At 63.4% G+C, this 57015-nt stretch carries 49 protein-coding genes, 2 tRNA genes and 6 pseudogenes (1 of these 57 only partly in view); 23 read left to right on the forward strand and 34 right to left on the reverse strand.

The features are described from left to right. Positions 1–461 carry the 5' portion of a hypothetical protein gene (locus BF95_RS04495; RefSeq protein WP_043149734.1) on the reverse strand. It extends 28 nt beyond the left edge of the window, so only the first 461 of its 489 coding nucleotides appear in the window; it begins with the start codon at positions 459–461; the stop codon falls past the left edge of the window. 171 nt (positions 462–632) lie between these two features. Between BF95_RS04495 and dnaN the strand changes: the two genes are divergently transcribed. Beyond that, positions 633–1745 (forward strand): DNA polymerase III subunit beta, encoded by a 1113-nt coding sequence (dnaN, locus tag BF95_RS04500; protein ID WP_043149669.1) that lies wholly within the window; start codon positions 633–635, stop codon positions 1743–1745. A 99-nt stretch (positions 1746–1844) separates the two neighbouring features. Continuing rightward, positions 1845–4460 (forward strand): EAL domain-containing protein, encoded by a 2616-nt coding sequence (locus tag BF95_RS04505; protein WP_043149736.1) that lies wholly within the window; start codon positions 1845–1847, stop codon positions 4458–4460. A gap of 394 nt (positions 4461–4854) precedes the next feature. Here the strand turns inward: BF95_RS04505 and BF95_RS04515 are convergent, their stop codons facing one another. After that, the gene (locus BF95_RS04515) at positions 4855–5277 is read right to left on the reverse strand and encodes a response regulator (protein ID WP_043149673.1); all 423 of its coding nucleotides are present in this window, start codon (positions 5275–5277) and stop codon (positions 4855–4857) included. A gap of 76 nt (positions 5278–5353) precedes the next feature. Beyond that, entirely contained in the window at positions 5354–8134 is a 2781-nt protein-coding gene (locus BF95_RS04520) for a TonB-dependent receptor (RefSeq protein WP_043149737.1), read from the reverse strand. Between the two features lie 169 nt (positions 8135–8303). Here BF95_RS04520 and pip point away from each other — a divergent pair, with 169 nt between their 5' ends. Beyond that, a complete protein-coding gene (gene pip / locus BF95_RS04525) occupies positions 8304–9245 on the forward strand; it encodes a prolyl aminopeptidase (RefSeq protein WP_043149675.1) in 942 nt (313 codons plus the stop codon). Between the two features lie 20 nt (positions 9246–9265). Further along, a complete protein-coding gene (locus BF95_RS04530) occupies positions 9266–9592 on the forward strand; it encodes a hypothetical protein (protein ID WP_200866877.1) in 327 nt (108 codons plus the stop codon). Positions 9593–9598: 6 nt separating this feature from the next. On the opposite strand, the gene BF95_RS04535 is transcribed toward BF95_RS04530, so the two are convergent. From BF95_RS04535 to BF95_RS04550, 6 genes and pseudogenes are all read right to left on the reverse strand, one after another. Then, positions 9599–9820, reverse strand: coding sequence for a type II toxin-antitoxin system HicB family antitoxin (locus BF95_RS04535; RefSeq protein ID WP_043149677.1), 222 nt, complete (start codon positions 9818–9820; stop codon positions 9599–9601). Then, a complete protein-coding gene (locus BF95_RS30285) occupies positions 9817–9948 on the reverse strand; it encodes a hypothetical protein (RefSeq protein ID WP_268747144.1) in 132 nt (43 codons plus the stop codon). Before BF95_RS30285 ends, BF95_RS04535 begins: the two co-directional genes overlap by 4 nt. A 13-nt stretch (positions 9949–9961) precedes the next feature. Continuing rightward, a pseudogene (locus BF95_RS30925) lies at positions 9962–10078 on the reverse strand (type II toxin-antitoxin system HicA family toxin); the annotation flags it as partial. A gap of 205 nt (positions 10079–10283) precedes the next feature. Continuing rightward, on the reverse strand, positions 10284–12467 hold the full coding sequence (uvrB, locus tag BF95_RS04540) for an excinuclease ABC subunit UvrB (RefSeq protein ID WP_043149678.1): 2184 nt from the start codon (positions 12465–12467) through the stop codon (positions 10284–10286). A gap of 40 nt (positions 12468–12507) precedes the next feature. After that, positions 12508–12900, reverse strand: coding sequence for a hypothetical protein (locus BF95_RS04545; RefSeq protein ID WP_235209560.1), 393 nt, complete (start codon positions 12898–12900; stop codon positions 12508–12510). Between the two features lie 22 nt (positions 12901–12922). Beyond that, positions 12923–13834: a LysM peptidoglycan-binding domain-containing protein gene (locus tag BF95_RS04550; RefSeq protein WP_235209561.1), complete on the reverse strand. Its 912-nt coding sequence runs from the start codon at positions 13832–13834 to the stop codon at positions 12923–12925. A gap of 254 nt (positions 13835–14088) precedes the next feature. Here BF95_RS04550 and BF95_RS04555 point away from each other — a divergent pair, with 254 nt between their 5' ends. Both BF95_RS04555 and BF95_RS04560 read left to right on the forward strand, forming a co-directional pair. Then, positions 14089–14649, forward strand: a complete 561-nt coding sequence (locus BF95_RS04555) for a DUF3617 domain-containing protein (protein ID WP_043149681.1) — start codon at positions 14089–14091, stop codon at positions 14647–14649. Between the two features lie 83 nt (positions 14650–14732). Next, the gene (locus BF95_RS04560) at positions 14733–15239 is read left to right on the forward strand and encodes a DUF3617 domain-containing protein (RefSeq protein WP_043149682.1); all 507 of its coding nucleotides are present in this window, start codon (positions 14733–14735) and stop codon (positions 15237–15239) included. A 26-nt stretch (positions 15240–15265) separates the two neighbouring features. Here the strand turns inward: BF95_RS04560 and guaA are convergent, their stop codons facing one another. Continuing rightward, complete coding sequence (gene guaA / locus BF95_RS04565) at positions 15266–16825, reverse strand: glutamine-hydrolyzing GMP synthase (protein WP_043149684.1); 1560 nt, start codon at positions 16823–16825, stop codon at positions 15266–15268. A gap of 43 nt (positions 16826–16868) precedes the next feature. Then, a complete protein-coding gene (locus tag BF95_RS04570; protein ID WP_043149740.1) occupies positions 16869–18122 on the reverse strand; it encodes a TCR/Tet family MFS transporter in 1254 nt (417 codons plus the stop codon). A gap of 487 nt (positions 18123–18609) precedes the next feature. Here BF95_RS04570 and BF95_RS30930 point away from each other — a divergent pair, with 487 nt between their 5' ends. Then, on the forward strand, positions 18610–18762 hold the full coding sequence (locus tag BF95_RS30930) for a DUF6471 domain-containing protein (protein WP_443018330.1): 153 nt from the start codon (positions 18610–18612) through the stop codon (positions 18760–18762). Here the strand turns inward: BF95_RS30930 and BF95_RS04575 are convergent. The 6 genes and pseudogenes from BF95_RS04575 to hspQ all read right to left on the reverse strand — a co-directional run bounded on the left by BF95_RS04575 (position 18759) and on the right by hspQ (position 24491). Then, positions 18759–19487, reverse strand: a complete 729-nt coding sequence (locus BF95_RS04575) for a hypothetical protein (protein ID WP_152542557.1) — start codon at positions 19485–19487, stop codon at positions 18759–18761. The genes BF95_RS30930 and BF95_RS04575 overlap by 4 nt on opposite strands. Before the next feature lie 404 nt (positions 19488–19891). Then, positions 19892–20545 (reverse strand): YoaK family protein, encoded by a 654-nt coding sequence (locus BF95_RS04580; RefSeq protein ID WP_081764033.1) that lies wholly within the window; start codon positions 20543–20545, stop codon positions 19892–19894. 135 nt (positions 20546–20680) lie between these two features. Continuing rightward, entirely contained in the window at positions 20681–21271 is a 591-nt protein-coding gene (locus BF95_RS04585; RefSeq protein ID WP_043149686.1) for a hypothetical protein, read from the reverse strand. 72 nt (positions 21272–21343) lie between these two features. Then, positions 21344–23279, reverse strand: a pseudogene (locus tag BF95_RS04590) (OPT family oligopeptide transporter). A gap of 119 nt (positions 23280–23398) precedes the next feature. Next, a complete protein-coding gene (locus tag BF95_RS04595; protein WP_043149687.1) occupies positions 23399–24163 on the reverse strand; it encodes a GDSL-type esterase/lipase family protein in 765 nt (254 codons plus the stop codon). Beyond that, positions 24120–24491, reverse strand: coding sequence for a heat shock protein HspQ (gene hspQ / locus BF95_RS04600; protein WP_043149689.1), 372 nt, complete (start codon positions 24489–24491; stop codon positions 24120–24122). Before hspQ ends, BF95_RS04595 begins: the two co-directional genes overlap by 44 nt. Before the next feature lie 134 nt (positions 24492–24625). Between hspQ and BF95_RS04605 the strand changes: the two genes are divergently transcribed. After that, a tRNA-Ser gene (locus tag BF95_RS04605) sits at positions 24626–24715 on the forward strand. Positions 24716–24936: 221 nt separating this feature from the next. On the opposite strand, the gene BF95_RS04610 is transcribed toward BF95_RS04605, so the two are convergent. Continuing rightward, positions 24937–25869 carry a LysR family transcriptional regulator gene (locus BF95_RS04610; protein ID WP_043149690.1) on the reverse strand — a complete coding sequence of 311 codons (933 nt, stop codon included), beginning with the start codon at positions 25867–25869 and terminating at the stop codon, positions 24937–24939. Positions 25870–26045: 176 nt separating this feature from the next. On the opposite strand from BF95_RS04610, the gene BF95_RS04615 reads away from it, so the two are divergent. Then, complete coding sequence (locus BF95_RS04615) at positions 26046–26375, forward strand: nuclear transport factor 2 family protein (protein WP_043149691.1); 330 nt, start codon at positions 26046–26048, stop codon at positions 26373–26375. Positions 26376–26439: 64 nt separating this feature from the next. After that, positions 26440–27219: an SDR family oxidoreductase gene (locus tag BF95_RS04620; protein WP_043149692.1), complete on the forward strand. Its 780-nt coding sequence runs from the start codon at positions 26440–26442 to the stop codon at positions 27217–27219. A gap of 16 nt (positions 27220–27235) precedes the next feature. On the opposite strand, the gene BF95_RS04625 is transcribed toward BF95_RS04620, so the two are convergent. Together BF95_RS04625 and pdxH are read right to left on the reverse strand one after the other, a co-directional pair. Next, the gene (locus BF95_RS04625; protein WP_043149693.1) at positions 27236–28567 is read right to left on the reverse strand and encodes a dicarboxylate/amino acid:cation symporter; all 1332 of its coding nucleotides are present in this window, start codon (positions 28565–28567) and stop codon (positions 27236–27238) included. 176 nt (positions 28568–28743) lie between these two features. Next, positions 28744–29319: a pyridoxamine 5'-phosphate oxidase gene (gene pdxH, locus BF95_RS04630; RefSeq protein WP_043149695.1), complete on the reverse strand. Its 576-nt coding sequence runs from the start codon at positions 29317–29319 to the stop codon at positions 28744–28746. Between the two features lie 128 nt (positions 29320–29447). Between pdxH and BF95_RS04635 the strand changes: the two are divergent. From BF95_RS04635 to BF95_RS04660, 6 genes and pseudogenes are all read left to right on the forward strand, one after another. Beyond that, positions 29448–30364, forward strand: a pseudogene (locus BF95_RS04635) (DnaJ C-terminal domain-containing protein). A gap of 15 nt (positions 30365–30379) precedes the next feature. Then, a complete protein-coding gene (locus BF95_RS04640) occupies positions 30380–31345 on the forward strand; it encodes a YihY/virulence factor BrkB family protein (RefSeq protein WP_200866879.1) in 966 nt (321 codons plus the stop codon). Beyond that, positions 31342–32148, forward strand: coding sequence for an enoyl-ACP reductase FabI (fabI, locus tag BF95_RS04645; protein WP_043149696.1), 807 nt, complete (start codon positions 31342–31344; stop codon positions 32146–32148). Before BF95_RS04640 ends, fabI begins: the two co-directional genes overlap by 4 nt. Next, positions 32145–33215: a chorismate synthase gene (gene aroC, locus BF95_RS04650; protein ID WP_043149697.1), complete on the forward strand. Its 1071-nt coding sequence runs from the start codon at positions 32145–32147 to the stop codon at positions 33213–33215. The genes fabI and aroC overlap by 4 nt, the downstream gene beginning before the upstream one ends. A 211-nt stretch (positions 33216–33426) precedes the next feature. Then, positions 33427–35208 (forward strand): SLC13 family permease, encoded by a 1782-nt coding sequence (locus BF95_RS04655; RefSeq protein WP_043149699.1) that lies wholly within the window; start codon positions 33427–33429, stop codon positions 35206–35208. 78 nt (positions 35209–35286) lie between these two features. Then, positions 35287–36075: a PhzF family phenazine biosynthesis protein gene (locus BF95_RS04660; RefSeq protein WP_043149744.1), complete on the forward strand. Its 789-nt coding sequence runs from the start codon at positions 35287–35289 to the stop codon at positions 36073–36075. On the opposite strand, the gene BF95_RS04665 is transcribed toward BF95_RS04660, so the two are convergent. Next, a complete protein-coding gene (locus BF95_RS04665) occupies positions 36072–37196 on the reverse strand; it encodes a serine hydrolase domain-containing protein (protein ID WP_043149700.1) in 1125 nt (374 codons plus the stop codon). The two genes, BF95_RS04660 and BF95_RS04665, sit on opposite strands and share 4 nt — an antisense overlap. Before the next feature lie 38 nt (positions 37197–37234). Here BF95_RS04665 and BF95_RS04670 point away from each other — a divergent pair, with 38 nt between their 5' ends. The 3 genes from BF95_RS04670 (at position 37235) to BF95_RS04680 (ending at position 40136) form a co-directional block, all read left to right on the forward strand. Continuing rightward, on the forward strand, positions 37235–37555 hold the full coding sequence (locus tag BF95_RS04670) for a hypothetical protein (protein WP_043149701.1): 321 nt from the start codon (positions 37235–37237) through the stop codon (positions 37553–37555). 48 nt (positions 37556–37603) lie between these two features. After that, a complete protein-coding gene (gene recQ, locus BF95_RS04675; protein WP_043149702.1) occupies positions 37604–39376 on the forward strand; it encodes a DNA helicase RecQ in 1773 nt (590 codons plus the stop codon). A gap of 328 nt (positions 39377–39704) precedes the next feature. After that, complete coding sequence (locus BF95_RS04680; protein WP_043149704.1) at positions 39705–40136, forward strand: TIGR01244 family sulfur transferase; 432 nt, start codon at positions 39705–39707, stop codon at positions 40134–40136. A 134-nt stretch (positions 40137–40270) separates the two neighbouring features. Here BF95_RS04680 and dmeF read toward each other — a convergent pair whose 3' ends face one another. Beyond that, positions 40271–41239, reverse strand: a complete 969-nt coding sequence (gene dmeF, locus BF95_RS04685; RefSeq protein ID WP_043149705.1) for a CDF family Co(II)/Ni(II) efflux transporter DmeF — start codon at positions 41237–41239, stop codon at positions 40271–40273. Beyond that, positions 41236–41508 carry a metal/formaldehyde-sensitive transcriptional repressor gene (locus BF95_RS04690; RefSeq protein ID WP_043149706.1) on the reverse strand — a complete coding sequence of 91 codons (273 nt, stop codon included), beginning with the start codon at positions 41506–41508 and terminating at the stop codon, positions 41236–41238. Before BF95_RS04690 ends, dmeF begins: the two co-directional genes overlap by 4 nt. A gap of 119 nt (positions 41509–41627) precedes the next feature. Between BF95_RS04690 and crtY the strand changes: the two genes are divergently transcribed. From crtY to BF95_RS04710, 4 genes are all read left to right on the forward strand, one after another. Then, positions 41628–42776, forward strand: coding sequence for a lycopene beta-cyclase CrtY (gene crtY, locus BF95_RS04695; RefSeq protein WP_043149707.1), 1149 nt, complete (start codon positions 41628–41630; stop codon positions 42774–42776). After that, positions 42776–44257, forward strand: a complete 1482-nt coding sequence (locus BF95_RS04700; protein ID WP_043149709.1) for a phytoene desaturase — start codon at positions 42776–42778, stop codon at positions 44255–44257. The genes crtY and BF95_RS04700 overlap by 1 nt, the downstream gene beginning before the upstream one ends. Positions 44258–44262: 5 nt before the next feature. Beyond that, positions 44263–44844, forward strand: a complete 582-nt coding sequence (locus BF95_RS04705; RefSeq protein WP_043149710.1) for a TIGR00730 family Rossman fold protein — start codon at positions 44263–44265, stop codon at positions 44842–44844. Between the two features lie 63 nt (positions 44845–44907). After that, complete coding sequence (locus tag BF95_RS04710; RefSeq protein WP_081764034.1) at positions 44908–45864, forward strand: phytoene/squalene synthase family protein; 957 nt, start codon at positions 44908–44910, stop codon at positions 45862–45864. A gap of 228 nt (positions 45865–46092) precedes the next feature. On the opposite strand, the gene BF95_RS04715 is transcribed toward BF95_RS04710, so the two are convergent. The 11 genes and pseudogenes from BF95_RS04715 to BF95_RS04760 form a co-directional block, all read right to left on the reverse strand. Next, positions 46093–47433 carry an ammonium transporter gene (locus BF95_RS04715; protein WP_043149746.1) on the reverse strand — a complete coding sequence of 447 codons (1341 nt, stop codon included), beginning with the start codon at positions 47431–47433 and terminating at the stop codon, positions 46093–46095. 13 nt (positions 47434–47446) lie between these two features. After that, positions 47447–47784: pseudogene (locus tag BF95_RS26090) on the reverse strand (P-II family nitrogen regulator). 158 nt (positions 47785–47942) lie between these two features. Continuing rightward, a complete protein-coding gene (locus tag BF95_RS04720) occupies positions 47943–48518 on the reverse strand; it encodes a DUF924 family protein (RefSeq protein WP_043149712.1) in 576 nt (191 codons plus the stop codon). Between the two features lie 56 nt (positions 48519–48574). Next, positions 48575–50016, reverse strand: a pseudogene (tldD, locus tag BF95_RS04725) (metalloprotease TldD). Between the two features lie 44 nt (positions 50017–50060). Then, positions 50061–50288, reverse strand: a complete 228-nt coding sequence (locus BF95_RS04730) for a zinc-finger domain-containing protein (protein ID WP_043149713.1) — start codon at positions 50286–50288, stop codon at positions 50061–50063. Positions 50289–50637: 349 nt separating this feature from the next. Continuing rightward, positions 50638–50713: transfer RNA gene (locus BF95_RS04735), tRNA-Val, on the reverse strand. A gap of 69 nt (positions 50714–50782) precedes the next feature. Then, complete coding sequence (locus BF95_RS04740; RefSeq protein WP_051519847.1) at positions 50783–51775, reverse strand: MarR family transcriptional regulator; 993 nt, start codon at positions 51773–51775, stop codon at positions 50783–50785. Between the two features lie 220 nt (positions 51776–51995). Then, positions 51996–52847, reverse strand: a complete 852-nt coding sequence (locus BF95_RS04745; protein ID WP_043149715.1) for a D-amino-acid transaminase — start codon at positions 52845–52847, stop codon at positions 51996–51998. Between the two features lie 28 nt (positions 52848–52875). Then, a pseudogene (locus BF95_RS04750) lies at positions 52876–54893 on the reverse strand (TonB-dependent receptor). A gap of 51 nt (positions 54894–54944) precedes the next feature. Beyond that, on the reverse strand, positions 54945–56162 hold the full coding sequence (locus tag BF95_RS04755; protein WP_043149748.1) for an MBL fold metallo-hydrolase: 1218 nt from the start codon (positions 56160–56162) through the stop codon (positions 54945–54947). 279 nt (positions 56163–56441) lie between these two features. Continuing rightward, positions 56442–56801 (reverse strand): hypothetical protein, encoded by a 360-nt coding sequence (locus BF95_RS04760; RefSeq protein ID WP_200866880.1) that lies wholly within the window; start codon positions 56799–56801, stop codon positions 56442–56444. Positions 56802–57015 lie beyond the last annotated feature (214 nt).

Consider the following 57015-nt stretch of genomic DNA (forward strand, 5'->3'; position numbering starts at 1 on the left):
GCCGCGTCGATCGCCGTCGCCGCGCCGCGCAGGGCGTAGCTGTCGGCAAACGCCCTGCCTTGCGCGTCGACGCTTTGCACGCTCATGCTGCTGGCCGAGCGCATCGCCGCGATGATCGCCGCGTCGCCGCGTGCGTCGGCGGCCCAAGCGTCCATCCGCCCGGCGACCAAGGGGAATCGGCGTTCACCCACATTGAGCGTCACCGGCGCCTTGTCCGACCGGGCGCGGCTGAGGCGCAGGTGAATCTGCCCGCGCACCCGCTGACGCGGCCATGTGCCAACGGAGGCAAAGCCTTTGCCGCTCCGTCCCCAGCGCGCCACTGACTGAGCGATGGCATAGCAACGCGGCGCGGCCGGATCGCGGAAGGCACCCCAACCCTCGAATATCCCCAGAGAATCACGCGCGTCGGCCGGAGCCGTGGCCAGCATGAGGAGGGTCAACAGGGCAAAGATGGCGTGCATCCAACGCGCAAAGCCCAACCTGTCCCCATTTGCAACCCCGGCGCTGTGGGAAAGGGTGAGCGAGTGCTTGCCCAAGTCGCAACAGCGGTTATGAGGAACCATCCATCATTGTCGCCGGGATTCGACCGAACCCTGGCTATCGGCTTAAAAAGAAACGGACAGAACAGGGACATGAAGGCCACCATCGAACGCGCAACGCTCCTCAAGAGCCTGAGCCACGTCCAGTCGGTGGTCGAGCGCCGGAACACCATCCCGATTCTGTCCAACGTGTTGATCGAAGCATCGGCCGATGGCGCGATCAAGCTGATGGCGACCGACCTCGACCTCCAGATCGTGGACAGTATCGCAGCGCAAGTCGAGCAGCCCGGCGCGACGACCATTTCCGCCCACACGCTGTTCGACATCGCGCGCAAGCTGCCCGAGGGCAGTCAGGTGTCGCTTCAGGCGGCCGAGGGCAAGATGCTGATCCAGGCGGGGCGCGCCCGCTTCAACCTATCGACCCTGCCGCGCGACGACTTTCCGGTCATTGCCGAGGGTGACCTGCCGACCAGCTTCGAACTGCCTGCCGAAACATTGAAGCAGATCATCGACAAGACACGCTTTGCGATCTCGACCGAAGAAACGCGCTATTATCTGAACGGCATTTACTTCCACGTGTCCGACGACGGCCAGCCCGTCTTGCGCGCGGCCGCGACCGATGGACACCGTTTGGCCCGTATCACTGTACCCCGGCCCGATGGCGCGGACGGGATGCCCGGTATTATCATCCCGCGCAAATGTATCGCCGAATTGCGCAAATTGCTCGACGAGGTCGATGGCTCGGTCCAGATTTCCCTGTCGGCCAGCAAGATCCGCTTCGGCCTGGGCAGCGCGATCCTGACCAGCAAGCTGATCGACGGTACTTTCCCCGATTATAGCCGCGTCATCCCGACCGCGAATGACAAGCTGCTCAAGATCGACCCGCGCGGCTTTGAGGAGGGCGTCGATCGCGTTGCGACCATCGCGACCGAAAAGACCCGCGCGGTCAAGATGAGCCTGGATCGCGACAAGATTACTTTATCGGTGACTAGCCCGGAAAATGGCACGGCGGCCGAAGAAGTGCCTGGTGCGTTCCAGGGCGAGGGCTTCGACATTGGTTTTAACGCGCGCTATCTGCTCGACATTTTGGGGCAGATCGACAGCGATCTGGTCGAGCTGCATCTGGCCGATGCCGCCGCGCCGACACTGATCCGCGAGAATGACGCCAGTCCCGCACTTTACGTCCTCATGCCGATGCGTGTTTGATGAGCGGACGTGACTGTCCTGCCCGAAGACGTGATCGTGCCATTACGGGCGGGTAGGGCGGTAAGTCTCTGTAAATAAGTGGCTGCTAACGATACGCGCATGAGTCCATTGTGCGCTTCGCTGTCCGATACGTCTTCGCGACCGGTGACCTTGATGGTCGCACTAGGCTTGACGGAAAGCGGCACCGAGGTGTCGGCATCCTGGATTTCGGGTGCTTTTGCGCCGATCGCGCGCTTGTGGCCATTGATCCTGCTGGCGAAGATTTGCGTTGTCAGCCTTCTCCATATTCCTCTCTATCGCGCTGAGCATAATGTGCAGGCGCTGGTTTTGGCGTTCATGCTGCTGGTGGATGGCACGTTGATGACCGTGCCGCGCCAAATTTTGTTCCAGGCGCTTAAACCGCATGTTCAAAATTGGTTGATGTTGGTGATGGTGTGTCTGTCGGGCCTGTGTTTCAGCTTATGGCTGGGGCAGGAAAGGCTAGCCGCGTCGGAGGCGATTTTCTTGGGCGCGGTGCCGGAACTGGCGGTGGCGCTATTGGCGGTATGTATCTTCGGGGATAGGCGGCTTTTAGGGATCGGCTATTTTCTCGGCGCATTGCTGGTGTCCGTGTTCGCAAAGGCTGGCATGACGCAGGTCGGTCTGCTCCTTTGTTGTGTGATCGTGATGGCAATCGCGACGGTGCGTCAGGCAAGGGTCGATCGTGATGCTGCCATAGAACGCCATAGGCAGGATTTGCGCGCCCAGCGGTCGGATCGATTGCTGATGGAGCATGAGCGCACTGGACGGGGTTGGTTTTGGGAAACCGATCGGCAAGGATGCTTAACCTATATTTCCGAAGCGCTGGCGCAAACGCTGGATGCGCGTGAAGGCGCGCTGATCGGTCGTCCGATTACCGAAATCATTCGGCCAAGCGACAAGCAGCAGAGCAATGGCGAGCGCACGCTAGGCTTTCACCTTTCAGCGCGAACCGGCTTTTCGGATATTTCGGTCTGCGCCGCGATGGCTAAGGAAGAGCGATGGTGGTCGATCTCCGGCCAGCCGGTCTTCAACGAATATGGCCAGTTTCATGGCTTTCGCGGCAGTGGCACCGACCTGACGGAAATGCGCCGCAGCCAGGCTGAAGTGACGCGCCTTGCGCAGTTCGACTCGCTCACGGGCCTTGCCAACCGCATCCAGATGCTCAGTTCACTGGAGCAGGCGGTGGCAGGCCGACCAGGAAAGCCCGGCGATTGCACTTTGATGATGCTGGACCTCGACCGGTTCAAGATGGTCAATGACACGCTTGGGCACCCGGCAGGCGACACGTTGTTGCGGCAGGTCAGTCAGCGCCTTCAGCGCACGGTGGGCAATAAGGGGTTGGTTGGTCGCCAGGGTGGCGATGAGTTCAAAATTTTGTTGCCCGGTCATCATGATCAGGAAGCGCTGACGCTGTTGGCGCAAAATATCATCAGCACGGTGGCCCAACCCTATTCGATCGAGGGCACGGCCGTCGTCATTGGCGTATCCGTCGGCATCTCCCGTGCGCCGCACGATGGTGTCACAGCTGATGCGCTCATTCGCAACGCTGATTTGGCGCTCTATGCCGCCAAGGGCGATGGCCGGGGCGTACATCGCTTCTATTCGTCGGAAATGCATGCGGACGCTGAAGATCGACGCCGTATGGAGGAGGATTTGCGCCACGCGCTGGCCGCCGATGGCTTGCATCTGGCCTATCAGCCTGTCGTGTCACTTCGTACCGATCAGATCACCGGCTATGAGGCGTTGCTGCGCTGGACCCATCCGGTGCGTGGGCCAATTTCGCCGGCCATATTCATTCCGATCGCCGAAGATAGCGGCTTGATCGGTCAGATCGGCGAATGGGTGATGCGTACCGCCTGTCGCGATGCAGCGGAATGGGACGATGGGATTCGGGTCGCTGTGAATGTGTCACCGACACAATTTGCTAATCCCGGTTTCCCCTCCACGGTGATGAATGCGTTGGCTACGTCCCAACTGGCTCCGGCGCGACTCGAGCTGGAAATAACCGAAAGCGTTTTCCTGAACGATGATGATGGCACCGATGCCATGTTCGCGCGGTTGAAGGCATTGGGCGTGCGATTGGCGCTGGACGATTTCGGGACCGGCTATTCCTCGCTCGGTTATCTCAAGAAGGCACCGTTCGACAAGATCAAGATCGATCAAAGCTTTGTGCGCGGGGCTGCAATCAAGGGGAACCGCAACAGCGCGATCATCAAGGCGATCGTCAGCCTGGCCGAGGCGCTGGGCATGGATACGACCGCGGAAGGCGCAGAAACCCAGGACGAACTGGCGCTGATCCGGCAATTAGGATGCAGCCATGTCCAAGGTTATATCTATGGTCGTCCGATGCCATTTGTCGATGTGATGGCCAGCCACATCACGCATGGCGCAAACGCCGAAATAGATGGCTTCAAGTCCAGCCGACCAGACCGTAAGACCATGTTGAGAACGGTCTCGATCCATCATGACGGCCACATCTATACCGGGCGCGTCCGCAACATTTCTCCAACCGGCGCGCTGATCGAAGGATTATGGAACGTTCCCGAAGGAACGTTATTCGCGATCGAATTGGCTGAAAACCAGTTCGTCAACGCCACGGCCTGCTGGTCGCGAGACGACCGGATGGGTGTCGAGTTTGCGGGCGTGGTCGATATGAGTTCGCTACGCAACCCGCCCAAGAGCATGGCATCATGATCCAATATTCAAACTGACTGCTTAGTTCAGCAATAAAATATCACATTTTGATGCCGGAACATGGGTGCTGTACGACCATTATGATTGGCGGATAAAGTAATGGAGAACAGCCAATGCTCAATGATAAGGGTCATAGCGGAAAAAAGCGGCGTCATCGCAGTAGAAAGGGCATTGTCGCGGTTTGGGGGGTAGCGATCGTCTTGAGCGTTGCAAGCCTGAGCGCCTATTATATCAGCGGGAAAGAAAAGCCCGTCCAGCCTGGCAACGGCGTAGCGCAGGCGATGGCCTTGGCGAGTTCAAAATCATCCACACGCTAATCATTTAGTGTGTTGAAAGAGGAGGAGAAGCAGGTTGCCTCTCCTCCTTTTTCAATGTCGTTTCAAATAGTCTGCAATCAGGCCGCAATGGCGAAGGGCGCCCTTTCTAGTTCGGTAAGGCTGCGCGCGACATCTTTGATAAGTGCGACAAAGCAGGCGGCTTCGCGCAAGATCATCGCTTTATTGAAACAGGCTGCGGCACCCCGGTCCATCGCTTCGGCGACGATCGGCGCACCATCGCGCATCAGGCTCGACAACATGATGACGGGGCATGGCTCCATGTCCATAATCTCTTCCAATATCGCCATGCCATCCTTACCTGGCATGGCGATGTCCAGTGTGACGACATCGGGCTTTTCCAGTCGTATCATGTCGATAGCTTCCTCACCGTTGCGGGCGATACCGACCACCTGAACCCGGCGGTCGCGCTCCAACAGCGTCTCGATCATTGCCCTGATGGTGAGCGAATCATCGACAATCACAATCTTGATCGGTTTCATTCTGCCGTCTCCCGAACCTTGGATAGCTGTCATAACGGTCGGGCAACGACTGACTTTAGGCGTAGCTAATGGCTAATTAACTACGTGATCGATTGCTTGCTGCAAAGTTGGGGGAGAATAGCTTGCGCAGGCTGATCGATATGGTGCGGCCCAGCGGGTCGAGATAGCCGGGCTGATACCGCAACGGGGTCACGCCAGTGGCATCGGTTACCTCGCGGCGCTGGTTGAAGATATTGTCGATGCCGATCGACATCCGCGCGCCGCGCAGGAACGGCATGTCCTTCACCAGCATCGGCATCTGCCCCAGATTGGCGAATAGGCGCAGATTGGCGGTCGCCAGGCTGCCAAAGTTCAAACGAGATGCTCCGCCAAGTGCCCCATCGACATGGGTGCCGCTTTCCCAATCTATGCCCAGCCGTGCGCCGATGCCATTATTCGTATATCCGATCCGCGCGTCGATTTCGTGCCGGGGTTGGCCGCCCGCCGATCCGGTGGCGTCGCCATTTAGCAAGTCGAGTTGGGGCACGCCCGGCGCGATGCTGATGCTCTCGGTCAGGTGCCAGGTGTGATAGAGGCTGACGCTGATCCGCCCACCGCCCTGGCCACCGCCACGCCCGCCGCCAAAGCCGCCGCCGCGTGGGCCGGATGGACGAACGCCGCCTTGCCCGGTAGCCCTTTCGCCGCGTGGCCGGTCGCCGCCATCCTGCCCTTGCGCACGCTGTGGCCGGTTACCGAACAGGGCCTGCAATTCGGGTGGTCGGTCTTCGGGCTTGCCGCCCGATGCGCGCCACGCTTCCAACAGCTTCTGGATATGCGATTTGATCGGGATCGACAGGTCGAAGCCCCAGCGCAATTGCTCGCGTTGCGACCGGAGGAAGTTGAGCGGCCGCGCGTCGATCTGAAGCAGGCTGCCGTCCGCATCGCGCAGGAATCGCTGCGGGAAGGCCGCTTCCAGCGCGGGGGTCGGCGTGGGGAAGGACGCGATCGGATTGGTCGTGCGGCTGTTGAGATAGGTAGCGGTCAGCGTCAGATTGGGCTTTTCGAACGGCTTGACCCTGGCCGATAGGCGGAACTGGTCGCGCACGCTTTCGCGCAGGGCCGCGCTGCCGCCCGACAATTGGGTGACGAACACGCTCTGCCCGGTGGCATAGTCGAAGACCGAGACATTGGGCGTGGCGATGAGCGGGTCCGTGATCTGCGCGCCGGTGGGTGCGGCCCGATCCTGATTGGCCGAGGCCAGGATCTGCACCGCTTTCACCGGCTCCCAGCGCAGGCCATAGCCCACAGTAGAAAGCGTCCCGAAATCCGAATAATGTTGCGCGGCGGCGTTCAGATTGACGCTGATATCGCCGACTGCGCCCAGTACGTCGCGCGATCGGCTGGTGATCGGCAGGTCCAGGCTCACCTGACCGCTGCCAATCTCCCGGCTATAACTGGTCTCGCTCTCGACGCCCGATCGCACCGACCGGCTGTCAAAGCCGTTGGCGGATGCGCCGAACTGGATCGAGGTGGTGACGTCGCCAGCGGGCAGGCTGAACAAGGTGCCGTTCAATAGCAGGTCGCCCTGCACCGCTTGGCTTTTCGCCCGCGCCTGGTCGGTCAGGCGGGTGGCGATCAGGTCGGGGGCAAAACTGCCATAGGGATTGACGCTGGCGTCCCCTGCATCGATCGCCGTCTGGATCGCACCGCTATCCACGCCACGATCTGTACGGGTGCGGGTGATCGACAGGTCGCCATTGCCGGTGAAGGACCATTGCCAACTACGCCCCAACTGACCGTTCAGCGTCAGTCCGACATGTCCCGTAGTGCCGCGTATTTGCTGCTCTAGTGCGCCTGTCTGCGCCAAATAGCGGTAGAGCGTCGTGTCGTCGGCAAATGGGGGAAACGGACTTCCGCCTGGCAGTGTCAGTTCGGCAGCCGACAGGCCCTGCAGCGAATCATTGTCCGATAGTTCCAGCCGGCCGTTGAGCGTGGCGGTCACCCCGCCCAGCGCGCGGGCCAGCGTGGCGTTGGCGGAAAAACTCTCCGTCTCCGGGCTTAAGCTGCGATAGCGCGTCAGGTCGCTGACGCTGGTGACATTCGCGCCCGCGACGAAATCATTGAGGCTGGGGGCGCCGGACGTCGCGCTGCCCGGGACGCTCGCCACGGTCACGCTCTGCCCCGCCAGTACCGAAAGCGCCGGGTCGACGGCATCGCCCAAAATCGGCGCGGTGACATTGCCGCCGAGCGAAAAGGGGCGACCCGGCGCGGTCGGAAGGATGCCCCGTTCATTTTCCAGCAGGGCGGCTGCGCGGCTATATTTGAGGTTCAGGGTGAAGCGATTGTCGCCCTGAATACGCAGCATCCCGGCTTCGACCTGGCCATTTTCGCGCCTACCCTGGGTTGTTACGCCCGCGCGCGCTTCGGCCGTTTCGGCGCGGAACCGCTCGCGCAGCACGACATTGACGACCTTCTGCGTCGGCGCATAGCCATAGGAAAGCGCCACCTGTTCAGGCAGTATTTCGACCCGCGCCACCGCTTCGGAGGGAATGTCCTGAATTTCGGAGAAGCTCGATATCCGCTTGCCATTGAGCAGGATGACTGGCGATCCATTGGTCTGTGGCGACAATTCGCTGATCATTTCCGATATGGACGTGACGCCCAGCGCGCGAACATCGGCAGCCGATAGGGTCTGTTCGGGTTCGATATTGCCGATCACCGATCCGCGTGGGGCCTGGCCGGTGACAATGATCTCCTCGCCCTCACCATCGTCCATCTGGGCGGGCGGCGCGCCGATTGGCACCTCCTGCGCCATCAGCGCGGCGGGGGATGTCCCCAGCAGGAACGGAACAAGCCATATGGATGTGGAAAACCGCACGAAAACCCCCAAAAATCAGACCGGATGCTGATGAACGATTAGCCGCCACGTGTCGCAGAACTCTGGCAACGGACAGACGAATTTGTCGCAACTTGTAATGGCGCGGCTGAACCGGGGCTGGCCGAGTGGAACATGGCGAAGCCAGGCCGGGGCTGCTAGAAGCAACGCCATGCGCACATTCTATCCCTCGATCACGCCGTTCGCCTCCGGTCATCTCGACGTTGGCGACGGCCACCATGTCTATTGGGAACGAGTCGGGACGCCCGGCGCAAAGCCAGCCGTCTTCCTGCATGGCGGGCCGGGGGGCGGCATTGCGCCCGATCATCGCCGCCTATTCGATCCGGCGCGCTATGATGTGCTGTTGTTCGACCAGCGGGGTTGCGGCCAATCGACACCGCATGCGGATCTCGACGCCAACACCACCTGGCATCTGGTCGCCGATATCGAGCGGCTGCGCGCGATGATGGGCGTCGACCAATGGCTGGTGTTCGGTGGCAGTTGGGGTTCGACGCTGGCGCTCGCCTATGCACAGGCGCATGGGAAGCGCGTGTCGGAACTCATCCTGCGCGGCATCTTCACCATTCGACGCAGCGAGATCGACTGGTATTATCAGCATGGCGCGAGCCGCGTTTATCCCGACAAATGGGAGCGCTTCGTGGCCCCCATCCCGATGGAGGAGCGTGGCGACCTGCTCCGCGCCTATCACCGTCGCCTGACCGGGCCGGATCGCGCGGCGCAGATCGCTGCCGCCCGCGCATGGAGCGTGTGGGAGGGCGAGACGATCCGCCTGTTGCCCGACCCCTCGCTGTCAGCCGCGCATGATGCGGATGATTTCGCGCTGGCCTTCGCGCGCATCGAAAATCATTATTTCGTCCATGATGGCTGGATGGACGATGGCCAGTTGCTCCGCAATGCGGGCAGGCTGGCGGGCATCCCCGGCGTCATCGTGCAGGGGCGCTACGACATGGCCTGCCCGGCCGAAACCGCCTGGGCCCTGCACCGGGCCTGGCCGCAGGCGCGCTTCGAAATGATCGAAGGCGCGGGTCATGCGTATAATGAACCAGGCATATTGGACGCGCTGATCCGCGCGACCGATGGCTTTGCGGACTGAACGAAACAGGAGATAGTGGCATGCGGATGATGATCATGATGGCGGCGGGTTTGGGACTTGCCGCTTGCGGCGCGAATGACACACCGACGGCTGCCACGAACAATCAGGTTGCGCCGGAAACTGGAGCCGCCGCGCAGGTCGCTCAATTAGACGACGCTCAGCGCAATGGCGTGCTGGAACGCGCAATTCGGGCATCGGGCGCAGCATGTCCGGTGGTGAGCGAGTCGGTTCGGACGGAAGTGCGCAAGGGCGTGATGGGCTGGAAAGCGGAATGCGACAATGGCACGGCCCATCTGATCGAAATCGCCAGCGACGGCACCGGACAGGTCACCAGCCGCAGGGATTGAGGGGCGTCAGGCGGCGTAGATGACCGGGCGGTAGCGAGGGGCAGGAATAGGAAAGCCCTTATCATGAGCAACTTCCAGCCAGCCCTCAATCGCATCGTTGACGTTGGCGATCGCTTCGGCGCGGCTGTCGCCGTGGGCGGAACAGGGCTTTAGGTCCGGCACGTCGGCGATCCAGCACTGGTCCTCGGCTGACCAGAACAGATTGATATGATAGTGCGGCTCGTTCATGCTTCCATATGTAGTCCGTAAGCCTCCATCAGTTCAAGCAGTTCGCGGATCTGATAGCGTTTGGCATCGCCATTCTTGTCGGGCTGCACCGGGAAGGCGCGCGGCACCTTCGACCTTCGGATGGACATATTGGCGATGACTTCCCTTCGTGCGTTCCCAAACGAAACCGAGGGCAATCAGCACGCGCTCAAAGTCACGAAAGCTAATGCCATGATTGCCGTCCAGCAGGCGTTGAAGGAGTTTCGCGGGTTTGACCATGTTGCTTGTCCTGTTTGCAGAGCAAGCCTTCTAATAGTCATGCCGCCGCAGCGGTCCAGTAGGTGACGCCCGCTGCGACATAAGCGAGCGCAAACAAATAGCCGACCAAGAACATCGGCCAACAAATTTCGCTATTGTGCATGCCGGAGTTCAATCCTCCTAGCGAAGATGACATAAGGGAGGATTTTAAATCGTTGCACGAGCGCTACCGCCCAAATTTCTTCTGCGTCTTCCCGTAGCGCAATTTCCGTGTGCCCGGCTTGCCCTCGGTCGCACGGCCTCTGGGAGCCGCCACCTGCTGCTCGTGCGGCAGGCCCAGTTCATCGGCTTCCAGTTTGCGGATCTCGTCGCGGATGCGCCCGGCTTCCTCGAACTCCAGGTCGGCGGCGGCGGCGCGCATCTTCTTTTCGAGATCCTCGATATAGGCGCGCAGATTGTGGCCGACCAGATGCGGGCGGTCGTCCAGGCCGGTGTCGACCGTGACCTGATCCTTCGACGCGACATGGGCGATGATATCGCCGATATTGCGCTTGATCGTGGTCGGCGTGATGCCATGTTTCAGGTTATAGGCCTCCTGCTTTTCGCGCCGCCGCGATGTTTCGCCCAGCGCCCGTTCCATGCTGCCGGTGATGCGATCGGCATAGAGGATCACCCGCCCATCGACATTGCGCGCCGCGCGGCCGATTGTCTGGATGAGCGAGGTTTCGGAGCGCAAAAAGCCCTCCTTGTCCGCATCCAATATCGCGACCAGGCCGCATTCGGGAATATCCAGCCCCTCGCGCAGCAGGTTGATGCCGATCAGCACGTCATAGACGCCCAGCCGCAAATCGCGGATCAGCTCGATCCGCTCCAGCGTTTCGACATCGCTGTGCATGTAGCGGACCTTCAAGCCCGCCTCGTGCATGAATTCGGTCAGATCCTCGGCCATCCGCTTGGTCAGGGTGGTGACGAGCGTGCGATAGCCTTGCGCCGCAACCTTGCGGCATTCGTTGATGAGGTCGTCGACCTGATCCTCGACCGGCTTGATCTCGACCGGCGGGTCGATGAGGCCGGTGGGGCGGATCACCTGCTCGCTGAACACGCCGCCGGTCTGCTCCATTTCCCAGTTGCCGGGCGTGGCCGAGACGCTGACCGTCTGCGGCCGCATGGCGTCCCATTCGTTGAAGCGGAGCGGCCGGTTGTCGATGCAACTGGGCAGGCGGAAGCCATATTCGGCAAGCGTGATCTTGCGTCGATGATCGCCCCGCGCCATCGCGCCGATCTGCGGCACGGTCTGATGGCTTTCATCGACGAACAGCAGTGCGTTTTCGGGCAGATATTCGAACAGGGTCGGCGGCGGTTCGCCCGGCAGACGTCCAGTCAGGAAGCGCGAATAATTTTCGATGCCGGCGCAGCTGCCCGTGGCCGCGATCATCTCCAGATCGAAATTGGTCCGTTGCTCCAGCCGCTGTGCTTCCAGCAGCTTGCCTTCCGCCTCCAGTTCCTTGAGCCGCTCGGTCAGTTCATGGCGGATCGCTTCCATCGCCTGTTTCAGCGTAGGGCCGGGGGTGACATGGTGGCTGTTGGGAAAGACCTTCACATAGTCGAGGCTGGCGACCTTGCGGCCCGACAGCGGATCGAACTCGACAATCTCTTCAATCTCGTCCCCAAAAAAGGATATGCGCCAGGCGGTATCTTCATAATGCGACGGGAAAATTTCCAGATTGTCGCCCTTCACGCGGAAATTGCCGCGCGAAAAACCGGCATCGTTGCGCTTATATTGGAGTGCGACCAGCTTGCGGATGATCTCGCGCTGATCCTCGATCCCGCCCTTCTTCATCGAGAAGGTCATGGCAGAATAGGTTTCAACGGAGCCGATGCCGTAAATGCAGCTGACCGACGCGACGATGATGACATCGTCCCGCTCCAGCAACGATCGGGTCGCCGAATGGCGCATCCGGTCGATGCTTTCGTTTACGGAGCTTTCCTTCTCGATATAGGTGTCCGACCGCGCGACATAGGCTTCGGGCTGGTAGTAATCATAATAGCTGACGAAATATTCGACCGCATTGTCGGGGAAGAAGCTCTTGAACTCGCCATAAAGCTGTGCCGCCAGGATCTTGTTGGGCGCAAGGATCAGGGCCGGGCGCTGCAACGCCTCGATCATCTTGGCCATGGTGAAGGTCTTGCCGGAGCCGGTGACGCCGAGCAGCACCTGATCCTTCTCGCCGGCCAGCGCGCCTTCGACCAGTTCGGGGATCGCGGTGCGCTGGTCACCCGCCGGTTCATAATCGCTGACCAGCGTGAAGCGCCGCCCCCCCTCGCTCTTTTCCGGCCGCGCCGGGCGGTGCGGCACGAAACTGGTGCCGGTATCGGGTTCGTCGAGGGTTGTGCGGATCTGAATGGCCATGGGGGGAATATGGGGGCTTTGGGCCGGGGCGCAATCAGCCTTACAGTTTCAGTTCGAACGCGCCTTTGGGTGGCGGCGGATAGACGACCGGCTTGTCACCAAAGCGGGCGCGAAGGGCGGTTTGGCGGCGTTCCGAATCGACAACATCGACATTGACCTCTTCGGGATATTTCATGCTGACGTGGAATTTGCCGTCCACAATGGCATATTCCAGTACCGACCAGCGCATATTCGGGCCGTCAGGTTCGACATACCAGGCTTCGAAAAGAAGGTCTGACAAATAGTCATCCTTTGGATCATACCAGCGAACCACGTCGCCTTCATCCTTGAAGACGCTAGGTCTAACCCATCCTTCACCGATCTCGACATAAAGGAATATGCCGTTGGGATCGCCCCCGACGATACGAGAAAGTTCATGACCGATGTCGTTCATGAGCGGTCCGAGCAAATCCAATTTATCTTGCGGCATGGGCTTTGCCTTTCGCTTCATTGGAGAAATGTTGAATGTTTGGGTTCCCATCGACATACCATCTGACAACGAGTTTGAAGGGCCGTTTCGATGCCCCTTCATAGCGCGGAACGATATTAAGGACGACCTTTCGTCCTGCTTGGAGGTCTTTAGCCCAGCCATCTTCCATGGCACGATAGGCGCCACGGTTGAAATTTCGATCCTGGGCAAAATGGTTGAAGCTGTCGCTGGAGCCGTTGAAGCGAACAGCGATGAAATGGCCACCCTCATCACCAGGGCGACGATTGGGTTTGCCCGCCTGCGCTTGCTCGCGTCGCGAACGCTTGGCGATTGGTCCATTGGTGAGGTCAGCAACAATTTCCCTCGGCCTCGCAATGACATCGATATGGAAATCATAGCCATTCTTCGTCTCCTTGCGCCAGTTGGTGTCGAGTATCTGGCTTTCCAGCGAAGGCGGATTGGCCGGGTCGGGCGGCAATTTCCCGCCATGCGTGTCCATATAATGGGCCAGCGCCAGAAACTTGGTTCTGGCTGCCTGCCCTGCATCCAGATAGGCCTGATGCGGCAGTTTGATCCGCTGTCCGATGCGGAGCGGCCGATCGAGCGGATGCTGGTTCAGCCATGCCAGTTCGCGCGCGGTCAGCCCCTTGCGGCGCGCGGCAATTCGCGTCAGCGTATCACCCGACTGCACCATATAGATCGAATGGTTGCCCGGATGATCGGCGCGATGCGGACGGCGATCGGGCATCCCGTCGCCATCCGCGCGAACAGCCCGACGATTTTGACCCCTTGGCGGCGCCACGCCCCGCGCACCGCCAGCCGGAAAATAGCGCCCCTGCCCGGCGAAGGTGAAGCGCCCGTCCTCTTCATCGTGCCAGGGGTTGAATTTGATCTCCACAGGAGGAGGTGGTGAAGAATCCATTCTTCGACCAGTGCGAAGATAGAGGTTGAAGGCCGTTAATCCATGTTGTTGGCTTGTCTCTTTCATCCGCACACCCCCCGATTTGCAATCATGGGTGTAGCAAATAATTAAGAACAAACCAAGAACGATATTGTGAAACGTCGATACCGCCTAAGAATTTGAATTGTCGCTTCGGCCTGATATGCTCTCGAAACAACAGGCTGCCACCGCGTGCGAACAGGGGAAATGCGATGACGAAGGCTTTTGGGATTGCCGCCACGGCGCTGTTGATGCTGGCCGCCTGCGGAGACAAGCCGGGCGAGACGACCGGCAATATCGCGGCCACCGACGCCATGAGTCGCGAAGAGGTGAAAGCCGCCGTCGATAAGGTGCAGTTGAAGCCCGGCCAGTGGGAAGGGCGCTTCACCATCCAGGATATCGACCTGTCCAAAATGCCGGGCGCGCCCGCGGGCATGGAGGATCAGATGAAGAGCATGATGAGCCAGACCGCGCTCAAATATTGCGTCACGCCTGAAGAAGCGGCCAATCCCAGCGGCGAAATGTTTGCGGGGCAGGATAATAAGGACTGCGCCTTCAAGGACTTTGCCGTCAGTGGCGGGACGGTGAAGGGGCAGGTGTCGTGCAAGGCCGATGGCGGCACGATGAACGCGACGATGGCGGGCACCTATGCGGCCGACAGCTATGCGATGGACATGGACATGCAGATGGCGGGCGGCCCCAACGGCACCGCCATGGCGATGAAGGCGCGGTCGGAAGGCAAATGGATCGGGGCGGACTGCACGGCGGAGTGATCGCCGCGCATTTCCGCTTGCGCTTTATGCCTGACGGGTAGAGCCTCGCCCCCGTTCCGACGCATAAGAACGGGGATGAGGATATGGACAAGAGCCTTTTGGCGGCGCTGCCGCTTGCGATGATGCTGGGGCTTGGCGGCTGTGGCGGGGAACCGGCACCAGCGCCGGAGGCTGAAGAAGCCCCGATCGTCATGCAGGCGGGGGAGTGGGTTTTGACCCGCAAGACCACTGGCTACAACACCCCGACCGTCACGCCCGCGCAATATCAAGAGGCGCTGCGCCAAGTCAGCGAGGACAAGATCTGCATCGCAGTGGCCCCGGATGGAGTGCCCGACAGCGCCGCGCTGGCTGGTGCGGAGGGTACGGACTGTAGCTATAAGGACAAGCTGGCGCGCAAAGGCCGGTTGATCGTGACGCTGGCCTGCAAGGCGGGAGCGGGCACGTCGGAAATCATGGCGGAGGGCAATTATACCGCCGATACTATGACACTGGGCACCACCATGACGAAGATGCAGGATGGGCAACCGGTGCTGCGCACCACTCATGACCTGACCGGCAAGCGGGTGGGCGACTGCCCGGCACCGGGATGATGGTCAGATAGTCGCTGCCGCCAAAATCACTCCCACTCGATCGTGCCGGGCGGCTTTGACGTGTAGTCATAGACGACGCGGTTGATACCCTTGACCTCGTTGATGATGCGGGTTGCGACGCGGCTCAGGAAGGCAGCGTCGAAGGGGTAGATGTCGGCGGTCATGCCGTCGGTCGAGGTGACGGCGCGCAGAGCACAGACGCTGTCATAGGTGCGCAGGTCGCCCATCACGCCCACGGTGCGGACGGGGAGCAGCACGGCGAACGCCTGCCAGATCGCATCATAGAGGCCCGCATTGCGGATTTCCTCCAGATAGACCGCGTCGGCCTTGCGCAATATGTCGCAGCGTTCCTTGGTCACTTCGCCGGGGATGCGGATGGCCAGGCCTGGGCCGGGGAAGGGGTGGCGGCCGACGAAGATGTCGGGCAGGCCCAGTTCCTTGCCGAGAACGCGCACTTCGTCCTTGAAGAGTTCGCGCAACGGCTCGACCAGCTTCATGTTCATGCGGTCGGGCAGGCCGCCGACATTATGATGCGACTTGATCGTGACCGAAGGCCCGCCAGTGAAGCTGACGCTTTCGATGACGTCGGGATAGAGCGTCCCTTGCGCCAGAAAGTCCGCGCCGCCAATCTTCGCGGCCTCTTCCTCGAACACGGCGATGAATTCGCCGCCGATGAATTTGCGCTTCTTTTCGGGGTCGGTCAGGCCCGCCAGGCCGCCGAGGAAGCGGGCTTCGGCCTCCACATGGACCAATTTGATGCCATAATGTTCGCGGAACAGGCTGACCACCTGTTCGGCCTCGCCCAAGCGCATCAGGCCATGATCGACGAATACGCAGGTCAACTGGTCGCCGATCGCTTCGTGGATCAACACCGCCGCCACCGCGCTGTCGACGCCGCCGGACAGGCCGCAGATGACGCGGCCTTCGCCGACCTGCGCGCGGATGTCGGCGATCTTGGTCGCGCGGAATTCCGCCATCGTCCAGTCGCCCGCCAGGCCACAGACATGGCGCACGAAATTGGCGAGCAGCTTGCCGCCATCGGGGGTGTGGACGACTTCTGGATGGAATTGGGTGGCGTAGAAGCGCTTGGCCTCGTTCGCGGTGACGGCGAAGGGGGCGCCTTCGCTGGTCGCCACGACCTCGAAACCTGGGGCAAGCTGCGTCACCTTGTCGCCATGGCTCATCCACACCTGATGGCGCTCGCCCTCGTTCCACAGGCCGTCGAACAATGCGCAGCTCTTCTTGACCTCGATGAAGGCGCGGCCGAATTCGCCGCTCTCGCCGCCTTCGACATTGCCGCCCAATTGCTGCATCATCGTCTGCTGGCCATAGCAGATGCCCAATACCGGGACGCCCGCGTCGAAGATCGCCTGGGGTGCGCGGGGGCTGTCCTCCCACATGACCGAAGACGGACCGCCCGACAGGATCACGCCCTTGGGCTGCATCCGGGCAAAGGCCTCATCGGCGCTGTTGAAGGGGGCGATTTCGGAATAGACGCCGGCTTCGCGGACGCGCCGGGCGATGAGCTGGGTCACCTGGCTGCCGAAGTCCACGATGAGGATGGAATCCTGAAGGGGCAGCGTCATAGAATCGCCTTTGTCAGTCCGAGGGGGTGGGATTCGCGTCCGGTTACTGTCCTGTCGCGCCCTTGTCCAGCACAGGTGCGCGCGCGCCGCGCCCGGCGGTCCATCCCAGCAACGCGCCGCTGGCCAGAACGGCGGCGGCGATCAGGAAGGCGCTGCCGATGAAGGGCAGGATCGGCGCGGTGCCGACCGAGGCGGAATAGACCGCGCCGAAGAAGAGCGGCGAGGCGATGCCCGCGATGCTGGCGACGCTGTTGTTCGCGCCCTGTAGCTGGCCCTGTTCGCTTTCCGACACGCGCCGGGTCATGAGCGACTGGATGGTCGGCATGGCAAGGCCCCAGAGCGCATTGGGCAGCATGGCGGCGACGAACAGCCATCCCGTCGGCGCAAGGCCCATCGCCGCAATGCCGACCGCGCCGAACGACAGGCCAACGACCATCGTGGTCCGATCGCCCAGCCGCTTGACGACTGGCCCGACGAGCAACCCCTGCACCCCCATATCCATCAGGCCGACGAGCGCCAGCAGGGTGCCGACCTGCCATGCGCCCCAGCCATAGCGGTCGCCCGCATAGAGGACGAACACCGCCGAAAACAGGTGATGGGCGAAATAGAGCAGGAAATTGACGGTCGCGAGGCTGGAAAGTTCGGGGTGCGACCGCAGCAGCCGGAGCGCGCCGAACGGATTGGCGCGCCGCCAGCTGAACGCCATGCGCTTGTCGCGCGGCAGCGATTCGGGCAGCACGATCAGGCCATAGAGGAAGGCTATGCCCGACAGGCCCGCCGCCGCCCAGAAGGGCGCGCGCAGCGATATCTCCCCCAGCACGCCGCCAATGAGCGGCCCGGCGACGAAACCGCCGCTGAACGCCGCGCCGATCAGGCCATAGCCCCTGGCGCGATCTTCGGGTGCGGTGATGTCGGCCATATAGGCGAAGACCGAAGTGAAGCTGGACGAAGTGATCCCGGCGAGGATGCGTCCCACCGCCAGCCACCACAAGCTCGGCGCAAGCGCCATCAGCACATAATCGAGCGCCAGCCCGCAGACCGACACCAGAATGACGGGCCGCCGCCCGAACCGGTCGGACAGCGAGCCGATCACTGGCGAGCAGAGAAATTGCATCCCCGCCCACAGCGCCACGAACAGCCCGTTCCACAGGCCCGCCGCGCTGGTCGCGCCGGAAAGCTGCTCGATCAGTTGCGGCAGCACCGGAATGACGATGCCCATCGACATGACGTCGAGCCATGCCGTCACCAGGATGAAGAGGATCGCAGCGGTGCGTGCGGGGGCGGGCTGGGTGGACATGCTGGACCCGCTATAGCGATGGCTGGCGGATGCCAAGCGGGTGGCGAAGGTTGCGGCGTTTAAGGTCACAGGGCCGAAGTTCACAGTGTCGCAGGGCGATTTGGACCAATCGTGCCGGTAAAGCCGTGGGAAGGCCCCGGCAAAGGCGCAGCGACGCGACAGGGACGCAACGATGACGCGACACGGACGCGACAGTCACGCGACGGTCGCGCGCCGCATATGGGGCGATCCGCGGCGTCAGCGTGGGGGAGGGTGGTCGGGGGGCGTTTCATCTGGAAGGATAGACCAGAGAAAATCCTAATAGGAAAGGGGTGGGGTGGTTTTGGCGTGCCTCTCCCGCCTTCGCGGGAGAGGGCACGGAGACTTGGCAAAAGTATCGTATATGATGCTCATAAAACCATAGGGGATATAGCCATTCCTAAAATGTCGAAGGGTTGGGAAGATCTGGTAAAGTCGATGCTCAAGGCAGAGCTAACGCGTAAGGGGGCTGTCCTACGCCGACCTGGTTGGGAAGCTGGCCGATATAGGGGTCATGGACTCGGGGCCGAATATCAGGAATAAGCTGAGCCGGGGCAAATTTACAGCGGTGTTCCTAATCCAATGTCTAGAGGCAATTGGAGTAGAAAATGTTCATATTTAATCAGTTATATTGTGCGCCTTTTTTAAGGCGAGCACCACATCTGCTGAATGATAGCTGTCCCCCAACGTTCTCACCATGTCTTTTAGCTGCATAAGAATATCATTCCTGTCAGAAAGGTCAGGGTAGTCCTGTTCTGTCAAAATTTCTATGTCCACCAAAGACATTAAGTCGGATATACGATCGTCTTTATGTAATATCTGGAATGTCAGTTTTCTCTGTGCCCACAACCGACCATTATCTTCTGCCACATTAGCCATGAGATTGACGCAGTATTCTTTCATCCTAATGGACGCAATTCTAAGTGGAACATCATAGGAGAGCTGATCTATCAAAGAATCGATCTCTAATAAAAGCTTGTGTAAATCATCTGGCGTTATTCCAAATTTTGAATGAAGATCTATTGTTCTATAGCCAGCCATAGCAGTGAGCTTACTGAGCTTTTCGCTTAGTAACATGCGGCGATCGGCAGTATATGATTTCAACGAAGCTTCAATCGATCTAGATGGAGCGTTTATAATCCTTTGAAGCTCAGCCTTCTCGTTTTGGTCCTCCTTCCACAGCCAATAGGAGGCGGCAAGTAGGCGGAGCACCACGACCGCAACCACAGTCATTGCGACACCTAGCGCCAAAGTCTCTTGGACCGTGCTAGTCATTTTCGTTCCCATCAGCGATAGAGCCAACGTCGAAAATGGAACGATCAGGATTGTCAGCTTGTCGGTCAGCATCACGCTGTTCTCGGCAGCGCGCACAATCCAAAGCTTTAAATATTTCCACAACATTGAGGCATAATGCATTGCGGGCCGTCATCTGTGGAGTCCCGCGCAAATAATTTCATATGCAGTCACCATCTGCGATACGTCCGTCATCGCGGGAGCGGGCGAACGTAACCGTCTTGGTGCGTTTGCTACATAAGGCCGGTCTTCACGGGAGAGGCTACGGAGACTTGGCAGCTTGCTGCCTAGTCGATGTCGGTGAGGGCCTTTCTTGGAGTGGTAGACAGACCCTCACCCTCCCACGCCTTCGGCGCGGGGCCCCTCCCTCTCCCGTGAAGACGGGAGAAGTGTAGATGTTGCCGTCATGCCGGGCTTGATCTGATAGTCAGGATGCCCCCCAAAACTGGCGGCACCGGCTATCGCGCTGTCACCGTCCCACCGAGCGGGCCGAGATAGAGGCTGAAGCCCCATAAGGCGGCGCACCAGCCGCATGCTACCCACAGGGCGGACAGGTCGAGCTGCGCGAACAGGGCTGCGCCGATGATCGCGCCCAGCACCAGGCTGAACCACAGCAGCATATGGGGCAGCCAGCCAAAGCGCGGGCCGCCGGTCAGGGCGAGCGCGAAGGATTGGCCGAGCTTTACCAGCGCGCCGGTCATGTAGGTGACGCCGATGCTGACCTCTCCATCGCGCTGGAACACATTGTTCACGGCCCCCATCGCGGCGGCCATCAGGAAGGTTATCGCGTCGCCGGGGTGGTCTGCGGACAAGGCAGCGAGGATCAGCATCCCCAGCACCGTTGCCAACACCGCCTGTTTGCGCCAGCGGCCAGCAAGCCTGCCGATCACCGCCCCGCCGAACACGCCGCCGACAAAGGCACCGATCAGGCCCATGGCCATGCCGGCGACCGCCGTCCCCCCGGCGATGCCCACCGCCATCCGCGTTGAATTGCCGCTCATGAAGGAGACGAACAGCCCGCCCAGCTTGAGCAGACCCAACGCATCGACCATCCCGGCCAGCGCGGCCAGTCCAAAGGCCAGTGCATAGCGCGGGAGGGGGTGGGCGCCCATAGGTCAGGCGATCCGCTGCAGGAAGAGGATCGTTTTGCGCGTTAAAAGAAAGGCCATTGCCTGCCACCCCCTGGTTCAACAGCGTGCTAAACCAGCGAGGGCTGAGAGGACAGGATAAAGCGAAGGCGCGCGGCGCTATCGGGCGGCCACGTCGCGGCTGAGATAGACCTGGGCGACGCGGCCGTCCTGCATCGCGCAGGTGAAGCGGCGGGTGGTGCCGATGGTGGCGCGATAGCTGGCGCGGGTTTCGATTTCGCCGTCGATATTATAACCGCCTTGCGTGGGGCGCGGCTCGTCCATGGCGCGGATTTCGGCATAGCCTCCTTCACGGCTCTGCGCTTCGTCGCGGGCGGCGACGGCGCAGGCGTCTGCCATAGCATCGAGGTTGTTGACGACGTCGGAGAAATCCTCCTCGCCGGGCGCTGCGCCTTGCCTGTCGGTGCCATAGTCGGTGCCGGTCGCCGGGGGCGGGGTGTCATCGTCCACATAGGGCGCGTTGCCGCGGGCGGCCTGCTTGTCCTTGGACAGGGAAGAGGCGACGATCGCGACCGCGCCGATCAGCGCGGCGACGCCTACCGCATCGCCAAAACCGAAGCCATTGCCCCGGTCGCGATGGTGTTGACCCCAACCGCGATCATAGCGGGGACGCGCTTCCGCCGCGCTGACGCTGCCGAGCATCAGGCCAAGGGCCACCAGCGATCCCGTCATCCAGCGCGTCTTGCCCATTATCCCGATCCTCTTATCCTCCTGCGATAGGCCGACTTATATCCGCGCCCGGCTGTCGCGCGGCTGAACGGATCAGGTCAGCGGCGCGCTCGCCCAATGGCGCAGCCGGGCATAGAGGCCGGCGATGACGCCCGCGAAGATCAGGATGGCGAGCGGCACGGCCCAGTGACTTTCGCCCACGAGCGCGAGCGGCGTGTCGCTGTCGGTCGCCGCTACGATGCCAGCGAAGGCGACGCCGAACAGGCTTTCGCCGACGATGAAGCCAGTCGCCATCAATACGCCCATGCGCTCGGCAAATTCGGGGTTGGACTGGCGCAGCGCCCAGCGATTGTAGAGATGGCCGATCAGCGCGCCGACCGGGATGAGCAGCGTCAGCGCCATCGGCAGATAGATGCCCATGCCGACCGCCAGCGGTGGCAGGCGCAGCTTGCCCGCCTTGCCCAGCAGTTCGTCGGCCAGCACCACGACCGCGCCGATGCCAGCGCCGATGCCGATCAGGCCCCAATCAAGATCGCCGCCCAATACGCCTTTGGCGAGCGCAGAGATCAGCGCCGCCTGCGGGGCGGGCAGGGCGTTCGGCCCGGCACCGGGCGCGCCAGCAAAGCCGAAGGCGCTGTTCAACAGGTCCAGCACTGGCGGGATGACGAGCGAGCCGAAGAGGACGCCCAGGATCAGCGCGATCTGCTGCTTCCACGGCGTCGCGCCGACAAGCTGGCCGGTCTTGAGATCCTGAAGATTGTCATTCGAAATGGTGGCGATGCCGAACACGATTGCGGTGGTGAAGAGGGCATAGGCGACAAGGGCCTGGGCACGATACGGGTCGCCGCCCGACCCGTAGATGGCCGCGAGCATGAGCGATGCGCCCAGCACGGCGAGGATGCCGACGCCCGAAATCGGGCTGTTCGACGCGCCGATAAGCCCCGCCATATAGCCACAGACCGACGCGATCACGATGCCCGCGACCAGCACATAGGCCAGGGTCAGGGCGATGACGGGGACGGGATTGGCGGCGATCGGGCCGCCCTGCGCGAAGATCCAGAGCAGCACGCCGATCGGCAGCATCGACGCGACGATGGTGCCGCCGACAATGCCAATGGGGAGGTCGCGTTCGGTGAGTTCCAGCAGCCCGGCATTGCCCGCCTTGCGCGTCGCATTGGCGACGAGGGCGGAGCGGATACCGCCGATGATGGGGCCGAGAATCTTGAGCAGGGTCCAGATCGCGGCGACGCCGATCGTGCCCGCGCCGATGAAGCGCGCCTTGGTGCGGAAGGTGTCGCGACGATGGTGGCGAGGTCGCCGCCTGCAGGCACGGGGGCGGTGAGGAAAGGCACGATGCCGAACCAGCTGATCACCAGGCCCACGAACATGGCGACGCCGACCGACAGGCCGACCAGATGGCCAACGCCGATCAGCGCCATCGAAAAGCTGGTCGACATCGACGTCGCGCCGGTGCCGAAGCGGAAGAAGGTCGCGGCTTCCTCGGCGATCAGCCGGGTCTTGGCGATGATGGTGAAGGCGGCGGCGGCGACGGCGCTCAGCAGAATGGCGGACAGGCCACGCTTATTCTCTTCGGCGCCCGCGCGCGATCCCGCGCCGACCTTGAGCACTTCGGCGGCCGCGACGCCTCGGGATAGGGGAGGTCGGAGCCGGTCACGAGTGCGCGGCGCAAGGGCACGGAATACATGACGCCCAATATGCCGCCCAAGGCGATGGTGCAGGCGGACAGCCAATAGGGGAAGCCCTGCCACCAGCCGATCATCACCAGGCCGGGTAGCACGAAGATGATCGCCGAGAGCGTGCCCGCCGCCGAGGCGATGGTCTGGACGATGTTGTTTTCCAGGATCGTGCCGGTCGCGAACAGGCGTAGGATCGCCATGGAGATGACCGCCGCGGGAATGGAGGTCGCGAAGGTCAGGCCGATCTTGAGGCCGAGATAGACATTTGCGGCGGTGAAGACGAGGGTGATGAGCGCGCCCAGGATGACGCCGCGCAGCGTCAGTTCGGCCATCCCGCTGGCCTGTGGCTTGTCCGTTGTCACCCTATATCCCCTTGGCTCTACGCTTGTTGCTTGGGCTTGGTAATAATGTTGCTTCGCTTTGGATCAATCGGAAAGTGCGGCGCGCAGCATCAAGAGGCCTTTTCCGGGGTCGTGGTGACGGGGGCGACACGATCGAGCCAAGTGTCCACCAACCGCGTCCAGCGCTGATAGCCTTCCCGCTTCATATGCAAGCCATCGGCGCGAAAGAGCGAGGCGTCGGGCAAGCCATCGCGCGCCAATAACAGGCTGCCGACATCGAGATAGGTGAAGCGGACGGCCTTCGCGCGCGCGGCCACGGCCTGGTTGATCGCCGCCATTTTGGGCCAGAGCGTCCAGCGGATCGGACTGGGTTTGAGCGAGAGAAAGGCGATGGGCGCGCGGGGATAATCTTTGCGTAGCCGCTTGAGCAGGGTCAGGATGTCGGCGGCGACCTTGTCGGGACTAGCGCCTGCGGCCAGATCATTTTCGCCGACATAGACGATGATCGTGCTGGGCTCGGTCGGCGGCAGAAGGCGTCGATAATAGCGCAGCACGTCGGGCGTGCTGGCCCCGCCGAAGCCGCGATTGACGGTCGGGATGTCGGTGAAACTGCCCGCTATGTCCCACAGGCGGATGCTGGAACTGCCCAGGAACAGGGTTGCGCCCTCGACCGGCGGGCTGGCGGCATTGGCTTTGGCAAACGCCTCGATCTCGCGCGCGAAGGGGAAGCTGGGATCGGTATTGGGCGGACGATCCTGCGCCTGCCCGCCTTCCGCCTGCCCGCGCGCGATGCCAGGCAGCGCGAGCGCTAGCAACAGCGCGGCGACAGCCTTAATGACGATGGAGCGGGCGCAGGCGATATTTACCATCCGCATAGGCACCGAACATGCCGGTGATGGCGGGGTGATCGACCGGCTCGTCGCTGTCGTCGGTGACCAGATTCTGTTGGCTGACATAGGCGACATAGCTGGATTCGCCATTTTCGGCGAGCAGGTGGTAAAAGGGCTGCTGCTTGTCGGGCCGGGCATGTTCGGGGATCGCGTCATACCATTCCTCGCTATTGGCGAAGACCGGGTCGATATCGAACACGACGCCGCGAAAGCCGAACATGCGGTGCCGGACCACATCGCCGATGCTGAAGCGGGAATGGACGATCGGCGGGGCGGTGACGCCAGCGCCGAAAATCTGAATCGTGTCTCTCATCCCATCAATTTAGGGTGGATCGACGCCGACACAAGAAAAAACCCGGAAAGCCCGCTTGGCAAGCGCGATTTCATTCGCTAATGGCCGCCGCTCGACCAGGAACGCAGGTGCCATCGGCACGGCGGACCTTCTGCGGAGAGGTGGCAGAGTGGTCGAATGCACCGCACTCGAAATGCGGCGTGCCCGAGAGGGTACCCAGGGTTCGAATCCCTGCCTCTCCGCCAACATTCCAACCAAGCGTTTGCAACCATTGGGTTTTAGGCTGGAATTGGTCGTCAGGCCAACATTCGGCCGAACATCATTATTTTCAGGCCGCGGAAGCTGCTGGCCCACCCAATGGGCAGGCCTAACCGCAAACCGTGCAGCAGGCCTTGGGCGTCAGGTATCACGGGGAATATGCTCGGCTGAAATCGCCAGGGAAAATTCATAGATCCTCGTGCTGAGCCTATTGTCTATGGCATCCAATGCGCTGCTTCGCGGTCGTTGCAGCGGCAAAATTGCGGGCGAGGTCGATGAAGGCTGCGAACGCAGCAGACGGGTTTCGTCGATTGGGATAATAGAGGCACAGCGGCGCGAGCGGGGGCGTCCAGTCTTCAAGGACACGAACCAGGCGGCCAGCCATTATGTCGTCACGAACGTCGGACTCCATGAGGAAGCCGATCCCGACATCGTTCAGTACCGCCATGCGCGCGAGGCTGGCCTCGTCCAGCGTCATCGGGCCATCGACATCGACCTGTATCGCTTGCCCCTCCTTCTCGAACTGCCAGCGAAACAGCGCAGCATTGGGTAGCCTTACACGCAGGCATGCATGAGCCAGGAGGTCAGGCGGCACGAGCGGTGTCCCGTGCGTCGTGAAATAGGAGGGCGAGGCGACCACGGCATAGCGTCGATAAAGGCCGAGCGGGACAGCGATCATGTCGCTGGGGACCAGGTCGGCGGTGCGAATGCCCACATCAAAGCCATCCGCGACGATGTCAACGAGCCGCCCTTCCGTGACGAGATCGATATGGACCTGCGGATAGCGTCGGAGAAATTGGAGCAGGAGGGGTGAGAGGATCTCCCGCGCGGCCGTCGCGAAAGCATTGATGCGCAGCGTGCCCGAGGGCGTTTCCTGCTGCGACCGAGCCGCGTCCATGGCTTCGTGAATGTCCTGCAGCGCCGGGCCGACCTTGCCGACGAAATGCCGTCCCGCATCCGTCAGGGAAACGCTGCGTGTCGTGCGATTGAACAGGCGGATGCCGAGTTGCCGCTCCAGCTTGCCGATGGCGTTGCTGAGCGCGGTCGTGGAGACGCCAAGGTCGATCGCTGCCGCCCGGAAGGAACCCTTGCGCATGATGGCGATCACTGCGTCGAGTTCGATCAGACTATGCCGCATCATTATCCTGCTTTTCGTAACAGCGCATCCCGATTTATCCCGATTATCATTGCATCCGTCCAGCGCTAATTGGGTGCCACGATCGAGCCCCGGATCCGCGACGGCCAATGACCCGAGAGACACGACGCGCCGCTGTGGCCATGTCTTTGGCTGTCGATACGCATGGAAGGAGACGAGAGATGACTGTTGAACTGCCCAAGCCCATTGCCGATTATTTCGCCGCCGATGCAGCGCAAGACGCCGACACGCTGGCCCGCTGCTTCACCGAGACTGCCGAGGTGATAGACGAAGGCAAGACGCATCGCGGGAAGGCGGCTATCCGAGACTGGAAAGCGGACACATCCACCACGTACCGCTACACCGTCGAGCCTTTCGCCATGGCCACCCAAGGCGAACGCATAGCCGTAACCAGCCACGTCAAAGGCGATTTCCCCGGCAGCCCGTTGGACCTGCGCTATTTCTTCACACTGGATGGCGACAGGATCGCTGGCCTTGAGATCATCCCATGAGGGCCGATCATCCCGTGCGCGGGCGAGAGATAATTCGGATGTCTGGTCGAAAGGAAGCCGAGGCATGACCCCTTTCATCACATTGCAAGGCAAACGCGCGCTGATCACGTCCGGCACCCGTGGGGCAGGGGCCGCGACGGTCAGCCTCTTCCGCGAACTTGGCGCACAGGTTGTCACGAGCGCGCGGACCCAGCCTCCTGGCATGGTGGACGCATTGTTCGTAACTGCTGATCTGACGACGCCGCAAGGTTGCGTGGAGTTGGCGAGCGCAGTGCGGGATCGGATGGGCGGCGTGGACATCATCGTTCACATGCTGGGCGGGTCTTCCGCGCCGGCGGGCGGGTTTGAAGCCTTGAGCGACGCAGAATGGCGCAAGGCACTCGACCTCAACCTCATGCCCGCCGTCCGGCTGGATCGCGCATTGCTGCCGGACATGGTGTCGCAGGGTAGCGGCGTGGTGATCCATGTTACCTCTATCCAGCGCGAACTGCCCTTGCCGGAAGCGACCACTGCCTATGCCGCTGCCAAGGCTGCGCTTTCCACCTACAGCAAAAGCCTCTCCAAGCAGGTGTCGCCCGATGGCGTCCGGGTGGTGCGGGTCTCGCCGGGCTGGATCGAGACGGAATCGGCGGTCGAACTGGCTGCGCGTCTTGCCGCCGAGCATGGCGGCGACATTGCCCATGGTAAGAAGATGATCATGGACTCGCTCGGCGGCATTCCGATCGGAAGGCCATCGACACCGCAAGAGATCGCCAGCCTGATCGCTTTCCTCGCGTCCGATCGCGCGGGCACCATCACCGGGACGGAATATGTCATCGATGGCGGGACAGTGCCGACGGTGTGATCTGGATTGCGGAGCCTTACCCTCTCTTGTCCTCGTCCACCATGTCCGACGCCAGTTCGAGCCCTGCGCGGCCATGCGCGGCGGTGTGGGCCGGGGCTTTGGGATGGGACACGTCTATCGGTTCCTCGACCTCCAACATGCCTTCCCATTTGGTGATGACCGACGTTGCGATGGCATTGCCGAGCACGTTGGTCGCGGTGCGGCCCATGTCCATGAAGTGATCGACGGCGAGGATGAAGGCGACGCCTTCGACCGGCAGATCGAATTGGCCGAGCGTCGCGGCCACCACGACCAGCGATGCACGCGGCACGGCGGCGATGCCCTTGCTGGTCACCATCAACACCAACAGGATCGTGATCTGCGTCGCGATCGGCAGGTCGATGCCATAGGCCTGCGCGATGAAGATCGTCGCGAAGGTCGCGTACATCATCGACCCGTCGAGGTTGAAGCTATAGCCGAGCGGCAGCACGAAGCTGTAGATGCGGCGCGGCACGCCGAACCGGTCGAGCTGTTCCAGCATCTTGGGATAAGCGGCTTCCGACGAAGCGGTCGAGAAGGCGATCAAGATCGGTTCGCGCACATAGCGGATGAGCGTGAACATCCGCTTGCCCAAAAACACCGAGCCGGCCGCGAACAGCAGCAGCCAGAGGCAGAAGAGCGCGATATAGAATTCGCCGATCAATTCGCCGAATGTGACGAGCACACCCAGGCCCTGGGTCGTAATGACCGATGCGAGCGCGCCGAACACGGCGAAGGGTGCGACGCGCATGACATAGCCTGTCACCTGCAACATCAGTTCGACCATCGCCTCGATCACGCCGACGATGGGCTTGCCCTTCTCGCCGATCGCGGTGAGCGCGACGCCGACGAACAGCGAGAAGACGACGATCTGGAGGATCGAATTTTCCGCCATCGCGCCGACCATGGACGTTGGGAAAACGTGCAGGATGAAGTCGCGGAAGTTGAGCGATTCGGTATTCACGCCGGATTCGGCACCGTCACGGACCAGGTTCAGTCCATCGCCCGGTGCGAAGAAATTGACGAAGATCAGGCCCAACGTCAGCGAAATCAGGCTGGCAATGACGAACCAGGCGAGCGCGCGCCCGCCGATCCGCCCCAACGCGGCGCTATCGCCCATATGGGCGATGCCTGCGACCAGGGTGGAAAAGACCAGCGGCGCGATGATCATCTTGATCAGGTGGAGGAAGATGTCGGCCAGCAGGTGGAAATAGCCCGCCACCTGTTTGGCCAGCGCCTCGTCGCCGCCCACCCACAGGTTCGTGGCGAACCCCACGATCACGCCTAATATCATGCCGGTGAGGATGAAGGCCGTCAGTCTGTTGCGCATCTATTCCCTCTTGAGCCACGCTCACGCGGCCCCACGATATTTTTACATCTGTCAGGGATCACCTAACAGGCGCATCGGCCACCCGCAATCGGTGTGCGTCCCCCGCCTGGGAGATAGACGAACCAGCCGCCGCTTTCCGCGCCTCGCTTCGTCCCAAAGGCCGCGATCAGTCCATGTCAGGGGTAGAGCAGGCCTTCGGTCCAGACCGTGCCGTCATATGTGAACAGACGGCGTTCATGCAGCCGATGTTCGCGATCCTGCCAGAATTCGATGCGCGCAGGCACCAGCCGAAATCCCGACCAATGGGGCGGACGCGGCACCGGCTGTCCCTCGAACCGGGCATTGGCTTCCTCGAAGCGCGCCATGAATATCTCGCGCGAAGGCAAGGGACGGGACTGGTCGGAGGCCCAGGCACCCAATTGGCTGTCGCGGCTGCGCGTGGCGAAATAGGCGTCGGCGGTGGCGTCATCGACCGGGCCGACGGTGCCCTCTATCCGTATCTGCCGTCGCGCCGATTTCCAATGGAACAGCAAGGCGGCATGCGGATTTTCGGCCAGGTCGCCTGCTTTGCGCCCTTCGAAATTGGTATAGAAGACAAAGCCGTCCGGCCCATGGCCCTTCAACAAGACCATGCGGACGGATGGACAGCCGCGCGCATCGGCGGTGGCCAGCGCCATGGCGTTGCTGTCGTTGATTTCGGTTTCGCGCGCCTGGCTATACCAGTCGTCGAACAAGGCAAAGGGATCGATCATGCCCCACTGTCTAGGCGGACGAGCTGTTAGTGTCGATACGGGCAATTGCGCAACTTGAACGCAAGCCCCGCTTTCGCCACATAGGACCGCTAATCTACCTTTCCAGAACAAGAGGCACCAGAGTATCGATGGCTGATCCCTATTCCACCCTTGGCGTTGCGCGCGGCGCGACCGAGGCAGAGATCAAGTCAGCCTATCGCAAGCTGGCCAAGGAACTGCATCCCGACAAGAATAAGGATAATCCCAAGGCGTCGGAGAAGTTTTCCGCGGCCACCAACGCCTATGACCTGTTGTCCGACAAGGATAAGCGGGCTCGGTTCGATCGCGGCGAAATTGACGGCGATGGCAATCCGACCGCGCCCTTTGGCTTTGGTGGCGGGGGAGGGGGCGGCGGTTTTCGCGGCCAGCCCGGCGGCGGCGGCTTCGATCAGGGCGGCGCGGATTTCGGCGATATCTTTGAGGGCTTGTTCGGCGGCGCGGGTCGCGCGCGGGTGGCGGCGGATTTGGACGACAGGCCCCCCCGTCCAAGGGCGCGAACGTCGCCTATCGCCTGGCGGTGCAATTTACCGATGCCGCCACGCTCGCCCCTCAACGGATAACGCTGCAGGATGGCAAGACCATCGACCTTAAACTGCCCGCCGGGGTCGAAACCGGCACGCAGATGCGCCTGTCGGGCAAGGGGCAGGCCGGGCCTGGCGGCGCGGGTGACGCGATCGTCACGATCGAGGTGAAGCCGCATGCCTTCTTCACCCGCGATGGCGACAATGTCCTGCTCGACCTGCCGATCACGCTCGACGAGGCCGTCAAGGGCGGCAAGGTCAAGGTGCCGACCGTCGATGGCGCGGTGATGCTTGGCGTGCCGGAGGGAGCGACATCGGGCAAGACGCTGCGGCTGCGTGGCAAGGGGTTTACCGGCAAGGATGGCGCGCGCGGCGACCAGTTGGTCACGCTTCAGATCGACGTGCCTGCCGATGATCCTACGATCCGTGCGCTGGTCGAAAGCTGGCATGATAGCCGACCCGTCCGCGCCCATCTCGGCGTTTGAGGCGTTAGGGGGCGGATGCCGACAAATTCGCCCTACACGCCGGAATCCCGCCGCCATATGGCGGCCCGGACGCGTGCCCGTTTTCACCGTCAGATGAAGCGGATGCGGCCCGGTTCGCAGGCGTTCGAGGTGATGAAGCGCGTCGCCATCGGCACCTATAGCGATGGTTTCATCCATGCGGGGAACCTCGCCTATCTTTCGCTGATGACGCTGTTCCCCTTCTTCATCGTTGCAGCGGCGGTCGCGAGCATCTTTGGCCGTACCGAAGATGGGGTCGCAGCTGTCAACGCCTTCCTGACGACAGTGCCGCGCGGTGTCGCCGACGTCGTGCGGCAACCGATCAGCGATGTGCTCAATGCCCGGTCCGGCCCCTTGCTCTGGCTTGGCGGTTTCGTGGGTTTGTGGACCGTGGGCAGTCTCATCGAAACCATCCGCGACATATTGCGCCGCGCCTATGGCACCAAAAGCACCAAATCCTTCTGGCAATATCGGCTGAGCGCAGTCGGCATCACTTTGGCCAGCGTCGTGGCGGTGATGTTCGCTTTTTCGCTCCAGGTGGTGATCACGGGGATCGACCAGTTCCTCCAGCAGATATTGCCCTGGGCCGACGATGCGATCGCCCTGGTCGCTTCGGCAAAGCTCGTGCCGATGGTGATCGTCTGCATCGCGCTTTGGTCGCTGTTCGTCTCCCTGACGCCGACCATCTACAAGGCCCGGCGCTTCCCCAAATGGCCCGGCGCAATCGCGACGTCGCTCTGGTGGTATGGCACGACGCTGCTTTTGCCGCCCACCCTGTCGCTGCTCGGCGGCTATGATCGCACCTATGGCAGTTTGGCAGGCGTCATGATCACGCTCATTTTTTTCTTCCTAGTCGGGCTTGGCGTGGTAATTGGCGCGGAATTGAATGCGGCGCTGGCGGAATTTCCCGAAGAGGAAGTGGCCCTGCTGCCCGAAGACCAAGGGAACGGAACGACGATATGAACGGCTTGATGGCGGGTAAGCGCGGCCTCATCATGGGTCTGGCGAACGACAAGTCGTTGGCTTGGGGCATTGCAAAATCATTGCATGAACAGGGGGCCGAACTGGCCTTTTCCTATCAGGGCGATGCCTTGGCCAAGCGGGTCCGGCCTTTGGCGGAGCAGGTAGGGTCAGACTTCCTGATCGATTGTGATGTCACCGACATGGACAAGCTGGACGCCGCCTTTGCGGAGATAGAGACGCGCTGGGGCACGCTCGATTTCGTCGTTCACGCGATTGGCTTTTCGGACAAGAACGAGCTGCGCGGCCTCTATGTCGATACCAGCCTCGATAATTTCTTGATGACGATGAACGTGTCGGCTTATAGTTTCGTGGCCGTCACCCGCCGCGCCCGCGCGCTGATGCCCAACGGCGGCAGCATCCTGACGCTCAGCTATTATGGCGCGGAAAAGGTCATCCCCCATTACAACGTCATGGGCGTGGCCAAAGCGGCGCTGGAAACCAGCGTCAAATATCTGGCGATGGATCTGGGACCGGAAAATATCCGCGTCAACGCGATCTCGGCCGGCCCGATCAAGACGCTGGCGGCGAGCGGCATCGGCGACTTCCGCTATATCCTCAAATGGAACGAACTGAACGCCCCGCTGCGTCGCAACGTGACGATCGAGGATGTGGGCGGCGCCGGGCTGTACTTGCTGTCGGACCTGGCGAGCGGCGTCACCGGCGAAATCCACCATGTCGATGCAGGCTATAATGTCATCGGCATGAAAGCCGAAGACGCCCCGGACATCGCGCTCGATAAATGAGCATCAACAGTTTCGGTCGCATGTTCCGCTTCACCACCTGGGGCGAGAGTCATGGCCCGGCGATCGGCGCGATCGTGGACGGCTGCCCGCCGGGCTTGCCGCTCAGCGAAGCGGACATCCAGCCCTGGCTCGACCTGCGCAAGCCCGGCACGTCCAAATTCACCACCCAACGGCGTGAGGCGGATGAAGTCCGTATCTTGTCGGGCGTGTTCGAGGGGCGGACGACCGGCACACCGATCAGCCTGATGATCGAGAATACCGATCAGCGATCGAAGGATTATTCGGACGTCGCCAAGGCCTATCGTCCTGGCCATGCCGATTATGCCTATGACGCCAAATATGGCTTTCGCGACTATCGCGGCGGCGGGCGTTCGTCTGCGCGTGAAACGGCTTCGCGGGTCGCGGCGGGCGCGGTTGCGCGCGCCGTCATCCCTGACGTCGATATCTTCGCCTATGTCAGCGCGATTGGCGGCGATGCGATTGATTATGCCCGGTTCGACGCGGCGCAGATCGGGCAGAACCCCTTTTTCTGTCCCGACCCGGAAGCGGCCATGCGCTGGGAAAAGCTGGTGGACGAAGCCCGGCGCGACGGCTCCTCGCTCGGCGCGATCGTGGAATGCGTCGCCAGCGGCGTTCCGGCCGGTTGGGGCGCGCCGCTCTATGCCAAGCTCGACAGTGAATTGGCTGCGGCGATGATGAGCATCAATGCGGTCAAGGGCGTGGAGATCGGCGACGGTTTCGCTGCCGCCAGCCTGCGCGGCGAGCAGAATGCCGATCCGATGCGCCCCGGCAGCGACGGGCCTACTTTCCTTGCCAACCATGCGGGCGGCATTGCGGGCGGCATCGCCACCGGCCAGCCGATCAAGCTGCGTGTCGCCTTCAAGCCTACCAGTTCAATCCTGATCCCGGTCGAAACCGTGACGCGCGATGGCGAAGCGTCCGACATCATTACCAAGGGTCGCCACGACCCCTGCGTCGGCATTCGCGGCGTGCCCGTGGTCGAGGCGATGATGGCGCTGGTGTTGGCGGACCAGAAACTGCTCCACCGCGCCCAGTGCGGGGAATGACACGCTGGAAGACGGCATCGCCCGTTCGACGGACAAGCAGCAGAGCCTAAGCCTGGAAAGCGTCACCCCATATTGGGTGGGCGGATTGACGGTCAAAATGTCCCGCTCCCCGCCGTGACACGGGCCAGTCATGCAACCATGGCTGGCTCCTTTCGTTTCAGCCCGGCAAGATCAGCGGCCAGCGCCAATCTTGTCGGGGATCAGGGGCATTATGCATTTCATTACCGCGCTGCTGGGCGTGTATCGGGCCGAAATCGGGCTGGCGGTTCTGGCCGCCATGTTCATCGCTTTCGTGCGCGAACGCTATTCGCCCACGGTCATTGCGGTGGTGGGAGCTTGCACCTTTGCGCTGCTGGGCATGCTGGATGAAAAGGCGATGTTCTCGGTCTTTTCCAACAGCGCGCCGCTGACCGTCGGGGCGATGTTCATCCTGTCGGGTGCGCTCATTCGCACCGGTGTCATCAGCCGCGTCGCGGACCTCATCATGACGCGGGCGGAACGACGTCCCCGCCTCGCGCTCGCCGAAGTCGCGATCGGCACCATCATCCTGTCGGCGTTCCTCAACAATACGCCGGTGGTCGTGCTGCTGATCCCGATCATGTTCAAACTCGCGCAGGCGACCGGCTTTCCGATCAAGAAACTGCTGATGCCGATGAATACGGTCGCCGTGCTCGGCGGTTGCTTGACCCTTGTCGGTACATCGACCAACCTGATCGTCGCAGGCATTGCCGCTGACCAGGGCATGGCTCCCTTCGGCATCTTCGACATCACCCTTTATGGCTTGGCGGGGACTATTGCTGGCATCGTTGCCTTGCTGTGCCTGTCCTTCCTGCTGCCCAGCGATGCGCCGAGCATTGCCGGAGAAAATGGCGGCAATGTGCAGGATTATCTGACCGAACTGGTGGTGCCGCAGGATAGTGACCTCATCGGCCGGGATATCGCATCGCTGAGCATGTTCGGCCGGTCGGTCAAACTCCAGGGTATCAAGCGCAGCGGCGACATTCGCCGCCGCGACCTGATGGAAGAGGAACTCCATGCCGGTGACCGGCTGATCGTCCGGGCCGATGGTGCGGCGATCATGACATTGCGGGAGGCCGGTGACTTCGAATTGGGTATCGCCGCTGATTCGCGCACGTCGGGGCAGGAGGGCAGCGTGGTCGAAGCCATGGTGTCGCCCAGCCACCCATCCATCGGCGAGCGGTTGATGGACATTCCCTTCCTCCACGCGTTGCGGGTGCGGATCATCGGCATCCACCGTGCCCGGCATCTGCCCGGACCAGACCTGCCCGATACGCGTGTGCGCGGCGCGGATCGATTGTTGATCGCGGGCAGTGACGATGCGATGCGTTCGCTGCGCGACAATCCCCATCTGATCGGCGTCGATGTCAGCCGGGTACGCGCTTTTCGCCGCAAGAAAGCATGGATCGCGATCGTTGCGATGGCGGGTGTGGTGCTGTTGTCGGCCCTCAACATCATCGGCATCGGGCTGGCGGCGGTCATTGCCGTCGGCCTCATCCTCGTCACCCGCTGTATCGACCCGGAGGAGGCCTGGGGCGCGGTCGATGGCGATGTGCTGGTGCTGATCTTCGCCATGCTGGCGGTCGGCCTTGCGCTGGAACAGGCGGGCAGCGTCGCGCTGATGGTCGGCTGGATCACGCCGCTGCTGCAAAGCGCGCCGGCCTGGTCGCTGGTTTTCCTTATCTATTTCTTCGCGTTGATCCTGTCCGAACTGCTCAGCAACAATGCGGTTGCGGCGCTGTTGACGCCCATCACGATCGCAATCGCGCAGCAATTGGGGGTCGATCCCCGTCCCCTGATCATCGCGCTGATGATCGGCGCATCGGCCTGTTTCGCGACCCCGATCGGCTATCAGACCAATGCGCTGGTCTATGCCGCTGGCGATTATCGCTTTGCCGATTTCGTGCGGATTGGCGTGCCGATCAACATCGTCGTGGGCGTAGCGGTGTGCAGCGCGCTGGTGCTGCTCGGCTAAGCGCCAATCCGGTGCGGCTGGCTCTGTTCGCAGGCCCGCCCCTCCGCCATCGCCGTGACGAATGACGAGGAACTTACCATGACCAGCCTGCCCTTCACCCAGGTCGATGCTTTCGCCGATGCCCCTTTCACCGGCAATCCGGCCGCGGTGATGCCGCTCGACGCCTGGCTCGACGATGCCACGTTGCAGGCCATTGCGGCGGAGAATAACCTGTCCGAGACGGCCTTCACGCTGGCGACGCCCGATGACCCGGAGGCGGATTACGCGCTGCGATGGTTCACGCCCACCGTCGAGGTGAAATTGTGCGGCCATGCTACGCTCGCCAGTGGCCATGTGCTGATGGGGCAGGGGGATGTCGTGCGTTTTCGCACGCGCCATGCGGGCATATTGACCGTATCGCGCGCAGGCGAAGGCTATGCCCTCTCGCTCCCGGCCTGGGACATGGTGCCCCGCGCGCTGCCCGAACTGGCGGCGGGGCTGGGGGGCACGCCAGTCGAGTCGCATTGGCGGGACGGTGGCTATAGCCTGTTCCTCTTCCCCGATGCCGCTGCGGTGCGCGCGCTCGCGCCCGACTTCGCCGCATTGAAGGCGCAGGGGGACGTGATGCTCATCGCCACCGCGCCGGGCGACGATAGCGATATCGTCAGTCGCGTCTTCGTACCGGGCGGCGGCGTGGATGAAGATCCCGTCACGGGGTCCGCCCATGGTCTGCTCACCCCCTTCTGGGCCAGGCGCCTCAGCAAGACGACGCTCAGCGCTTTTCAGGCCTCCGCGCGTGGCGGGCGGCTTGGCTGTACGCTCGATGGCGACCGGGTGATCCTGACCGGCCAGTGCCGCACGGTGATCGAGGGCCGCTTCCACCTTTAGCCTGGAAATAGCCCGATCACCCGCGCCAGCGCCGTTTTCACTGCGGTCCGCTGTTCCTTTTGCGGCGACATGCCGATGCGTACCACGGTCAGCCGCTGGCTGGGCGATACCAATATATATTGCCCATTATGCCCCACGCAGCCGAACAGGCTGGTGGGGGCCAGGCCCGGCATCAGCGCGCTTTCGCTGCCTTCGCGGTTGAGCCAGAGATGCGCGCCATAGGCCGGGTTGCGCGTGGATGGCGTGCGCATGAAGTCGACCCATTTTTCCGGCAAAATCTGATGCCCGGTGGGGCCGCGCCCCTGCCGCCGCAGCAATTCGCCAAAGCGGCCATAGTCGCGCGTGGTCATATGCATCATGCTGCCGCCGATCATCGTGCCCGCCGCATCATATTCGGGCGTCAGGCTGGGCAGTTTGCCGGGTGCCTTCAACCGTCCATCGATGAACATCGCCATCGCCCGCCGCCGCACGTCGGGATCACTGCTGTTGGTCAGCATCCGGGTCATCAGGTCGGACAGGATGATGCTGCTGCCGGTCGAATAGGCGAAATGCGCGCCCGGCGCATGGGCCAGCGGCTTGGCCTCGGCATAGGCGCGCATGTCCTGCGCGCCGTCAGTGAACAGCATCCGCACCGTGTCGCCGCTGGTGATCGGTTCGCCATCCTCGACATGATCAAGGCCGCTCGTCATCTGGAGCAATTGCCGCAGCGTGATCTTGCCGCGCGGGTCGCCTGGCTGGCTCCACGCCGCCACGGGCACCGGCGCGTCGATCGCCAATCGTCCGTCCGCCACCATCAGCCCGACCAGGACCGCCGTCACGCTCTTGGCGATCGACCAGGACAGGAGTTTCGTGTCCGGCCCGAAGCCCGGCGCATAGCGTTCCGCGATGATTTCACCATCGCGCATCACCAACAGCGCGCGGGTGTCGCCCATCGCCGCATCGTCGAACAAGGGGTCGATCGCGGCGCGCAGCGCAGCCTCGCCCACTGCCGCGTCGCTTGCCACATGGTAGAGCGGCTGCGGGTCGGCCGCGCGCACGCTCCACAGCCCGCCTGCGCCGACGAGGGCCACCAGGGCGGCACCAAGGCCAAGCCGCTTTACGCTGTTCCATTCGATCTTCATAAACCGCGCCCTTAGCCATCCCCAACCGAGTCGGGAATATGCCGGGCCGCCGGACCATCATTTATCTTGCCCTTGTGCTTATCCTGTCGCTGCTGGCCGTGCTGGGCTGGCATTGGAGCGGACTGCGCGATCGGGCGGAACTGGGCGCAGCCTATGGCGCGCGCCTCGCCTGCTCGTGTCGCTATGTCGAAGGGCGCGCGATGGGCAGTTGCGAGGAGGATAAGGAACCGGGCATGGCGCTCGTCACCCTGACCGATCGGCCCGAAGACAAGGCGGTCGAAGCGCGTGTGCCCTTTGTCGCCACGCGTACCGCGCGTTTTCGGCCCGGCTGGGGCTGCCTGCTCGATCCCGTCCCTTAAGCGGCGGCAAGGCTGGCCCCCCGCGCTTTCCCCCGCTAAGGCCGCGTCATGCGGCCCGACATTCCCACGCTCCTTCACGACATTTTCGGCTTCACCCGCTTTCGCGGGGTGCAGGAACAGGTGGTCGCGCGCGTCATGGCGGGCCAGCCGACGCTGGCCATCATGCCGACCGGGGCGGGCAAGTCGCTCTGCTACCAGTTGCCCTCTGTCGCGCTTGATGGCTGCTGCGTCGTCGTCTCGCCGCTGATCGCGTTGATGCACGACCAGTTGCGCGCCGCCACTGCCGTCGGCATTCGCGCCGCCAGCCTGACCAGCGTCGATGCCGACTGGCGCGAGACGCAGGACCGGTTGCGTAATGGCGATCTCGACCTGCTCTACGTCGCGCCTGAACGTGCCAGCCAGGAAGGGTTTCGCAACCTGCTGCGATCGGCGAAGGTCGCGCTGTTTGCGATCGACGAAGCGCATTGCGTGTCCGAATGGGGCCATGATTTCCGCCCCGACTATCGCCTGCTGCGCCCGCTGCTCGACGAATTTCCCGATGTCCCCCGGCTGGCGCTGACCGCCACGGCCGACGCGCATACGCGCAAGGATATATTGGTTCAGCTCGGCATCCCCGACGATGGCCTCATCATATCGGGCTTCGACCGGCCCAATATCCGCTATGCCGTCCATCCGCGCGATGGCCTGACGCGGCAACTGGCCGATCTCGTCGCCGCCAATCCCGGCCCCGGCATCGTCTATGCCCAGACCCGCGCCGCGACCGAGAAGCTGGCGGAAACGCTGGGGCGGGGCGGTCGCGCCGTGCGCGCCTATCATGCCGGGCTGGACCCCAAGGTCCGCGCCGCCAATCAGTCCGCCTTCATCGCCAGCGAGGATATGGTGATGGTCGCCACGGTCGCGTTCGGCATGGGGATCGACAAGCCCGACGTGCGCTTCGTCGCCCACGCAGGCCTGCCCAAGTCGATCGAGGGCTATTATCAGGAATCGGGCCGCGCGGGTCGTGACGGCGAACCGGCGGTCGCGCATCTTTTCTGGGGGGCGGAGGATTTCGCCCGCGCCCGGCAGCGGATACTGGAATTGGAGCAAAGCCGCCAGCAAGGGGAGCGCACACGGATCGCGGCGCTGGGCGCGCTGGTCGAGACGGCGACCTGCCGCCGTGCCATATTGCTGCGCCATTTCGGCGAAGATCCGCCCGCCACATGCGGCAATTGCGACAATTGCCTCTCCCCCCCGGCCAGCCTGGACGCGACCGAGACCGCGCGCAAATATCTGTCCGCCGTCTATCGCACCGGCCAGAGTTTCGGGTCCGGCCATATCGAGGCGGTGCTGACCGGCGCGGCGAACGACAAGGTGCGCGAGCGCGGCCATGACAAGATTTCGGTCCATGGCATCGTGTCGGGGGACGAGATCGCGCTGCTGCGTCCCGTGTCGCGCGCGCTGCTGGTGCGCGACGCGCTGGAGACCACCGAGCATGGCGGGCTGATGCTTGGCCCAAACGCCCGGCCGATTTTGCGCGGGGAGGAGGAGGTGCGCATCTTGGTGCCGCCCAAGCGTGAGCGACGGTCCCGCAATGCCCGTAACGGGGCGGACGCGAACCCGGTCGGCGATCCGCTGTTCGACGCGCTGCGCGCCTGCCGCCGCGAACTGGCGCAGGAGGCGGGCGTGCCGCCCTATGTGATCTTCCATGATTCCACGCTGCGCGAAATGGCCGAGCAGCGGCCCTCTTCGATCCGCGATCTCGGTACGATCAGCGGCGTGGGGCAGAAGAAGCTGGATGCGTGGGGCGATGCTTTTCTGGCGGCGATCCGGTCGTTCCTGTAGCGCCAACGGTCACAGGTCCGCGCCACATTCAAGTTCACGATGTCGTGGGCGCATATTCGGGCCGATTGCGACGGAAAAGTGCCGGAAAAGTGCTTCCGAAGACCCGGTAACGCGACACCGGCGCGACAGTGACGCGCCTGTGTCGCGACAATGACGCGACGGTCGATCCGGGATGCAGGGCAGGGCGGGGTGCGAACGTGTTCCATCCGACAGGTTAGATCATCGCAAATCCTACATCGGAAGGGCTTTGCGCAACGACGGGAGGAAGAGGCCGCTCTTGAATCCTGATCCTGACCGGCGCATGGCCTGTGCCAAAGGAGAAGCCCCCATGTTCCGCAAATTGACCGACCGCATCCTTGTTTCGCCGCAGATCACGCTGGACCAGGTGGCCGACGCCAAGGCGCAGGGCGTGACGATCATCGTCAACAACCGCCCCGATGACGAGGAACCGGGCCAGGTCAACGGCGCGGAGATCGAAGCCGCGGCCAAGGCGGCGGGCATCGCTTATGTTGCCGTGCCGGTGGCGCATGGCGGTTTCGCGCCCTGGCAGTTGGACGCGATGGCGAGCGCGCTGGAACAGACGGAGGCAGGCGGCAAGATGCTGGCTTATTGCCGGTCGGGCACGCGCAGCACGTTGCTATGGGCGCTGACCCGCGCGCGGGCGGGCGATGATGGCGACGTGCTGGCGGCGCAGGCGGCAGCGGCCGGCTATGACATCGCGCCGGTGCGGCAGATCATGGATGCGGTGAAGGGGCAGTGATGCAGGCCGGATAGGCCCTCACAGAATCGCGCTACAACAGCGTCGAGCCCCCTCTTCCAACTGCGCCTAGGTGCCTTTGGCACCAAGGCTTCCTATCCTTCTCCCCGCTGGGGAGAAGGGGGTTTGGCTGAGACCTACCCGCACTCGACCGTTACATGCGCCATGCGGGGGAGCGCGTGTAGTCGTGCGCGGACGGCCGGGCCGTTCGCGCCGGGGGCGAGGCTGAGGATGACGGCGTGGGCGTGGGGGCCGATGCGCCAGACGTGGAGGTCGCGGATGGTGGCGCCTTCGGCTTCCGCCAGCGCGCGGACCTTGGCCGTCAGCGCGGGTTCGGCGGTGTCGAGCAGGATGGCGGCGGTGTCCTTCATCAGGCCCCAGGCCCAGCGCGCGATGACGATCGACCCCAATATGCCGACCGCCGGGTCGAGCCACCACCAGCCAAGATAGCGCCCGGCGAGCAGCGCCGCGATCGCCAGTACCGATGTCAGCGCGTCGGTCAGCACATGGACATAGGCGGCGCGCAGGTTGTTGTCGGCATGGCCATGCTGATGCCCGTCATCATGCCCGTGTCCATGATCATGGCTATGGTCGTGGCCCAGCAGAAATGCGCTGATGAAGTTGATGATGAGGCCGACGATCGCCACCAGCGTCGCTTCGCCGAACGCGACCTTGACCGGCTCCAGAAAGCGCATCCCCGATTCGATTGCGATGAACAGCGCCATGACGCCCAGCAGGAGCGCGGAGGCGAAGCCAGCCAAGTCGCCGACCTTGCCGGTGCCGAAGGTGAAGCGCGGATTGCGCGCATGCCGCCGGGCATAGCCATAGGCAGCCGCCGCTACAGCGAGCGCGCCCGCATGGGTCGCCATGTGAAAGCCATCGGCCAGCAGCGCCATCGAGCCGGTCATCCAGCCCGCGACGATCTCCACCACCATGGTCGCGGCGGTCAGCCAGACGACCCACAGCGTCCGTTTGGCATTTTTGTCATGCCCGTCGGACAGATAGATATGGTCGAAATAATGGCTTTCCTCGCCGTCCGTGGTGGCGGGCGATTGCGTGTGGTCGTGATGGGCGTGATCGTGAGGATGGTCGTCGTGCATCGTCATTTCCCATAGCGGCGGATCAGCGCCAGCATTTCTTCGGCGGCCGCTGCGCGCGCCTCGTCTGACAGGCCGGGGCAGGCGACATGCTCGCGCATATGCTGCTCGATCAGTTCCTCCATCAGGCTGCCGACGGCGCCGCGCACTGAGGCGACCAGTTGCAATGTTTCCGAACAGCCCGCGTCGCCCGTCAATTGCCGTTCGACGGCGGCGACCTGCCCCGCAATCCGGCGCACCCGCGCCAATAATTTGTCTCGATCCGCGATGATATGCATAGGGTAGCCCCCTATACTATGCGCGCCGTCCCTGCAAGGTCCCTCACCTGCCCCAAAAACCATAGCGTGCCCCCACTTCGGCCATGGCTTTGCCACGTCCCCTCGCCTAACAGGGAGCGATGACGAACCGGTTGGACTGCGATTTGGCGATCCTTGGTGGCGGCCTGTCGGGCAGCCTGATCGCGCTTGCCTTCGCGGCCAAGCGGCCCGATGTCCGTGTCCGGCTGATCGAAAGCGGCGCAGAGATCGGCGGCAACCATATCTGGTCCTTCTTCGACGGGGACGTAGCCCCGCAAGACCGCTGGCTGGTCGATCCGCTCGTCACCCATCGCTGGGCACAGGGGCATGAGGTCCGCTTTCCAGGGCATCGTCGCCGTCTCGATACCCCCTATAACAGCATCGCCTCGCCCCGGCTCGACGCGCATGTCCGCGCAACGCTGGGCGATGTGACGATGACGGGCGCGACGGTCGCCGCCGTCACGCCGACCAGCGTCCGCCTGACGGACGAGCGGGAGATCGACGCGGGGGTGGTGATCGACGCGCGCGGGGCGGCGGACCTGTCGCCGCTGCGCTGTGGCTGGCAGAAATTCGTGGGCCATGCCCTGCGGCTCGATGCGCCGCACGGCATCGACCGGCCAGTGATCATGGATGCGACGGTCGACCAGATGGACGGCTATCGCTTCGTCTATCTGCTGCCTTGGGACGAGCGCACCATCTTCGTCGAGGATACCTATTACAGCGACACGCCCGACCTGGACGTGCTCGCCATCGACGCGCGCATTGCCGCTTATGCCAGCGACAAGGGCTGGACCGGCACGCTGATCCACCGCGAACAGGGCGTGTTGCCCGTGGTCCATGGCGGCGATTTCGATCTTTATTGGCCCAAGGATGATCCGGTCGCGCGCGCGGGCGTGCGGGCCGGGCTGTTCCAGCCGATGACCGGCTATTCGCTGCCCGACGCGGTGCGCTTCGCCACCTGGCTGGTCGATCAGCCGCTTGATCAACTGGCGACCGTCACCCGCGCCCATGCGGCGGCGCATTGGCGCAGCGGCGGCTATTATCGGCTGCTTGGCAAGATGCTGTTCGGTGCGGCAGTTCCCGACCAGCGCTGGCGTATCTTCGCGCGCTTCTACGGCCTGCGCGCGCCCCTCATCCAGCGTTTCTACGCCGGACGTTCCACCATGACCGATCGTGTCCGCATCTTGTGCGGACGACCCCCCGTGCCCATAAGGGATGCCATGCGAACATTGTTGAATCCGCCCGCCTGATGACCAGGAAAGCGATAATCATCGGCGCAGGCTTTGGCGGCCTGGCGCTGGCCATCCGCCTGCAATCCGCGGGCATCGACACCACGCTGGTCGAGGCGCGCGATCGCCCCGGCGGCCGCGCCTATATGTGGCAGAAGGACGGCTTCACCTTCGACGCCGGGCCGACGGTCATCACCGACCCCGATTGCCTGAACGAGTTGTGGCGTTTGTCCGGCCATGACATGGCGCAGGACGTCACGTTGATGCCGGTCAGCCCCTTCTACCGGCTCAACTGGCGTGACGGGACCAATTTCGATTACAGCAATGACGAAGTGTCGCTGCGCGCCGAGATCGCCAAGCTCGATCCCGGCGATGTCGCGGGCTATGACCGTTTCCTCGATTATGCGGCAGGCGTGTTCGAAGAGGGCTATCGTAAACTCGGCGCGGTCGCATTCCTCGACTTCGCCTCGATGATCAAGGCCGCCCCGGCGCTCGCCCGCTATCAGGCGTGGCGGTCGGTCTATTCGGTCGTGTCTTCCTATGTGAAGAATGAGAAGCTGCGCGAGGCGCTGTCCTTCCACACGCTGCTGGTTGGCGGCAATCCGATGAAGACCAGCGCCATCTATGCGCTGATCCACAAGCTGGAAAAGGATGGCGGCGTCTGGTTCGCCAAGGGCGGCACCAACAAGCTGGTCGAGGGGATGGCCACCCATTTCGAGCGGCTGGGCGGTACGTTGCGGCTGGGCGATAAAGTCACGCGGATCGAAACCTATGGCGACAAGGTCACGGCGGTTCACACCGCGTCGGGTTGGCGCGGGGAGGCCGATGCGGTCGCCAGCAACGCCGACCTGATGCACAGCTATCGCGACCTACTGGGTCATCATCCGCGTGGGGCGAAGCAGGGGCAAAAGCTGACCAACAAGCGCTGGTCGCCCAGCCTGTTCGTGCTGCATTTCGGCATCAAGGGCAGCTGGCCCGGCATTCCGCACCATATGATCCTGTTCGGGCCGCGCTATGAAGGGCTGCTCACCGACATTTACGATCATGGCGTGCTGCCGGAGGATTTCTCGCTCTATCTGCACCACCCGACCGTGACTGATCCGTCGATGGCGCCCGAAGGCCATTCGACCTTCTATGCGCTCGCCCCGGTGCCGCATATGGGCAAGCTACCGATCGACTGGGACCAGTTTGCGCCTGCCTATGCCGAGCGCATATTGGACGAAATCCAGCATCGCTTGATCCCCGACATCCGCTCGCGCATCGTCACGCAATTCCATTATGCGCCGACCGATTTCGGCCGCGACCTCAACGCGCATCTGGGCAGCGCTTTCAGCCTGGAGCCGTTGCTGACGCAAAGCGCCTGGTTCCGCGCGCATAATCGCGACGATGTCATTCCCAACCTCTATCTGGTAGGGGCCGGCACCCATCCCGGCGCGGGCATCCCCGGCGTGGTGGGCAGCGCCAAGGCAACCGCCGCGCTGATGCTGGAAGATTTGGGTTAGAGACGATGAAGAAATTGGCGGTCTATTGCGGTTCGGCGACGCCGGCCGACCTGACCTATATCGACGCGGCGCGCATGGTGGGCCGTACGCTGGCGGAGCGCGGCATCGGCGTCGTCTATGGCGGCGGGCGGCTGGGCCTGATGGGCGCGGTCGCCGATGCCGCGCTGGAGGCGGGCGGGGAGGTGATCGGCGTGATTCCTGATGCGCTGGTCGGCGCGGAAGTGGCGCATCGCGGCTGCACGCAATTGCACGTCGTCCAGACGATGCATCAGCGCAAGCAGCTCTTCACCGACCTGTCAGATGGCTTCATCACGCTGCCCGGCGGGGTGGGCACGATGGACGAATTGTGGGAAGCGATCAGCTGGGCGCAGCTTGGCTATCATCAAAAGCCAGTCGGGTTGCTCAATGTCGCGGGCTTTTATGACCAGTTGATCGGCTTCAACCGGCAGATGGTGGAAGCGGGCTTTATCCGCCCGCAACATGCCGGGATTTTGATCCATGCCGAGGGGATCGACGAATTGCTGGATGCCTTAGCCGCCTATCAGCCGCACGAGACCATCTTTGCGATGAAGGCGGATCGGCTCTGATCCTGTTGCGCAGGCATAGGGATAAGGGATGACTTGGGCAGGCGGGCAGGGCATGGCGATGGCATGACCGACCTGCCCATTCTCGACCGCCCGGCGCTCGTCGCCCATGCCAAGCAGAGCATTGCGCGCGGCTCCAAATCCTTTGCCATGGCGTCGACGCTGTTCGATCCGCAGATCCGCGAGCGCGCCTGGCTGCTCTATGCCTGGTGCCGCAAGTGCGATGATATCGCCGATGGGCAGGACCATGGCGGCACATTGCAGGGTGTCGTGGACGGGCAGGCGCGATTGTCGACCATCCGGGTGATGACCGACAGCGCGCTGCGCGGCGAACCGACCGGCGATCCGGCCTTTGACGGCTTTGGCGTGGTGATGCGCGAATGCGCCATTCCCGCCCGCTATGCCCATGATTTGATTGAGGGGTTTGCGCTCGACGCGCGCGAATGGCGACCGCGCAGCCAGGACGATATGCTGCGCTATTGCTATTATGTCGCGGGCGCGGTCGGGTGCATGATGGCGGTGCTGATGGGGGTCGATCCCGATGACCAGGCGACGCTTGACCGCGCCTGCGACCTGGGGCTGGCGTTTCAGCTCGCCAATATCGCCCGCGACATCAGCGAGGATGAAGCCGCCGACCGCTGCTATCTGCCGCAGGAGTGGCTGGCCGAAATGGATATGCCACCCGGCGAACATATGAAGCCCTGGGTCCGGCCGCGTCTTGCCATATTGGCGCGGCGCATGGCGGACATGGCGGCGGCCTATGAAGACAGCGCTCGCCATGGCACTGGCGCGCTGCCGCCACGGGCGGCCTGGGCGGTGCTGGCGGCGGCGGGCATTTATGGCGACATCGCCCGCGAAGTCGCGCGCCGGGGCGAGCAGGCCTGGGACGCGCGGGTGATCACGACCAAGCCGGCGAAGCTCCGCTGGGTCGCGCGGGCGGGCATCCAGGTGATCGGTCGCGCCAAGCGCTGGCCCGCCGATACGCCCCGGCCTGCCAATCTGTGGACGCGCCCGACCGTTTGATCGCCGCGCGTTCGGATGTTCTCCCGCGAAGGCTGGGTTCCAGTCCCATAGTCTGAACTGGACCCGGCCTGCGCCGGGGAACGGCATCTATTGCCTTCAGGCATGCGCTTTACCGCAAGCACATAAAAAGAGGGCCGATGCTTTCGCATCGGCCCAAGGGTTGTTCGCAGGAGGAACAAGGTGGGGCGGGCGGGCCATGTCCCGGTCGGGCGGCCCGCCCTGCCAATCTTACATATTGTAGGCGCGCTCGCCGTGCTCGCCGAGGTCGAGCCCCTGCTGCTCGACTTCTTCGCTCACCCGCAGACCGGTGACGGCCTTGGCGATGAAGATGGCGATGGCGGTGCCGACCGAGGCCCAGACGATGGAGACGACCACGGCGATGATCTGCGTCATCACCTGGGCACCCATGGCGGTCGAACCGTCGCCGGGGCCACCCAGGAAGGGCTGGTAGACGATGCCGGTGCCGATGGCGCCGACGATGCCGCCCACGCCATGGATGCCAAAGGCGTCCAGGCTGTCGTCATAGCCAAGCTTGGGCTTGATGACCGAGACGAAGTAGAAGCAGATGATCGAGGCAAGGGCACCCAGAACGATGGCGCCGAACGGCCCGGAATTGCCCGCAGCCGGGGTCACGGCGACCAGGCCAGCGATCACGCCGGAGCAGAAGCCGAGAGCCGACGCCTTGTGACCATTGGCCTTTTCAGCGAGCATCCAGAACAGCGCCCCTGCCGCGGTGGCGACGAAGGTGTTGATCATGGCGAGCGCCGCCGTGCCGTCGGCTTCCAGTTCGGAACCCGCGTTGAAGCCGAACCAGCCAACCCAGAGCATGCCGGTGCCGATCATCGTCATCGTCATGCTGTGCGGGGCCATCGGCTCCTTGGGGTAGCCGATCCGCTTGCCAAGGATGAGGCAGGCGACCAAAGCGGAGACGCCGGCATTGATGTGGACCACGGTGCCGCCGGCAAAGTCCAGCGCGCCCATGTCGAACAACAGGCCGCCGCCGGCCCATACCATGTGGGCGATCGGGAAATAGACGATCGTGAGCCAGATGGCGGTGAAGAGCATGACCGCCGAGAATTTCATGCGCTCGACCACCGAACCCAGGACCAGCGCAGCCGTGATGGCGGCAAAGGTCATCTGGAAGCTGACGAACACATATTCGGAAATCACTTCGTCGGAGAAGGTGGCGGCCGTGCTGTCTGTGGTGACACCGACCAGGAACCATTTGCCCCACGAAACAAAGGCATTGCCTTCTGGGCCGAAGGCCATGCCGTAGCCGTACATGACCCAGATGAGCATGGCGAGGCAGGCGGCCGCGCCGATCTGCGTCATCGTCGCCAGCATATTCTTCGACCGGGTCAGGCCGCCGTAGAACAGCGCAAGCCCGGGCAGGATCATGAGCAGGACGAGGACGGTGGACGTCATCATCCAGGCATTGTTGCCCGGATTGGGCACGGCTGCGGCGGGTGCCGCCGCTTCGGCGGCTTCCTGCGCCCAGGCAGGCAGGGCGGCGAAGAGCGACAGCCCCGCTGCCCCCGCCATCCCGCAAAGTTTCTTGGAAAAGGTCATTATTCCCCCCTTCTTACAGCGCGGTTTCGCCGGTTTCGCCGGTGCGGATGCGCACGGCCTGGCCGACATCGAGGACGAAGATCTTGCCATCGCCGATGCGCCCGAATTGGCCGCCGCCTGCGTCGCTTCCACGACGCGCGGGGCCAGGTCGTCGTCGCAAACGACCTCGACCTTGATCTTGGGAACCATGTTGGTGGAATATTCCGCGCCGCGATAGATTTCGGTCTGCCCCTTTTGGCGACCAAAGCCCTTCACTTCGCTGACCGTCATGCCTGCGATGCCGAGCGAGGATAGTGCCTCGCGGACATCGTCGAGCTTGAACGGCTTAATGATAGCCATGACAAGTTTCATGTCGCCCCCTGTTACTGGTGTGCGGGGACATACTCAGCAAGAGGCGTGCCAATTTGCTAATGGCGCGTTAATGCGGGCTTAGGCTGCGGCGCGATGAAAAACAGCGCCGAAAAAATGAGCAGAGGATGGTGCCTGCTTAAAAAACAGGCAGCATCAGCCTACCATTGACCGCCTTCTTCGATCGCCGCCTCTTCGTTGGGCAAGGTTGCACGGCCCAAGGCGGCGTTGCGGTGGGGGAAACGGCCGAACCGCTCGATGATCGCATGGTGATCGCGCGCGAAGCCGAGCCAATGTTCATTGCCCGCGCCTTCGAACAGGGTCATCGATGTTTCCTGATCGGCGAGCGTTTCGCCATGCATGAACGGCATATAGAAAAAGAGCCGTCCGGTCCCGCCGATCTGGATATCATAGCCATGGGCGATCGCACCGCGCGCAATGTCGCGGGCCAGCGGATCGCTGGCAAAGGCCTGTGCGGTATCGCGGAACATGTTGCGGGGCAGTTGGTCGAACAGCAGGATCGCGGCCAGCGCTTCGTCGGCGCGATCGAGAAAGGCCTCTGGCGGCAAGGCCTGCTTTTCCTGCCGCAAATCGCCGAAACGCGCGATGCAGCGCTGGTCCAGAGTAGGGTCTTTCTCCCACCATCCCGCTTTGCCGACCTCGTTGAACCAGAAATCGAGCAGGGCTGCAGCCCAGTCGGCGGTGACGGGATCATGGCTGTCGGTGAGCATGTTCATACCGGCTTATACAGACGAAGGGCCGATCCGGTTCCGCCATAGGCCGTAGAGGACGGTCAGGTCGCCGTGCCGCCCACCGTCAGCCCCTGCAGCAGGAGGGTCGGCTGGCCGACGCCTGCGGGCACGCTCTGCCCGCCCTTGCCGCACATGCCGATGCCTTCGTCCAGCGCCCAGTCATGGCCGATGCCGACCACCTTGGTCAGGGCCGTGGGGCCATCGCCGATCAGCGTCGCGCCCTTGATCGGGTCGCCCAGCGTGCCATTCTCGACCTTATAGGCCTCGGTGCAGGAGAAGACGAACTTGCCCGACACGATGTCGACCTGCCCGCCGCCAAAGCTCTTGGCGAAAATGCCAGTCTTCATCCGCGACAGCAGCTCTTCGGGATCGTCATTGCCGCCCCGGATGAACGTGTTGGTCATGCGCGGCATCGGACCATGGGCATAGCTTTCGCGGCGACCATTGCCGGTGGGTTCGACCCCCATCAGCCGGGCATTGAGCCGGTCCTGCATATAGCCGCGCAGGATGCCATCCTCGATCAGGATATTCTCCTGCGTCGGCGTGCCTTCGTCATCGATCGACAGCGACCCGCGCCGGTCGGCGATCGCGCCGTCATCGACGACGGTAACGCCGGGGGCGGCGACGCGCTCGCCGATGCGGCCGGAAAAGGCGCTGGTGCCCTTGCGGTTGAAATCGCCTTCCAGCCCATGGCCGATGGCTTCATGCACCAGCACGCCGGGCCAACCCGGGCCAAGCAGCACGGTCATTTCGCCCGCAGGCGCGGCGACCGAGCGCATGTTGACGCGCGCCTGCGCCAGCGCTTCGTCGATCGCGCGGTTCCACACAGTCGGGTCCATGACCTGATCATAGAGATAGCGCCCGCCGATGCCGAAGCTGCCGGTTTCGCGGCGGCCATTCTCTTCTAGGATGACCGAGACGTTGAGGCGCACGAGCGGGCGGATGTCGGTGGCGGTAAAGCCGTCGGCGCGCACGATCTCGACCACCGACCAACTGCCCGCCAGATTGACCGAGACCTGCGCGACGCGTGGATCGCGCGCGCGGGCGGCAGCGTCGATCGCGGCGCACAGCGTTACCTTCTCGGCGAAGGGCACGATCTCCAACGGATTGGCGTCGGTATAGAGATGACGATTGGTGTGCTGCGGCGGTGGGGCCGGGGGCGCGGCGGCGGGGTCGAGCAGCGCCAGCGTCTGCGCCGCCTTGCGGATCGCCGCTTCGCTGATGTCGTTGGCATGGGCAAAGCCGGTCATCTCGCCCGACACGCCGCGCAGGCCAAAGCCCGCATCGGTCGAATAATCGGCGGTTTTCAGCCGTCCGTCGTCAAAGCCGAAACTCTCGCTGGCGCGATATTGCAGATAGAGTTCGCCATCGTCGCAGCCTTTGAGCGCATCGGCGGTCAGGCGACGTGCGCCATCGGGATCCAGCAGGCCGGGACGATAGAGAAGGCACGGGCGTCGGTATAGTGCGCGGAAATATCAGTCATACCATCCGATATAGGGACGGCAGCACCCAAGCCCAAAGGAAAAGTTAGAGGCTGGCGCCGGACGCGATGTCGGGCTTGTCGCCAATGTCCGCCGTGTCGGCCACGCCGCCGATCAGCACGAAGCGCCGATCGCAATAGCCGCAGTCGACATAGCCATGTTCATCGATTTCCAGAAAGACGCGCGGATGGCCGAGGGCGGCGGGAATGTCGCCCGACCCGTCGCAGGAAACGCGGGCTTTGGAGACTCGGAGGATTTCTGGCGGCTGGATCATGGCTGCGGGAATTAGCAGTGCAAACGCTGCGCCGCAATATGCGGCTACATCAAAGGAAGCGGTGGTGCCTTGCATGGGGTCGAGGTGTCGCCTTTCCGGACCTTTGCGGCAGGTTGCCAGTCGGTGCAATCCTTCGCCGCGATCACCGCGAGCGGCGACAGCATCAGCAGGGCAGGCGCGAGGGTGCTGCCGAGGAAGATGGGGTTGGGCATGGGGACAAGATGCCGCATCCAGGCTTGCTGTACGATGAACGTTACGCAGGCGGTTGGATTGGCGATGGCCTCGCAGCATAGCTGCTCGGAGTTTTTCGGCCGCCCGTTCCGCGGACGGGCTCTAAAGACCGAAAAACTGGTGGGCGATGACGGGCTCGAACCGCCGACATTCTCGGTGTAAACGAGACGCTCTACCAACTGAGCTAATCGCCCCCTTGCGGAGAACCGCCTATCTAGGCGAAAAAGCGGTGCCGTCAAGCCGGGCCGTCCAAGACAAGCGCGTCAACTCGCCAGCAGGCGGCGGCTGGCCCCGAACCAGCGGATCATCGCGTCGGCGGCATCCTGCGCCAGAGCGATGAAGATGCGGCGGCCATCCTGCGGATCGGCCTGTCGTTCGACCAGACCCTTGGCGGTCAGGGTGCGAATCCAGCGCAACGCCGTGGTCGGCGGCACGGCGGCGGCGATGCACAGGCTGGAGACGGAGACGCGCTCCTGCTCCAGCCGGGCGGCGAGCAGGTCGAGCAGCATGTCCCAGGCCGGGTCCGCGAACAGGTCGCCGGGCAGGAAGTCGGCCCGGATGCGGCGGGCGCGCAGCAGGTCACGCACCTGCGTCGCGCTCAACGTCGGCACCTGGGCATAGGCATGGGGTGCGGCGGCACCCATTGGCGCGAGCGCGGGCATGCCGATATAATCGCTCGGCCGGTCGGCGATGCGCGGGCCGGGATCGAAAGAGGGCGCGGCGAAGGGCGACCGCTGCGTCAGCGCGTCGAGCGTGCGGGCGAGGCGGCTGACCTCGGCGCTCAATTGCTCAAGCCGGGCGCTGTCGCGGTCCTGTTCATGAACCTGACCGGGGGCGGGGCGTTCCTCGCCCGCCGTGACGAGCGCAGCGGCCAGGTCGCTATGGTCGGGATTGCAGAGCAATTGGGTCTGCGCGCCCTGGGCAGCGGCAAAGGCGAGGTCGATCGTGTCCCATCCCGCGACCAGGATGACGGCCATGCCCTGCTGGATCGCCTGTGCCTCCACTTGCGCCAGCAAGGGTTCGAGCGCGGGGGTTGGCACCGGGCAGAAGAGCAGCAGCACGGCGCATTGCAACTGGCCATCCAGCCGCGCCGAGGCTTCGGCGAGCGGCGCGACGCCCAGCAGTCGCAGCCCGGCGGCATCGGCCACCGGCATCAGGTCCGCCGCATCGATTCGGTCGGCGATGACAAGCAGGCCTGCCCGATGATCGCGCCGCAAATGATCCGCTCTGCCCATGCTGTAGGAAAAATCTTCCATCGTCGCTCCGGCTCCTGTTCTAGCTTCGTTCCTGGGACTAAAGCAAGAACGGATCGAATCAGCCGCATCTGTCGCCATAGTGACGATAATCCGGTGCAAAGGGGTGGGATACCAGCCCTGCGCGGGTATTTTCCCACCATCTTCGCGCCGATCTGGCGGGAGGAGAGGGGGCGTCGCCCGATCTCTCCATTATGGAGTCATTTGGCAGGCAGCACTGGTGTCAGATCGCGGTGGCGCGCGCGAAGGCGATGTAGAGCGCCCGCAGCCGCATCGCGACCGGGCCGGGGGTGCCGTCGCCGATCGTCTGCCCATCGATCCGCACCACTGACTGGCACAGCGTCGAGGCGCTGGCGATGAAAGCCTCCCGCGCGGCCAGTGCCTCCGCCACCGTGAAAGCCCGATGCACGACGGCGATGTCGCTTTCCTGCGCCAAGGCGGTCAGCGCCGCGCCGGTGCAGCCCGCCAGTACCGCCTGGCTATAGGGGCGGGTGACGATGCCTTCGTCGGTGACGATGAAGGCGGTAGAGGACGCGCCTTCGGTGACGAAGCCGTCCTCCACCATCCACGCTTCCTGCGCGCCCGCGTCGCGCGCGGCCTGCTTCGCCAAGACCTGCGCGAGCAGCCCCACGCTCTTGATGTCGCGCCGCGCCCAGCGCAGGTCGATCATGGTGGCCACCGCGATGCCGGTGCGGACGGCGGGCACGTCGAGTATCGGCTTGTCCGCGACGAACAGGAACAATGTCGGTTCGATATCCGGCGCGGCCAGGAACTCGCGGCCCGCCTCCGCCCCGCGCGTGAGTTGGAGATAGACCAGCCCCTCGGTCACCCCGTTGCGCGCGACCAGTTCCCGCTGCACCGCCTCGATCTGCGCCAGCGTCACGGGCAGACGGATGCCGAGCGCGTCCGCCGACCGTTCCAGCCGGGCGAGGTGGCTGGCGGTGTCGACCAGCCGCCCGTCGATCACCGCCGCCACCTCATAGACGCCATCGGCGAAGAGAAAGCCGCGATCGAGCGGCGAAATGCGGGCCTCGTCCAGTGGCAGGAAGGTGCCGTTCAGATAGGCGATCGCCATAAGGCCGTTCCTCCGCTCTGATCCGCTTCTATCCGCTGAAGCTGACGCCGATCCAGAGCGTGCGCGGCGTGCCCAGATCCATCGATCCGCCTGCATTGCGCGTGACGATCGTCTCATCCAGCAGATTTTCGCCCCGCGCCACCAGCGTCACGCCGCCCGTCAACGGCAGCCGGGCGATGGCATCGACGGTGATCGCGTGGGGCAGGACGTCGCTTTGCAGATCATCCTCATATTGTTTCGCGACATAGCGCAGCGTGGTCGACAGCGTCGGTCCCTGCGCCGGGCTGTAGGCGATGGTTGCGCTGGCGGCATGGCGCGGGCTTTGCGCTGGGGTGAGGCCATCGAATGCTTCGCCAGGCGCATGGACGCGGCTGCGGCTATAGGCATAGGAGGCCGACAGGCGCATGGCGCCCAGCGTCGCATCCGCCGTCAGTTCCACGCCCTTGGCGACGATCCGGTCGATATTGCGGCGCTGGCGCGTGGTGGCGGTCAGCGTCACATTGGCGACCGCATCGTCCAGCCGGTTGATGAAGCCGGTCGCCGACAGGCTGATGCCCGGCACCGGGGTCAGGTCGATGCCGACCTCCGCGCCTTTCAGCTTTTCCGGTGTCAGTGCATCATTGGCCTGCGTCGTGATCGGAAAGACCACGAAGGGGCGATAGAGTTCGTTGAGCGTCGGCAGGCGGAAGCCGCTATAGGCCGCGCCGCGCAGCGCGATCGCGTCGCTCGCCCGATAGAGCGCGCCCGCCCGGCCCGACACTTCCCAGTCCGACCGGTCGGCATAATCGCTCGACGTGCCAACGCCGCTGGTTGCGCTGACCTGCCGGTAGAAACCGTCGCTGATCGACCAGCGATCGGCGCGCACGCCGCCGGTCAGTACCAGCCGCCCGTCCGGCCCGGCCGGCGTCCAGTCATCCTCAACAAAGATCCCGCGCGTCCATTGCTGCCCCCCGGCATGGCGGCGGAAGGTCGCGGGATTGCTGGCGCTATTCGCATTATAGGCGTCCTCGAACATGTCGCCGCTGGCAAAGCGGCTATCGACGCGACCCGCAGCACATGCGCGTCCCCCACCGGCGGGCGCAGCTCGATCTTGCCGCCGATCCCGGTCGAGGGCGTGTTGCGCTGGTCCAATGTCCGGCGGAAGGTGGAGGAGGAGATGACGAGATTGGAGAAATTGCGCACCTGCACATAGGCGAGCGCATCGACCTGCCACCGCCCGCGATCGATATAGCGGATGCTGGCGTCCTGCCCCTGGCTGCTATTGTCCGCCCCGGCGAAGCGCAGCGTGCGCTTGTCCTCGAACAGGGTCGCGCGAAATTGCACTTCCGACGTGGCGGAGATCGGCGCGACCGCGCGCAGATTGGTGGACCAGCCATCATAGGCGGCGGGCACGGTCGCGGCGACGCGCTGGTCCCTGGGCGTGGTCTGAAACCCATCGCCCCGGTCCCACCGCCCCGATAGTGAGACATAGCCGTTGCCGACGTCGGGCGTGATACTGGCTGACACTTCGGTCGAATCGCGGCTGCCATAGAAGGCGCTGGCGGCAAAGCCCGGTAACTGGTCGCGCGTCGCGCTCGCCAGTTCGATCGTCCCCGCCACCGCGCCCGCGCCGAACGCGCCGATGCCGCCGCCGCGCGTCACCCGCACCACCGAGAGGCGATCAGGCACCAGCGCGCTGAAGGGGATATAGCCGAAAAACGGGTCCGCCATGGGCACGCCGTCGAGCAGCACCAGCGTCCGGCTCGACGCATTGCCGCCCAGCGCGCGCAGCGTCGCCCCTTGCGCCGACGGGTTGGCCGATCGGCTGTCGGACCGGCGGAATTGCTGGAAGCCAGCGACATCGCCCAGCACGCTTTCGATCCGGCCCGACGCACTGTCCTGCAAGCGCTGGCGGTCGATCACCACTGATCCATAAGCGGGCGTGCCGGGCGGCAGGTCCAGTCCCGCGCCGGTCACGACGATGGTGGCCGGGTCGCCCGCCGCCGGTTGCGCCAATGCGATGCCGGGCAGGAAGAACAGGATGGCGGGGAGGGGAAGAGATTTCATGCCCCCGCTCTCCCCATTTCGGCCGCCTTTTGCAAATGGAAAGGCCGCGCCTTACTCCAGCCTGCGGATCGCCCGTTCGTCGCAATAGGGCGTGACCCGCTCGACCGGACTGACGCCTGGCACCTGCAACGCCTGCCCGATCCGCAGCGGCGCGAACCGCTGGCGCGCGATCCCCTGGCAGCGCAGCGCCAGTTCCAGCATGCGCGGCGGCGTATCCCATTGTTCGTAGGACAGGCGGAACGTCCCCCAATGGATGGGGATGGCGGTCGATGCGCCCAGCCGTTTGAACATCTCCACCGCCTGGATCGGCCCGACATGGGCGTCCGACTGCATCTGCCCCTTCCAGAAACGGAACGCGCCGATCGGGATCAGCGCCAGCCGGATCGGCCCGATCCGCGCGGCCTCGATAGGCCAGCCCATGTCGCCCGCGCCCGTGTCGCCCGCAAAGAAGATATTGCCCGCCCGCGTCGCGATGACGAAGCTCGACCACAGCGCCCGGTTGCGGTCGCTGCCCCAGCGGCTGCTCCAATGATGGTTGCGGGTCACATGGACGCGATAATCGGGGCAATGTTCGTAATTGCCGCACTGGATCACCGCGCCCGGCGCCAGCCCGTTGAGCGCCGCGCCGCTGACCGACTGGCCCCAATCGAGCGCAGTCGCGGGAATGCCATGCGCCCGCAACAGCGCGTCATTGCCAAGGCTGGTGACGATCTTGGGCTTGTCCCGCGCCCACAACCTTTTCAATGTCGGCAGGTCGAGATGGTCATAATGATTATGGCTGATGACGATCAGGTCGATCTTGGGCAGATCATCGAAGCGGATGCCCGGTTCCGCCACCCGCTTGGGGCCAAAGGGGGGCAGGGGGCTGGCATGGTCCGACCAGATCGGGTCGGTCAATATGTTCAGCCCCGCCGCCTGCACCAGCACGCTCGCATGCCCGACCCAGGTCGCCACCATGCCGCGGGGCGCGGCAAAGGGCGCGGGTCTGGCAGGCTTGACCGCGATCGCCACCGGCCATTCCGGGCGATCGTCATCGCCCAGCAGCCAGCGTAGGAGGAAGCCCATCCGACTGGTGCCGGGCGGCGCGGGCGGTTCTATCGCGCCATCGGGATTGAAGAAATGCGCGCCGTCATAATGGCGGCTGACCGGCCCGTCATAATAGATGCGGTCGAGGAAGGGCGGAACGATGGTGATCGCCAGGCACAGCGCCACCACCGCGAACAACAGCGCGACCCCCAAGCCCCTGACGATGCGGATAAGGCGACCCATGCCCAGCGCCATAGCGGACGGGGGCGGCGGAGCAAGGGGGTGTGAGGGTGGGACTTACGCTTCCCACTTAATTCCCCCCTCCCCAGCGGGGAGGGGCCGGGGGAGCGAGGCAAAGCCGAGCGTCTGCGCAAGCGGCGGCATACCCCCACCCAACCTTCCCCTCAAAGGGGGAGGGGTCGAAAAATCGCAACCGCAGCGCGCAGCAAACAGGGCCAGCAAACCAAGCCCTGAACGGACCTTCGTCATGCCGCCAACCGCCACCGCCCTACGGATACCGCCTCACTGATAATGCAGCCTCTTGTCGAACCCCTCATTCGCCTTGGCCATCTTGGCGATCTTGCGCGGCTGGCTGCGGACATGCCGCTCGAACCGCATATCGTCATAAACGCCCGTCGCTGGATAGTCTTCCTGGCGGATCAGCTCCTTGAGCCGCTGGGCGAACAGCGCCTGCGTTTCGATGCAATCGGGCAATTGCAGGGCGCGGCACACCCATTCCTCGGCGGCGGCCTTGTCATACTCATCTCGCGATTCATAATCGCGCCGATCCGCCGCCGCCTGATCCAAACGCGCCGCATCGAACCGCCGCGCCAACCATAGCCGCACCACCGCCCCATCCCACGCGTTCGACGGCTCGCTCATGATTTGCTCCACATCTTGGTCATCCTTGCACCCATAGAGGAGGAGAGCGGAGAAGCTACCACGGTGGAAGGAGGCAATCGCTCGACTGACAAGCGCCACTTGTCGCCATTACATTACTCCCGTCTCGTTCCCGAAACCGGTCGTTCGTTTATTTTCATTGGCGGATCGGCAACCGGGAGAAGCCGTCCGTCGGTCGCCGACCATTTGCGGAACG

The organism is Sphingobium sp. Ant17 (assembly GCF_000588875.1).
Classification (GTDB): Bacteria; Pseudomonadota; Alphaproteobacteria; order Sphingomonadales; family Sphingomonadaceae; genus Sphingobium.

Bases quoted from the DNA above. Each gene is read 5' to 3' on its own strand.
- dnaN (WP_043149669.1), top strand. From the start codon at position 633: ATGAAGGCCACCATCGAACGCGCAACGCTCCTCAAGAGCCTGAGCCAC.
- BF95_RS04505 (WP_043149736.1), top strand. From the start codon at position 1,845: ATGAGTCCATTGTGCGCTTCGCTGTCCGATACGTCTTCGCGACCGGTG.
- BF95_RS04515 (WP_043149673.1), bottom strand. From the start codon at position 5,277: ATGAAACCGATCAAGATTGTGATTGTCGATGATTCGCTCACCATCAGG.
- pip (WP_043149675.1), top strand. From the start codon at position 8,304: ATGCGCACATTCTATCCCTCGATCACGCCGTTCGCCTCCGGTCATCTC.
- BF95_RS04530 (WP_200866877.1), top strand. From the start codon at position 9,266: ATGCGGATGATGATCATGATGGCGGCGGGTTTGGGACTTGCCGCTTGC.
- BF95_RS04535 (WP_043149677.1), bottom strand. From the start codon at position 9,820: ATGAACGAGCCGCACTATCATATCAATCTGTTCTGGTCAGCCGAGGAC.
- BF95_RS30285 (WP_268747144.1), bottom strand. From the start codon at position 9,948: ATGTCCATCCGAAGGTCGAAGGTGCCGCGCGCCTTCCCGGTGCAGCCC.
- uvrB (WP_043149678.1), bottom strand. From the start codon at position 12,467: ATGGCCATTCAGATCCGCACAACCCTCGACGAACCCGATACCGGCACC.
- BF95_RS04545 (WP_235209560.1), bottom strand. From the start codon at position 12,900: ATGAACGACATCGGTCATGAACTTTCTCGTATCGTCGGGGGCGATCCC.
- BF95_RS04555 (WP_043149681.1), top strand. From the start codon at position 14,089: ATGACGAAGGCTTTTGGGATTGCCGCCACGGCGCTGTTGATGCTGGCC.
- BF95_RS04560 (WP_043149682.1), top strand. From the start codon at position 14,733: ATGGACAAGAGCCTTTTGGCGGCGCTGCCGCTTGCGATGATGCTGGGG.
- guaA (WP_043149684.1), bottom strand. From the start codon at position 16,825: ATGACGCTGCCCCTTCAGGATTCCATCCTCATCGTGGACTTCGGCAGC.
- BF95_RS04570 (WP_043149740.1), bottom strand. From the start codon at position 18,122: ATGTCCACCCAGCCCGCCCCCGCACGCACCGCTGCGATCCTCTTCATC.
- BF95_RS04575 (WP_152542557.1), bottom strand. From the start codon at position 19,487: ATGCTGACCGACAAGCTGACAATCCTGATCGTTCCATTTTCGACGTTG.
- BF95_RS04580 (WP_081764033.1), bottom strand. From the start codon at position 20,545: ATGGGCGCCCACCCCCTCCCGCGCTATGCACTGGCCTTTGGACTGGCC.
- BF95_RS04585 (WP_043149686.1), bottom strand. From the start codon at position 21,271: ATGGGCAAGACGCGCTGGATGACGGGATCGCTGGTGGCCCTTGGCCTG.
- BF95_RS04595 (WP_043149687.1), bottom strand. From the start codon at position 24,163: ATGCGGATGGTAAATATCGCCTGCGCCCGCTCCATCGTCATTAAGGCT.
- hspQ (WP_043149689.1), bottom strand. From the start codon at position 24,491: ATGAGAGACACGATTCAGATTTTCGGCGCTGGCGTCACCGCCCCGCCG.
- BF95_RS04610 (WP_043149690.1), bottom strand. From the start codon at position 25,869: ATGATGCGGCATAGTCTGATCGAACTCGACGCAGTGATCGCCATCATG.
- BF95_RS04615 (WP_043149691.1), top strand. From the start codon at position 26,046: ATGACTGTTGAACTGCCCAAGCCCATTGCCGATTATTTCGCCGCCGAT.
- BF95_RS04620 (WP_043149692.1), top strand. From the start codon at position 26,440: ATGACCCCTTTCATCACATTGCAAGGCAAACGCGCGCTGATCACGTCC.
- BF95_RS04625 (WP_043149693.1), bottom strand. From the start codon at position 28,567: ATGCGCAACAGACTGACGGCCTTCATCCTCACCGGCATGATATTAGGC.
- pdxH (WP_043149695.1), bottom strand. From the start codon at position 29,319: ATGATCGATCCCTTTGCCTTGTTCGACGACTGGTATAGCCAGGCGCGC.
- BF95_RS04640 (WP_200866879.1), top strand. From the start codon at position 30,380: ATGCCGACAAATTCGCCCTACACGCCGGAATCCCGCCGCCATATGGCG.
- fabI (WP_043149696.1), top strand. From the start codon at position 31,342: ATGAACGGCTTGATGGCGGGTAAGCGCGGCCTCATCATGGGTCTGGCG.
- aroC (WP_043149697.1), top strand. From the start codon at position 32,145: ATGAGCATCAACAGTTTCGGTCGCATGTTCCGCTTCACCACCTGGGGC.
- BF95_RS04655 (WP_043149699.1), top strand. From the start codon at position 33,427: ATGCATTTCATTACCGCGCTGCTGGGCGTGTATCGGGCCGAAATCGGG.
- BF95_RS04660 (WP_043149744.1), top strand. From the start codon at position 35,287: ATGACCAGCCTGCCCTTCACCCAGGTCGATGCTTTCGCCGATGCCCCT.
- BF95_RS04665 (WP_043149700.1), bottom strand. From the start codon at position 37,196: ATGAAGATCGAATGGAACAGCGTAAAGCGGCTTGGCCTTGGTGCCGCC.
- BF95_RS04670 (WP_043149701.1), top strand. From the start codon at position 37,235: ATGCCGGGCCGCCGGACCATCATTTATCTTGCCCTTGTGCTTATCCTG.
- recQ (WP_043149702.1), top strand. From the start codon at position 37,604: ATGCGGCCCGACATTCCCACGCTCCTTCACGACATTTTCGGCTTCACC.
- BF95_RS04680 (WP_043149704.1), top strand. From the start codon at position 39,705: ATGTTCCGCAAATTGACCGACCGCATCCTTGTTTCGCCGCAGATCACG.
- dmeF (WP_043149705.1), bottom strand. From the start codon at position 41,239: ATGACGATGCACGACGACCATCCTCACGATCACGCCCATCACGACCAC.
- BF95_RS04690 (WP_043149706.1), bottom strand. From the start codon at position 41,508: ATGCATATCATCGCGGATCGAGACAAATTATTGGCGCGGGTGCGCCGG.
- crtY (WP_043149707.1), top strand. From the start codon at position 41,628: ATGACGAACCGGTTGGACTGCGATTTGGCGATCCTTGGTGGCGGCCTG.
- BF95_RS04700 (WP_043149709.1), top strand. From the start codon at position 42,776: ATGACCAGGAAAGCGATAATCATCGGCGCAGGCTTTGGCGGCCTGGCG.
- BF95_RS04705 (WP_043149710.1), top strand. From the start codon at position 44,263: ATGAAGAAATTGGCGGTCTATTGCGGTTCGGCGACGCCGGCCGACCTG.
- BF95_RS04710 (WP_081764034.1), top strand. From the start codon at position 44,908: ATGACCGACCTGCCCATTCTCGACCGCCCGGCGCTCGTCGCCCATGCC.
- BF95_RS04715 (WP_043149746.1), bottom strand. From the start codon at position 47,433: ATGACCTTTTCCAAGAAACTTTGCGGGATGGCGGGGGCAGCGGGGCTG.
- BF95_RS04720 (WP_043149712.1), bottom strand. From the start codon at position 48,518: ATGAACATGCTCACCGACAGCCATGATCCCGTCACCGCCGACTGGGCT.
- BF95_RS04730 (WP_043149713.1), bottom strand. From the start codon at position 50,288: ATGATCCAGCCGCCAGAAATCCTCCGAGTCTCCAAAGCCCGCGTTTCC.
- BF95_RS04740 (WP_051519847.1), bottom strand. From the start codon at position 51,775: ATGGAAGATTTTTCCTACAGCATGGGCAGAGCGGATCATTTGCGGCGC.
- BF95_RS04745 (WP_043149715.1), bottom strand. From the start codon at position 52,847: ATGGCGATCGCCTATCTGAACGGCACCTTCCTGCCACTGGACGAGGCC.
- BF95_RS04755 (WP_043149748.1), bottom strand. From the start codon at position 56,162: ATGGGTCGCCTTATCCGCATCGTCAGGGGCTTGGGGGTCGCGCTGTTG.
- BF95_RS04760 (WP_200866880.1), bottom strand. From the start codon at position 56,801: ATGAGCGAGCCGTCGAACGCGTGGGATGGGGCGGTGGTGCGGCTATGG.